This window comes from Ekhidna sp., from assembly GCF_964218185.1.
In the GTDB taxonomy this organism is placed as follows: Bacteria; Bacteroidota; Bacteroidia; order Cytophagales; family Cyclobacteriaceae; genus Ekhidna.
Window position 1 is genome coordinate 57672 of sequence record NZ_CAXPLV010000003.1, and the last position, 57171, is coordinate 114842.

The 57171-nt window shown below is 41.9% G+C and carries 58 protein-coding genes (1 of these 58 cut by a window edge); 25 read left to right on the plus strand and 33 right to left on the minus strand.

The window, feature by feature from the left end:
- Positions 1-6 precede the first annotated feature (6 nt).
- Together ACEQZT_RS03365 and ACEQZT_RS03370 are read left to right on the plus strand one after the other, a co-directional pair.
- A complete protein-coding gene (locus tag ACEQZT_RS03365) occupies positions 7-1041 on the plus strand; it encodes a sensor histidine kinase (RefSeq protein WP_370087232.1) in 1035 nt (344 codons plus the stop codon).
- A complete protein-coding gene (locus tag ACEQZT_RS03370; protein WP_370087234.1) occupies positions 1038-1730 on the plus strand; it encodes a LytR/AlgR family response regulator transcription factor in 693 nt (230 codons plus the stop codon). The genes ACEQZT_RS03365 and ACEQZT_RS03370 overlap by 4 nt, the downstream gene beginning before the upstream one ends.
- 1 nt (position 1731) lies before the next feature.
- Here ACEQZT_RS03370 and ACEQZT_RS03375 read toward each other — a convergent pair whose 3' ends face one another.
- The gene (locus tag ACEQZT_RS03375; RefSeq protein ID WP_370087236.1) at positions 1732-3471 is read right to left on the minus strand and encodes an ABC transporter ATP-binding protein; all 1740 of its coding nucleotides are present in this window, start codon (positions 3469-3471) and stop codon (positions 1732-1734) included.
- 63 nt (positions 3472-3534) lie between these two features.
- Between ACEQZT_RS03375 and ACEQZT_RS03380 the strand changes: the two genes are divergently transcribed.
- Positions 3535-4185, plus strand: coding sequence for a CPBP family intramembrane glutamic endopeptidase (locus ACEQZT_RS03380; protein ID WP_370087238.1), 651 nt, complete (start codon positions 3535-3537; stop codon positions 4183-4185).
- Here ACEQZT_RS03380 and ACEQZT_RS03385 read toward each other — a convergent pair.
- From ACEQZT_RS03385 to ACEQZT_RS03395, 3 genes are read right to left on the minus strand one after another with little or no spacing between them, the layout of a single operon-like run.
- On the minus strand, positions 4153-5571 hold the full coding sequence (locus ACEQZT_RS03385) for an aspartate aminotransferase family protein (protein WP_370087240.1): 1419 nt from the start codon (positions 5569-5571) through the stop codon (positions 4153-4155). The genes ACEQZT_RS03380 and ACEQZT_RS03385 overlap by 33 nt on opposite strands.
- Positions 5572-6264: a diphthine--ammonia ligase gene (locus tag ACEQZT_RS03390; RefSeq protein WP_370087241.1), complete on the minus strand. Its 693-nt coding sequence runs from the start codon at positions 6262-6264 to the stop codon at positions 5572-5574.
- Positions 6254-6577 (minus strand): TraR/DksA family transcriptional regulator, encoded by a 324-nt coding sequence (locus ACEQZT_RS03395; RefSeq protein ID WP_370087243.1) that lies wholly within the window; start codon positions 6575-6577, stop codon positions 6254-6256. Before ACEQZT_RS03395 ends, ACEQZT_RS03390 begins: the two co-directional genes overlap by 11 nt.
- Before the next feature lie 94 nt (positions 6578-6671).
- Between ACEQZT_RS03395 and ACEQZT_RS03400 the strand changes: the two genes are divergently transcribed.
- Positions 6672-7439, plus strand: a complete 768-nt coding sequence (locus ACEQZT_RS03400) for a hypothetical protein (RefSeq protein ID WP_370087245.1) — start codon at positions 6672-6674, stop codon at positions 7437-7439.
- A gap of 44 nt (positions 7440-7483) precedes the next feature.
- On the opposite strand, the gene ACEQZT_RS03405 is transcribed toward ACEQZT_RS03400, so the two are convergent.
- From ACEQZT_RS03405 to ACEQZT_RS03440, 8 genes are all read right to left on the minus strand, one after another.
- Positions 7484-7816, minus strand: coding sequence for a cupin domain-containing protein (locus ACEQZT_RS03405; RefSeq protein ID WP_370087247.1), 333 nt, complete (start codon positions 7814-7816; stop codon positions 7484-7486).
- The gene (locus ACEQZT_RS03410; protein ID WP_370087249.1) at positions 7813-8280 is read right to left on the minus strand and encodes an SgcJ/EcaC family oxidoreductase; all 468 of its coding nucleotides are present in this window, start codon (positions 8278-8280) and stop codon (positions 7813-7815) included. Before ACEQZT_RS03410 ends, ACEQZT_RS03405 begins: the two co-directional genes overlap by 4 nt.
- Before the next feature lie 23 nt (positions 8281-8303).
- Positions 8304-10517 carry a DUF5916 domain-containing protein gene (locus tag ACEQZT_RS03415; protein ID WP_370087251.1) on the minus strand — a complete coding sequence of 738 codons (2214 nt, stop codon included), beginning with the start codon at positions 10515-10517 and terminating at the stop codon, positions 8304-8306.
- A gap of 82 nt (positions 10518-10599) precedes the next feature.
- On the minus strand, positions 10600-11190 hold the full coding sequence (locus ACEQZT_RS03420; RefSeq protein WP_370087253.1) for a 3'-5' exonuclease: 591 nt from the start codon (positions 11188-11190) through the stop codon (positions 10600-10602).
- A complete protein-coding gene (nhaC, locus tag ACEQZT_RS03425; protein ID WP_370087255.1) occupies positions 11183-12709 on the minus strand; it encodes a Na+/H+ antiporter NhaC in 1527 nt (508 codons plus the stop codon). Before nhaC ends, ACEQZT_RS03420 begins: the two co-directional genes overlap by 8 nt.
- 53 nt (positions 12710-12762) lie before the next feature.
- The gene (locus tag ACEQZT_RS03430) at positions 12763-13332 is read right to left on the minus strand and encodes a YkgJ family cysteine cluster protein (RefSeq protein WP_370087257.1); all 570 of its coding nucleotides are present in this window, start codon (positions 13330-13332) and stop codon (positions 12763-12765) included.
- Between the two features lie 59 nt (positions 13333-13391).
- Positions 13392-14696, minus strand: coding sequence for an ABC1 kinase family protein (locus ACEQZT_RS03435; RefSeq protein ID WP_370087259.1), 1305 nt, complete (start codon positions 14694-14696; stop codon positions 13392-13394).
- Positions 14696-15352 (minus strand): hypothetical protein, encoded by a 657-nt coding sequence (locus ACEQZT_RS03440; protein WP_370087260.1) that lies wholly within the window; start codon positions 15350-15352, stop codon positions 14696-14698. The genes ACEQZT_RS03435 and ACEQZT_RS03440 overlap by 1 nt, the downstream gene beginning before the upstream one ends.
- Positions 15353-15524: 172 nt before the next feature.
- On the opposite strand from ACEQZT_RS03440, the gene ACEQZT_RS03445 reads away from it, so the two are divergent.
- Positions 15525-17267, plus strand: coding sequence for an ATP-binding protein (locus ACEQZT_RS03445; RefSeq protein ID WP_372530129.1), 1743 nt, complete (start codon positions 15525-15527; stop codon positions 17265-17267).
- On the opposite strand, the gene ACEQZT_RS03450 is transcribed toward ACEQZT_RS03445, so the two are convergent.
- Together ACEQZT_RS03450 and ACEQZT_RS03455 are read right to left on the minus strand one after the other, a co-directional pair.
- Entirely contained in the window at positions 17264-18382 is a 1119-nt protein-coding gene (locus ACEQZT_RS03450; protein WP_370087264.1) for an NAD(P)/FAD-dependent oxidoreductase, read from the minus strand. The genes ACEQZT_RS03445 and ACEQZT_RS03450 overlap by 4 nt on opposite strands.
- Before the next feature lie 26 nt (positions 18383-18408).
- Positions 18409-20025, minus strand: a complete 1617-nt coding sequence (locus tag ACEQZT_RS03455) for a VRR-NUC domain-containing protein (RefSeq protein ID WP_370087266.1) — start codon at positions 20023-20025, stop codon at positions 18409-18411.
- 79 nt (positions 20026-20104) lie between these two features.
- On the opposite strand from ACEQZT_RS03455, the gene ACEQZT_RS03460 reads away from it, so the two are divergent.
- Positions 20105-20827, plus strand: a complete 723-nt coding sequence (locus ACEQZT_RS03460) for a hypothetical protein (RefSeq protein ID WP_370087268.1) — start codon at positions 20105-20107, stop codon at positions 20825-20827.
- A 257-nt stretch (positions 20828-21084) separates the two neighbouring features.
- Here ACEQZT_RS03460 and ACEQZT_RS03465 read toward each other — a convergent pair whose 3' ends face one another.
- The 3 genes from ACEQZT_RS03465 to ACEQZT_RS03475 form a co-directional block, all read right to left on the minus strand.
- Positions 21085-21723 carry a tetratricopeptide repeat protein gene (locus tag ACEQZT_RS03465; protein WP_370087270.1) on the minus strand — a complete coding sequence of 213 codons (639 nt, stop codon included), beginning with the start codon at positions 21721-21723 and terminating at the stop codon, positions 21085-21087.
- 464 nt (positions 21724-22187) lie between these two features.
- On the minus strand, positions 22188-24032 hold the full coding sequence (locus ACEQZT_RS03470) for a cystathionine beta-synthase (protein WP_370087272.1): 1845 nt from the start codon (positions 24030-24032) through the stop codon (positions 22188-22190).
- A 24-nt stretch (positions 24033-24056) separates the two neighbouring features.
- A complete protein-coding gene (locus ACEQZT_RS03475) occupies positions 24057-26324 on the minus strand; it encodes an ATP-dependent helicase (RefSeq protein ID WP_370087274.1) in 2268 nt (755 codons plus the stop codon).
- 385 nt (positions 26325-26709) lie between these two features.
- On the opposite strand from ACEQZT_RS03475, the gene ACEQZT_RS03480 reads away from it, so the two are divergent.
- The gene (locus tag ACEQZT_RS03480) at positions 26710-27117 is read left to right on the plus strand and encodes a DUF1761 domain-containing protein (RefSeq protein WP_370087276.1); all 408 of its coding nucleotides are present in this window, start codon (positions 26710-26712) and stop codon (positions 27115-27117) included.
- Between the two features lie 60 nt (positions 27118-27177).
- On the opposite strand, the gene ACEQZT_RS03485 is transcribed toward ACEQZT_RS03480, so the two are convergent.
- Genes ACEQZT_RS03485 through ACEQZT_RS03505 form a run of 5 tightly spaced genes read right to left on the minus strand, consistent with a single transcriptional unit; the run spans position 27178 to position 31980 of the window.
- Positions 27178-28131 (minus strand): TolB family protein, encoded by a 954-nt coding sequence (locus ACEQZT_RS03485; protein ID WP_370087278.1) that lies wholly within the window; start codon positions 28129-28131, stop codon positions 27178-27180.
- A 1-nt stretch (position 28132) separates the two neighbouring features.
- A complete protein-coding gene (locus tag ACEQZT_RS03490; RefSeq protein WP_370087280.1) occupies positions 28133-28540 on the minus strand; it encodes a DUF1761 domain-containing protein in 408 nt (135 codons plus the stop codon).
- Between the two features lie 54 nt (positions 28541-28594).
- A complete protein-coding gene (locus ACEQZT_RS03495) occupies positions 28595-29413 on the minus strand; it encodes an AraC family transcriptional regulator (RefSeq protein WP_370087282.1) in 819 nt (272 codons plus the stop codon).
- Positions 29414-30766: a M24 family metallopeptidase gene (locus ACEQZT_RS03500; RefSeq protein ID WP_370087284.1), complete on the minus strand. Its 1353-nt coding sequence runs from the start codon at positions 30764-30766 to the stop codon at positions 29414-29416.
- 44 nt (positions 30767-30810) lie between these two features.
- Complete coding sequence (locus tag ACEQZT_RS03505; protein ID WP_370087286.1) at positions 30811-31980, minus strand: T9SS type A sorting domain-containing protein; 1170 nt, start codon at positions 31978-31980, stop codon at positions 30811-30813.
- A gap of 150 nt (positions 31981-32130) precedes the next feature.
- Between ACEQZT_RS03505 and ACEQZT_RS03510 the strand changes: the two genes are divergently transcribed.
- The 12 genes from ACEQZT_RS03510 (at position 32131) to ACEQZT_RS03565 (ending at position 44972) form a co-directional block, all read left to right on the plus strand.
- The gene (locus ACEQZT_RS03510) at positions 32131-33504 is read left to right on the plus strand and encodes a cystathionine beta-synthase (protein WP_370087287.1); all 1374 of its coding nucleotides are present in this window, start codon (positions 32131-32133) and stop codon (positions 33502-33504) included.
- Between the two features lie 86 nt (positions 33505-33590).
- Complete coding sequence (gene murI, locus ACEQZT_RS03515) at positions 33591-34415, plus strand: glutamate racemase (protein ID WP_370087289.1); 825 nt, start codon at positions 33591-33593, stop codon at positions 34413-34415.
- Positions 34416-34425: 10 nt separating this feature from the next.
- Complete coding sequence (locus tag ACEQZT_RS03520) at positions 34426-34914, plus strand: hypothetical protein (protein ID WP_370087291.1); 489 nt, start codon at positions 34426-34428, stop codon at positions 34912-34914.
- Positions 34915-34971: 57 nt separating this feature from the next.
- The gene (gene nuoH / locus ACEQZT_RS03525) at positions 34972-35946 is read left to right on the plus strand and encodes an NADH-quinone oxidoreductase subunit NuoH (RefSeq protein ID WP_370087293.1); all 975 of its coding nucleotides are present in this window, start codon (positions 34972-34974) and stop codon (positions 35944-35946) included.
- Between the two features lies 1 nt (position 35947).
- The gene (locus ACEQZT_RS03530) at positions 35948-36598 is read left to right on the plus strand and encodes a 4Fe-4S dicluster domain-containing protein (RefSeq protein ID WP_370087295.1); all 651 of its coding nucleotides are present in this window, start codon (positions 35948-35950) and stop codon (positions 36596-36598) included.
- Positions 36595-37089: an NADH-quinone oxidoreductase subunit J gene (locus ACEQZT_RS03535; RefSeq protein WP_370087296.1), complete on the plus strand. Its 495-nt coding sequence runs from the start codon at positions 36595-36597 to the stop codon at positions 37087-37089. The genes ACEQZT_RS03530 and ACEQZT_RS03535 overlap by 4 nt, the downstream gene beginning before the upstream one ends.
- Complete coding sequence (nuoK, locus tag ACEQZT_RS03540; RefSeq protein WP_370087298.1) at positions 37082-37390, plus strand: NADH-quinone oxidoreductase subunit NuoK; 309 nt, start codon at positions 37082-37084, stop codon at positions 37388-37390. The genes ACEQZT_RS03535 and nuoK overlap by 8 nt, the downstream gene beginning before the upstream one ends.
- Complete coding sequence (locus tag ACEQZT_RS03545; protein WP_370087300.1) at positions 37390-38214, plus strand: sulfurtransferase; 825 nt, start codon at positions 37390-37392, stop codon at positions 38212-38214. Before nuoK ends, ACEQZT_RS03545 begins: the two co-directional genes overlap by 1 nt.
- Positions 38211-40094: an NADH-quinone oxidoreductase subunit L gene (locus tag ACEQZT_RS03550; RefSeq protein WP_370087302.1), complete on the plus strand. Its 1884-nt coding sequence runs from the start codon at positions 38211-38213 to the stop codon at positions 40092-40094. The genes ACEQZT_RS03545 and ACEQZT_RS03550 overlap by 4 nt, the downstream gene beginning before the upstream one ends.
- 6 nt (positions 40095-40100) lie before the next feature.
- A complete protein-coding gene (locus ACEQZT_RS03555; protein ID WP_370087304.1) occupies positions 40101-41684 on the plus strand; it encodes a NuoM family protein in 1584 nt (527 codons plus the stop codon).
- On the plus strand, positions 41681-43093 hold the full coding sequence (locus ACEQZT_RS03560) for an NADH-quinone oxidoreductase subunit N (protein WP_370087306.1): 1413 nt from the start codon (positions 41681-41683) through the stop codon (positions 43091-43093). Before ACEQZT_RS03555 ends, ACEQZT_RS03560 begins: the two co-directional genes overlap by 4 nt.
- Positions 43086-44972, plus strand: coding sequence for an amidophosphoribosyltransferase (locus ACEQZT_RS03565; RefSeq protein ID WP_370087308.1), 1887 nt, complete (start codon positions 43086-43088; stop codon positions 44970-44972). The genes ACEQZT_RS03560 and ACEQZT_RS03565 overlap by 8 nt, the downstream gene beginning before the upstream one ends.
- Here the strand turns inward: ACEQZT_RS03565 and ACEQZT_RS03570 are convergent.
- The 3 genes from ACEQZT_RS03570 to ACEQZT_RS03580 are packed head-to-tail and all read right to left on the minus strand — an operon-like array spanning position 44969 to position 46258.
- Complete coding sequence (locus tag ACEQZT_RS03570) at positions 44969-45493, minus strand: hypothetical protein (RefSeq protein ID WP_370087309.1); 525 nt, start codon at positions 45491-45493, stop codon at positions 44969-44971. The genes ACEQZT_RS03565 and ACEQZT_RS03570 overlap by 4 nt on opposite strands.
- 31 nt (positions 45494-45524) lie before the next feature.
- Entirely contained in the window at positions 45525-45851 is a 327-nt protein-coding gene (locus tag ACEQZT_RS03575) for a HesB/IscA family protein (protein WP_370087311.1), read from the minus strand.
- Entirely contained in the window at positions 45851-46258 is a 408-nt protein-coding gene (locus ACEQZT_RS03580; protein WP_370087313.1) for a hypothetical protein, read from the minus strand. Before ACEQZT_RS03580 ends, ACEQZT_RS03575 begins: the two co-directional genes overlap by 1 nt.
- A gap of 80 nt (positions 46259-46338) precedes the next feature.
- On the opposite strand from ACEQZT_RS03580, the gene mce reads away from it, so the two are divergent.
- Positions 46339-46746 carry a methylmalonyl-CoA epimerase gene (gene mce, locus ACEQZT_RS03585; protein ID WP_370087315.1) on the plus strand — a complete coding sequence of 136 codons (408 nt, stop codon included), beginning with the start codon at positions 46339-46341 and terminating at the stop codon, positions 46744-46746.
- A 76-nt stretch (positions 46747-46822) separates the two neighbouring features.
- Entirely contained in the window at positions 46823-47854 is a 1032-nt protein-coding gene (thiL, locus tag ACEQZT_RS03590; protein WP_370087317.1) for a thiamine-phosphate kinase, read from the plus strand.
- A 60-nt stretch (positions 47855-47914) separates the two neighbouring features.
- Here the strand turns inward: thiL and ACEQZT_RS03595 are convergent, their stop codons facing one another.
- Positions 47915-48481 carry a YceI family protein gene (locus ACEQZT_RS03595; protein WP_370087319.1) on the minus strand — a complete coding sequence of 189 codons (567 nt, stop codon included), beginning with the start codon at positions 48479-48481 and terminating at the stop codon, positions 47915-47917.
- Between the two features lie 310 nt (positions 48482-48791).
- On the opposite strand from ACEQZT_RS03595, the gene ACEQZT_RS03600 reads away from it, so the two are divergent.
- The 3 genes from ACEQZT_RS03600 (at position 48792) to ACEQZT_RS03610 (ending at position 51007) form a co-directional block, all read left to right on the plus strand.
- On the plus strand, positions 48792-49367 hold the full coding sequence (locus tag ACEQZT_RS03600; RefSeq protein ID WP_370087321.1) for a DUF3109 family protein: 576 nt from the start codon (positions 48792-48794) through the stop codon (positions 49365-49367).
- Between the two features lie 62 nt (positions 49368-49429).
- Positions 49430-49894 (plus strand): T9SS type A sorting domain-containing protein, encoded by a 465-nt coding sequence (locus tag ACEQZT_RS03605; protein ID WP_370087323.1) that lies wholly within the window; start codon positions 49430-49432, stop codon positions 49892-49894.
- Between the two features lie 39 nt (positions 49895-49933).
- A complete protein-coding gene (locus ACEQZT_RS03610; RefSeq protein WP_370087325.1) occupies positions 49934-51007 on the plus strand; it encodes a hypothetical protein in 1074 nt (357 codons plus the stop codon).
- Positions 51008-51088: 81 nt separating this feature from the next.
- Here ACEQZT_RS03610 and accC read toward each other — a convergent pair whose 3' ends face one another.
- The 7 genes from accC to pdxA all read right to left on the minus strand — a co-directional run bounded on the left by accC (position 51089) and on the right by pdxA (position 56497).
- Positions 51089-52435, minus strand: coding sequence for an acetyl-CoA carboxylase biotin carboxylase subunit (gene accC / locus ACEQZT_RS03615; RefSeq protein ID WP_370087327.1), 1347 nt, complete (start codon positions 52433-52435; stop codon positions 51089-51091).
- A gap of 12 nt (positions 52436-52447) precedes the next feature.
- Positions 52448-52939 carry an acetyl-CoA carboxylase biotin carboxyl carrier protein gene (accB, locus tag ACEQZT_RS03620; RefSeq protein ID WP_370087329.1) on the minus strand — a complete coding sequence of 164 codons (492 nt, stop codon included), beginning with the start codon at positions 52937-52939 and terminating at the stop codon, positions 52448-52450.
- Between the two features lie 67 nt (positions 52940-53006).
- A complete protein-coding gene (gene efp, locus ACEQZT_RS03625) occupies positions 53007-53570 on the minus strand; it encodes an elongation factor P (RefSeq protein ID WP_370087331.1) in 564 nt (187 codons plus the stop codon).
- Positions 53571-53646: 76 nt separating this feature from the next.
- Complete coding sequence (locus ACEQZT_RS03630) at positions 53647-54645, minus strand: beta-ketoacyl-ACP synthase III (RefSeq protein WP_370087333.1); 999 nt, start codon at positions 54643-54645, stop codon at positions 53647-53649.
- A 10-nt stretch (positions 54646-54655) separates the two neighbouring features.
- Positions 54656-54847, minus strand: coding sequence for a 50S ribosomal protein L32 (gene rpmF / locus ACEQZT_RS03635; RefSeq protein WP_089356102.1), 192 nt, complete (start codon positions 54845-54847; stop codon positions 54656-54658).
- Positions 54848-54872: 25 nt separating this feature from the next.
- Positions 54873-55385 carry a DUF177 domain-containing protein gene (locus ACEQZT_RS03640; RefSeq protein WP_370087335.1) on the minus strand — a complete coding sequence of 171 codons (513 nt, stop codon included), beginning with the start codon at positions 55383-55385 and terminating at the stop codon, positions 54873-54875.
- Between the two features lie 68 nt (positions 55386-55453).
- Positions 55454-56497, minus strand: coding sequence for a 4-hydroxythreonine-4-phosphate dehydrogenase PdxA (gene pdxA, locus ACEQZT_RS03645; RefSeq protein WP_370087337.1), 1044 nt, complete (start codon positions 56495-56497; stop codon positions 55454-55456).
- A gap of 64 nt (positions 56498-56561) precedes the next feature.
- Between pdxA and rsmA the strand changes: the two genes are divergently transcribed.
- A protein-coding gene (gene rsmA, locus ACEQZT_RS03650; RefSeq protein ID WP_370087339.1) for a 16S rRNA (adenine(1518)-N(6)/adenine(1519)-N(6))-dimethyltransferase RsmA crosses the window boundary here: on the plus strand, positions 56562-57171 show its 5' portion. Its footprint extends 149 nt past the window's final position; the window shows 610 of its 759 coding nt (coding positions 1-610); its start codon is at positions 56562-56564; its stop codon lies off the right edge, out of view.

Consider the following 57171-nt stretch of genomic DNA (forward strand, 5'->3'; position numbering starts at 1 on the left):
ATGGTAATGAAAGAAATAAAAGCTTTTGAATGGGTTGTTCACCTGGCAGTTGTTGTGCTTGGCTTGTTGCTGCTGAACTATCAGCCCTTTGATCTCACCTTTGGGGTGTTTAATTCCGGCAATGGCTCGTTGCTTTGGCCTTCGCTGGTTGGTACACTATTCAATCTTATCCTGTTTTATGGCATAGCCTTTTACCTGATCCCTGTCACCTTGAAAAAGGGTACAAGTATATTCATTGCCCGCCTGATTGTTCTTTTTGTCCTTGTTTCTTCGGTTGAAGTACTCATTGATGCTGCATTTTACCGATCCGATGGATACCTCATAGACAGTATCGTTTGGTCAGAGCTGGTGGTGATGGTGCTGTTTACGCATATCCTTGTCGTGATTGTAGCATTTGCTTATCGTTTTTCTAAAGATTGGTTTGCCAATGAGCGCACTAAAAGAATGATCAATGAGCATCAGCTACGTTCAGAGTTGGACGTGTTAAAAAGTCAAATCAACCCTCACTTTTTATTCAACGCATTGAATAATCTGTATTCCATGTCGCTGCAGTCAGGTGATGAGCAGACGGCTGAAGGGATCAGTGTTTTGTCTGAAATGATGCGTTATGTTTTTGATAAAACGGGAGAGGATAAGGTAGCGCTGCAGGAAGAAATTCAATACATCAGCGACTACATCTACCTGCAGCAGCTTCGGTTCAACAAGCAAGTAAAGGTACAATTTGAACATCCAGAGACAGTCTCCAGTTTTTACATTGCCCCGATGCTGCTGATCCCCTTTGTGGAGAATGCATTTAAGTACGGCGTATCAAGCCAGGCCAAAACGACGATCGAGATACGCATTGCATTTGAGGAATCACACTTTGTTTTCGAGGTAAAAAACCAAAAGGCTGAACGTACGGAGACGATCCCTTCCAGCGGTGTAGGATTAACTAACGTGAAAAAGCGTTTGAATCTCATTTACCCGGACCAACATTCGCTGAAAGTGAATGAGCAGGAGGAGACGTTTAGTGTTAGATTAGTTATTTTCCAGTCGTTATGAAATGTGTTGCGATAGATGATGAAGTACATGCGCTCAAGGTGATTGAGATGCATGCCGATAAGGTGGATAAGCTGGAGATGGTTGCCACATTTACCAACCCGGTGCAGGCGGCAGACTTTCTCGAAAAGAACCGGGTGGATTTGATCTTTCTGGATATCAACATGCAGAGCCTGAATGGATTCGAATTGCTGGAAACGCTGACACATAAGCCCAAGGTGATTTTTACAACCGCGTATAGTGAATATGCAGTGAAAAGCTACGCTGTTGATGCGCTGGATTACCTGATGAAGCCTATTGCATTCAGTCGCTTTCTGAAGGCAGTGAATAAGGTGGAATACGCAGCTAAGCCCACAATGACCTCTCCGGTTGGCAATGCATCCGAGGAGGAGAAGATCATCTCCGTAAAAAGTGGCACTACGATCCATCGGATTAATTTGCAGGATATCCTGTACCTGGAGGCAGATGGTAACTACACGAAATTCGTCACTGATAAGGAATCCATCATGGTTTTATGCACCATGAAGGATGCACTGGCGAAGGTAGACGACCGGTTCATTCAGACCCATCGATCCTACGCGGTTTCCACTGCTAAGGTGAACAAAGTAGAAGTACATCAACTCAAGATAGGAGAGAAGGTCATTCCCATTGGTTCGTCCTTTCGGAAAGAAGTGATGGAAAGATTCCAATGATCTATATCCTACTCTGATAAGTATACAATTCAAAGTAGCGCCCTTCTTTCGCAATCAGTTCATCGTGAGTGCCACGTTCGACGATCTGTCCATCCTCAATGACCAGAATCTGATCAGCTTTTTTGATGGTACTTAATCTATGGGCAATGACGAACGTGGTTCGGTCTTTCATCAGTCCATCCAAACTTTTCTGGATGTACGTCTCACTTTCGGTATCCAGGTTGGAGGTGGCCTCATCCAGGATGATGATTTTCGGATTGGCAAGCAAGGCACGGGCAATGGATATTCGTTGCTTTTGTCCACCGGATAGCTTTACACCTCTTTCACCAATGACCGTATCCAGCCCATCCTCAAATCGATCAGTGAATTCATTTACGTATGCACCTTTCACGGCTGCCTGCAGTTCTTCTTCTGTTGCATTGGGTCGCGGGAAAAGGATGTTCTCCCTGATAGTGCCTTCAAACAGGAAGTCATCTTGTAGTACTACACCTAAATGCCTTCGATAGCTCGAAAGGTTCACCTTAGTGATGTCGTGTCCATCGATGGAAACGATTCCTTTTTTGGCACTTAGGAACGTTGCAGCAAGGCTTGCTGTGGTTGATTTGCCCGAACCGGAACTTCCAACCAGCGCGGTAACGGAACCCGGAGGGGCATGGAAGGAAATATTTTTTAACACTTCTTTACCTTCTTCATAGGCAAAAGAGACATTTCTGAATTCAATATCTCCTTTCACTTCTTTCAACATGATTGGGCGGTCTTCGGTCATGTCTTCCGGATCCATTTTCATGATTTCCTCTGTTCGATCCAGGCCAGCAAAAGCTTCGGTTAGTTGCGATCCAATGTTGCTCATCTGTACAATGGGAGCGATCATAAACGCAAGCAGTGAAATGAAGGAGATAAGCTCGCCAGAGGTCAATTCATTTTCAATCATGAAATAACCGCCCATGGCCAGAATGCCTGCACTGGCAAAACCAATCAGGAACGTACCCGAGCTGGTAACAACAGCAGTGGCGGTTAGGCTTGATTTTACATTTTCATACAATCTTCTTGCTCCGTCTTCGAAGGTCTTGTTTTCCGATTCCTCTGCATTGAATCCCTTGATAACACGAACACCATTTAAGGTTTCTGTTAGTCTACCAGTGACTTCAGCATTGAGCTTGCCTCGTTCTCGGAAGATAGGTCGGATTCTTCCAAAAGCTTTAAGTGCAATGACTGCAAAAAGACCAACCGGGACCAATGTGAAAATGGTCATCGAAGGACTGATGTTGATGAGGAGTATTAGTGCCAAGATAGAGGTGATTGTACCTCCTATGAGTTGGACCAATCCTGTCCCGACAAGGTTTCTGACCCCTTCCACATCTGTCATAATTCTGGATACTAATGCACCGGACTTATTGTTGTCAAAGAAGTTGATCGGGAGGGAAAGGATTTTCTTCTGGACTTTAACCCGAAGTTCAGAGATCAGAAACTGCGCTTCAACACTCAGGATACGGGTGAGCAAAAAGGATGAGACCGCCTGCACAGCAAGGGAGATCACAATAACAATGACAATCAATTTGAGCATTGCAAAGTCTTTGTTTGGGACCGCATCATCTAATAAATACTTGGTTGCCGCAGGTAAGACCAGTCCTGCTGGTCTGCTTATGATGATTAGTAGAAGCCCAATGAGGATGGTTTTTCTTCTTGGCCAAATGATATTTCTGACCGCCCAGGCGAAGGTGACGTTTTTGTTTTTGCTCATTTATTCTGATGATAGGTATATTCGAGATTTACTACTAACCCCAATCGATTAAAAATAATTCTCGTGAGTCTTACATCTCATCTAAGAAAGCAAGGAAAATTGATTTTGAATTTCCTAAAATCGCCTGGAGACTTTAAATACAATGATGTTTCCAATTCTAATAAGTTAAAAGCTGTTTTAAGAATAGTTTTAATTGAACTGATTGTTGTGATTCCGGTCGGTCTTATTGTTTATGGAATGGAGGAGGCTGGAATTTTATTCTTTCCTGATCATGCTATTGAAGAACTGGTAGACAAAATGTCGATCGCTCTGGTTTTGTTAGGTGCAGTGGTATTTGCCCCAATTGTTGAAGAAATTCTCTTCAGAGGTTTTATCACACTTCGAAGATTTTATCCACTTATTCTGGTAATTGACTTAGCAGAGGCTTTGGGTAAAAATAGATTCAGAACATTAAGAATCGTCTTGAGGGTTTGGACCAATTGTTTTCCAATAATTGTTTACGCTTCCATATTTGCATTTGGATACGCGCACGTTTGGAACTTTAAAGAGGAGATGCCCTTTTGGCTGATTCCTATTGCTGTATCTCCTCAATTAGTAGCAGGATTGTTTCTCACCTATACTCGAGTTAGGTATGGATTAATCTGGAGCATGCTATCCCATGCAACTACCAATCTGATTTTTCTAGTTCTGTACTATACGGTTCCGCTTGGCTAATTGATTAAAAGTACTCTTTATCACATCAACCATATAGTCCACATCTTCTTCCGTCCTTTCAGGATTTCCGTAATACACCCTCAAATGAGTTTTTCCATGCAGTTTGGTTCCTGTTATGAAAATATTGCCTTCTGATTCAATCGTTCTTAATGCCTCGATATTGATGCGCTCGTTATCAATATCATCCTTTGAAGGATCATCGTATCTAAAGCAAAGGATTGATAAATCATGATTAGGTTCTACCTGAAAATCTGTCGCTAGTTTTTCAGCTAGATATTGAATCATGTTTATATCATGCTTTATATAACTAGTCAATTGATTCACACCATAATACTTTAGTGTAAACCACACTTTAAGCGCTCGAAACTCTTTTGATAATTCGATGGTATGGTTTGATGACTCCCATCGGTCTCCCGGGTTTTCTGTAAAGAGATAATCAGGAGAAAAATGGATGGCTTCAGGTATCTCTTTCAAAAGAACACAACTAGCTTCGAAAGGTACGTACATCCATTTATGTGGATTGATGATGATTGAATCTGCTTTTTCAACACCTTGAAATTGCGAAGAAAGTTCTGGTAATCGGATGGCCGGCAGTCCGTAAGCTCCATCCACATGAAACCAGATATCATACTTTTTGGCCACTTCTGCTATTTCGTTCAATGGATCAATCGATCCGGTATTGGTTGTACCTGCATTTCCTATCACGACGAGCGGTACATTTCCAGCTTTTAGGTCATCCATTATTGCCTTCTCAAGAGCATCAATATCAATGTGGAAGTGATCATTTGTTTGAATTTTACGCAATTGATTTCTACCCAACCCAAGAAATACCATCGCCCGATCTATACTGGAATGTGTTTGATCTGAGGAATAAACCGTGAATTTGTAAGAACCGAACAATCCGTTCATTTCCCGATTCGGATACTTTTTAGCGAGCGCAAAATGAATGGACATTAGGTTGGACATGGAACCTCCTGAGGTGAGAACACCAGTATTATGATCAGCCACCATGCAGAATTCAGCAACCCATCTAATCACTAATTGCTCCAACTCAGAGGTAATCGGCGAATTGTTCCACTTAAGCCCATTTTGATTATAGAATGATTTTAAAAAATCAGCCAGTGCACCTACCTTATTTCCACTTCCTGTTATGTAAGCTCCAAAATTTGGACTGGTATTGTAGTTAAGTCCTGGAAGTATTTGTTGTTCAAAGTCCGTAATGAGATTCGAGAAATCAGTAGGGTTGATGGGTAAATCTTGCGACAGCAGCTGCTTGATTTCAGTTGGCTCATTTTTAAGAAGTACTTTTTTAGGATTATCAAATCCATTTCTCTGGATCATTTGCCAAGCCTGATCCAGATAGTCTTTTAGTTGATTTTCATTCATTTACATAAGATCAATAAACCAAAAATTAACGTGACCATCTCCGGATGGTTCGGGATAAGATCGTTTCACTTTTTCACCCAGTTTAAACTCAATAGGTTTTTTGAAAATAGGACCATCATAGCAAAAAGTGTGAAACTCACCATTTTCACCACACGGATCTATTGAATAGGGAAGGTTGTTCAAGAATTCATTGTCTATCTGGCGACCTAGAAACTTGCTGCCGAGCTCATCATTAACGCAGACAGTTATGGCTTTGAATCCTAGCTCAATGAATTCATGAATTAAGGTTCTCGTATCTTTTTTCCATAAAGGAAATTGGCAATCAAATCCCAGGGCTTTCATTTCGTTCTCCCGGTATGCCTTGAGATCTTCCAAAAAAATGTCTCCAAAGGCTGCATGTGTGATTCCTTCGGATTTTAATTTTTGCATATGATCCTTCATACATTCTTCATATACTTCCATCGACGGGTTTTCAGGTAACTCGATAAATGAGAAGGGGAGGTCAATGGATGCTAATTGACGTTTAACTAAATCTACAGGGGTACCATGCATGGTGACGCGCTGTAACGATTGATTGATGGTAGTAACCAGATGAGAGACTTCAATTTCCTCTTTTTGAAGTAACTGATGGAGTGCTAAAGCAGAATCTTTTCCTGAACTCCAGTGGAAAACAGTTTTCTTTTTATCGAGCACAATTCACGCATTTATTGCTTTCTGGCATCAATAATATTCTGCCAATTGGAATGGGTTGTTTGCATTTAATGCAAAGACCAAAACCTGGTTTATCAAAATTATCTAGCGCCTGATGAAGTTTGGAGAGTTTAGCCTCAGCCTGACGAAGTGCTGACTCAGTTATGCTCTTGTTGTTGATGGCGTCCATACGAGAAATCCGACCTATGGAATTATCAAGTGCTACAGGTTTAGATTGTTCCTTGTAGTCTGCTATTAGCTGTTCGGTTTTAGCGATTTCTTCCTCGATCTTTTTCCTGATTTCATCGACTTTCATTTCCTAAATGTATGTAAAAATGAAGTTTTCGTTTTCGGACTTGACGTTTTGAATTAAAAGAAGAATAATTTTGAATATTAATAGACTATTATTTATGAAAACTATTCAAAAACTCACTTTTGCGCTGATTATTTTCAGTTTAATATTCAGCATTTCTTGTAGTAAGGACGATGACGCTACTATTGAAATTATTGACGTTGAATTTTCATTTGACGCCACAAATCCACCAATAAGCCAAACGCTGATCAACAACCTGCTTGCAACCACTGACGCCAATGCATCTTTGATTGGATCTCAATTGTCAGTGGCTAACCTAATGTCCGTGTGGTTTTATCTTTTTGATCAACCAGAGGGAGCAGCACAATCCAATGTACCTGTTGGAACATGTGGTGGAAATGCGCTGGTGTATACCTATACCATGAGCGAACAAGGTGAAATATTCTCAGTAGCTTTTCAGATATGTGAAACATCCAGCAAGTATACTTTCCAGATTTTCTTCTCCGAAAATGGATCACCTTTTGAGCTTTTCTTGTATGCTGAAGAGTCGAAAACAGAATTGAAGCAAGGTTACATGGAACTTTATACTTCCGATCTTAGCGAAAGCAGCATTAGCTCTAATGTTATATTAAAGTATACTTGGAATGAAAATGCAGATGGATCATTTGATTTTGTTGTGGAGGATTCTGAAGGTGACTTCAAGCTAACAATAGAGTTGGGAGCTGATGAATCAGGTTCTATGGAAATAGAGCAAAGTGGAAGCATCTATTATCAGGCAACATGGAACAGCACTGGTACAGCAGGAACTTATGCCTACTATGATAGCGAAGGAAACGTAACCGACTCAGGAAACTGGCCTAGCTAATTCAAACTTAAAAAATTTAAAAGGCGCTCAAATCGAGCGCCTTTTTAGTTACTGGTTTCTTGGTAATCTTCTCTCACCGGCGCAAACACATCCATGAGCTTGCAGTCTGTTATGGCCATACCTGAATGGAGCACATTCGACGGAATAACCGCCACATCTCCGGGTTTCAATCTTCTTGTTTCGCCATCTACTGTCAATTCGTATTCCCCCTCAAGCACATTAGCTACTTGTTCATGCTCATGTGAATGTTCGGGAAGAGGACTTCCAGCCTTTACATCCCAATAAGCTAATGTCATGCGCTCCGAATGAACAAAACGAACAGTGTATCCCGGAAGTAATTCTTTCGGATTTATTTGGTCTAGGTTTCTAAAGATCATTTGAGTTGGGTCCACATTCTTGAAATAATTTTCCAGGTTCCATCAGTTTGTTTTTTATAAACAGTGGAAGCATGGGAAGTTGACGCTCTGGTCATGGTAAAATCATCTTTGGTATAGGTGAAATTCAATACTCCTTTTTCCAGTGAATAAGCCATGGAATCAGTTTCTTTTAACTCTAAAAGCTCAACCTCATATGAATGGATTGTGGTTATAGAACTGTCATTGGGAAACCAGTAATCCCTTATATTTTCTATCCCTAGAATCGGCTCCATTCCACTGGGGATGATCGTGGCATCTTCAGCAAATAGGTTCAATACTTTGGCACTGTCACCATCAAGCCATCCATTTACATAAGTTTCACTAATGTTTTTAATTTCTTCTGGAACCAATTTTGAATGTGGTTCAGTAGCGCAAGACAAGCAGATGAGCCCAGTGATAATGATTAGTGAATAGATTCTTTGCATACCATTCTTACGATGAGATAAGGCTATAAGTTAATCCAATACGTCATTTTTAGGATTAAGGCGTGGTTTTTTCGTCTCAAGCCCATGTCAGAAAACTGTTCCGTCCCATAGTTGTCCGTGTACACAATGAAGAGGTCAGAAACCGGTGCAAAACGCCATTGAAAACGTGAGTTAATGTTGATGTTATCAATTTGGCTATTGTACTGAATGAAGTTGGTAAAGAAAATAGATTTGGTAAGCGTAAGATCCAGTCTCGGGCCAATCAGCCACAGGTTGACATCCTTAAAGTCTCCAGGTAGTCGGATGCGATTGTAAACCATGTTGACATTGATATCCAGGATGGGTTGAAAGCGGTAACCCAGGTTTGCACCTATGCTTTGTCTGTTTCCATTAAAGTATTCACCAAGGTATCCATTGATATTGTAATTGAATACTTTTCGTTGATCAGAACTGTAAGAAAAATTAAAACTGTGATAGGTATAACCAGTAAATGCATTCAACTCAGGACCATTTGTTTGAGTAGGGTCAAAGGGATCCAAAAGAAAGGTGTGATTTTGTTCAATTGAGGCACTTAACCTTCCGGTATTTGATAATCCGGAATTGAAATTGACTGCAAACTTCCGATCGGTGATTTGTCCATCCACTGTCCAGATGTATTCGGCCTCTGCCTTCAGCTCAATCGAATTGAAATATCCTCTTGAGGGGAAAAAGTTTCTCCCGAAATCCGGATTGATACGGAAAATGCCAGGTCGTGGGACAAATCCCACTTCTGCATTATGGTTCTCTCCAACATAAACATGTGCCCAGCTTCCAATCCACTTTTTTGAAGAATATCCAAGGAATCCCGTGTGCGATCCCTGACCTGGTTTGCTACCACTCTCATCAAAAGAATGATGATACATCACTTTTCCATTCCATTTACCATTGCTGGAAGCAATGTTATAGTCAACACCAGCCAGTCGATTCCACCCGGTGTAGGGTGTAGTGTCATTTTCTGCGTAGCTTTCAAACGTTTGTTTGTTTACGAAAATGGCGCCAATGTTAGAGCGTCCAAATATCTTTCTTTGAACAGCACCTACAGTGTAGTTGATGCTGGGGAGATTTATTTCATTGTCTTCGGCAGATTGCATATTCAGAATTCCTATTCGCCAATTCTTATCAAGCTTCCCACTAAGTCTAGCTCCTGCATAGATCTGATTTTGAATGTTCTGTCCCGTTGATTCATCGCGGGCAATCCCGATTCTTCTAGAGAAAAATGGACGAGAATAAAACGGATGGCCAAAACTTTCAAAGAGGTCTGCATTTTCTAGGAAGAACTGTCTTCTCTCCGGGAAAAAGAGCTCAAACCGGTTCAGGTCAGTCACTTGCTGATCCAATTCAACCTGAGAAAAATCAGGATTAAAGGTTAAATCAAGATTCAATGATGGACTTACTGCAATTTTGGCGTCACCACCATATGAAAAATTATTTATACGGTTAGTGTTCTCTGCGTCATTGTCTTGCTTGGTACCAGCTGAAATGTAGGGAATTAGTGAAACGTTTGGCCCTGATTTTTCGAGCGGTTCGTCCCAAACCAGCTCCTTCATGAAGGCCAGTGATAAAATCAGAAAGTTACGTGGTATACGTGTCCAGGTCGATCGCTCTCCTTCTTCAGAATCAATTCGATAGAAATTGATGTTCCAGCGATCACTACCGGGCTTAAACCTCAGCGTCTTGAACGGAATTGCAGCTTCGGCTATCCAATAACCCGGATACTGCTTTGCTTCCGCCAACCACTTATTGTCCCATGACAAGGCCAAATCATCACCTCTGACACCCCCATTGCTGATGAGCCCTTCACGTTGCACACCGTACGGATTTATGCCGAATTGAAAGGCATTGGTATTGTCCTGAAATGGATCAATTTCTATGGTGATTCCATCAAAATTTCCTCTGTAGTCTCTTCGAAGGCTAGGAACAGCATAGATTCGATCATCTGAGAGATTATACATTTTGGCACTCACATAAAGGTAACTCTCATCATAGGTCATGCGTATCTCAACGCGTGAGTTAGCGGGTACAGAATCACTAGGGAAATACTGATGAAAGTTTTCGATGACCTGGACATTGCTCCAGGTGTTTTCATCCAATACGCCATCAATTTTGATGGGTTCATTGGTAGACGTAATGTGATAGGCTTCTTCTTGTGCATTTAACCATATAGGTACAATGCAAACCAGCCAAAAAAATCTCTTCATCGGGGGCAAAAGTATTGGCAGGTCTAAATAATTAAATCCACTTTCTGATGAGCGGAAAAAAGAGGTGAAGATCTATCGGGGTTCAGATATACCCTTTTCGTTTGAGTTGATTATAGATAGCCAGACAAATCCACGCATCGGTGGCGGCATATTTTTGCTGTGATGGGGTGAGGGTCTCGGCTTCCCAGTTTGAAACCTGCTGATTTTTGGAGATTCTTGATTCCAGGAATACAGCTGCAAGCTTTTTTACACCCATGTGTTTCACACCGAGTTCGCGAACCACATCGTTGAGGTCTGTGAAGTTTTTAGGTTTAAACTTTCGAGCCTTGTTAAGGTCTTTCAGATCATCATCAATGCTAATACCTAGCTTCAAAATGGATGGATCGCTCATCAGCTCGAAAAGTGATGAGGGATAACCCATATTATTCAGCCTGAACAAGTAGGCATCTTCCATGGTCGAGAGCTGCACCATGGCAGTATGATTGTACTCACCCTTGTTGAAAGTTGGCTTTTTCTCTGTATCAAACCCTAAGGTTTCAAACTTTCTAAGCTCTTGAACTGCTTTTTTGCAATCTTCCTCAGTATCCAGGATGTGAATGTTCCCTTCGAATGCGAGCAAAGGGAGTGCTCGTATGTCTTCTTTGGTGATATGTTCGGCAAAGCGACTATTCACCTTTTCCGCTCAACTTTTTGATTTTATACCCTGTGTACGCCACCAGGATGGTCATGAATGGACTGATAATATTGAAGAAGCAGTACATGAAATAAGTGCCTGTGGAAACACCCAGGACACTCGAATGATATGCGCCGCACGTATTCCATGGAATCAATACCGATGTAACAGTGCCCGAGTCCTCAAGTGTTCTACTCAGGTTTTCGGGAGCAAGTCCTTTTTTCTTATAAGTATCCGCATACATTCTTCCAGGCACCACAAGTGCCAAGTACTGATCAGAAGCAGTACCATTGAAGAAAATACATGTTCCTACTGTAGATGTGACAAGCGATCCTGTAGAGTTCACTTTGGATATAATTGCTGCTGCAATTCGCTTTAACATTCCTGCACCTTCCATCACACCACCAAAGATCATCGCTGAAATGATTAGCCAGATGGTGCCTAGCATACCAGCCATACCTGAAGCACTCAAAAGTCCTTGATCGTCCAGCACTGCATTGCCCGTCGTAAATGCAATATCACCAAACATGGCCTGCATGGTTCCGATAAATCCATTGGTAAGCGTAGGGGACATGCTATAAAATTCATCATAAAGTTTACCATCGAAGCTTGCCGTTGCTGCTACCTGAGCCACAAGATCAGGTTGGAATATCAATGCGAAAATCGCTCCTAGTAGAGTTCCAATTAAAAGAGCTGGGAGGGCAGGCATCTTTTTCACAATTAATACCACAACTACGACAGGTACAATGAAAAGCCAGCCATTGATATTGAATGCACCATCAATAGCGGATAGGATTGCAGCCTTGCCTTCGATTGCTCCGTCAGCGGAGTTTGTAAATCCAATGACAAGAAATATGATTAGAGCAAGAAGAATAGAAGGTACAGTGGTGATGGTCATGTAGCGAATGTGAGTAAACAAGTCTGTCCCTGCCATCGCTGGTGCCAGATTAGTTGTATCTGAAAGGGGCGACATTTTATCTCCAAAATAGGCGCCTGATAGAATCGCGCCGGCAACCAACCCTTCTGAGATACCGAGTGCCTGACCAATACCGATTAATGCTATACCTACGGTAGCTGCTGTAGTCCAGGAGCTACCCGTTGCTACTGAAACAATGGAACATACGATACATGCTGCCACCAAAAAAATCGTTGGGTTGAGAATTTGGAGTCCATAGTAGATCATAGCCGGAACAACCCCACTCAGCATCCAGGTGCCAGCCAGAGATCCTATTAGCAATAAAATGAGGATAGATGCCATCGCTGAACTGATGCTCTTGACGATACCGTCTTGAATTTCCTGCCACTTAAACCCTATCCTAAAAGCGACAATGGTTGCTACACCAGCGGAAAGAATTAGTACGATTTGATTGGAACCTCCGAGCGCCTCACTACCGAAAATTCCTACGTTTATCACAAGGAGAAGGATCAGGAAAATAATGGGGATAAAAGATTCGAATAAAGTGGGTTCGCGTTTTGTTGTCATTCCAGGTGTTTTCTCGAACCCTCGAAAATAGGACATTTGATGCTATTTGAGATAGCAAATTTCAATTAATCGAACTTCAAAGTACAGAATCATCCGGTTCGTCGGGGATGGCGATAGGCATAGTAGCCCAAAACCACTTTGATTGCTTCTTCGATTGCTTTGTTGATTGGGATTAAATTCCGACCCAAATCAGGATCGATACCTCGAAGCTGATCATAGTATCTACTGATAATTGGTACTGGTCTTCCGGATTGCAAGTGATTGTTTGCAGAGGCTACATTTTCCGGAGATTGGCTTTTGATGGTTTTACAGGTCACCAGTTGGGGAGTTTTATTTTTGCCCAGCATTGCCGAAAAGCCAAATAGCCTGCAGATCATCCCACGGTATTTATAGTTCTTGCAGAATCCTTCCGAATCGCTGATAGTTAAAGCATTGAGATTCATACAAATGGAGCTACCTGAGTTTTGAATTTGATTAAGCCATTGGTGTGCCTGGTCTTGCTTGTATAGATAATAAGCCAGCGGCATAAACTCCAAAATAGTGGCAGAAATATCAGGTTTCAGGCAGCACATACCACAACCTGTTTGACATTTTAAACCAGTAGCTTGCTGAAAGGTGGCTACATCCTTTTCCGCCTGACGAAAAACCTTTTCCACCATTTGGACTTTGCGATACACCGACATGTAAATCGCCGCGAATATAGTGTTGGTTATTGAATTTAGGTCACTCCATTTTTCGAGCAATCTACTTCAGCTTTTAAAGAATGAAGAATGTTGTAAAGCCCAAAGAATGTGCGATTGAAATAGATAAAGTGTCGAGAGCCACGAGCTTGAAGCCTACTCATCTCCGGATCCTTCGAAATAGCTTCTCCTTTGAGATAGATCTCCGTGAAATAGGTATCATCACTAAAATCAAAATGTCCCTGATTAAATGGTCGCGACAGCAATCGAATCAAATCGGTGAACATCCTGGTGACGATTTTGACATCTTTTTCAGTATCACTTGAACGAATAATCTCCAGTTGTCTGAACAGCTGATTGACCCTTTCCGGATTATTTAGCACTTCGTAATTCGCTAACTCAAAGTAGGCCTCATAAAAATCGTTCGGGATATGTTTGATGCATCCAAAATCAATAACACCGAGATTATTTTGCTCATCAATAATAAAATTTCCGGGGTGAGGGTCTGCGTGCATCATCCGCAGCGTATGCATTTGAAACATGTAAAAGTTCCAAAGTATCTGACCCAGCTTGTTTCTGTCGTCTTGCTTTTGTTCTCTCTTCATCCAGGCTCCTATAGGTTCACCCTTAAGCCAACTCATGGTCAGAATTTGATGGGATGATAGTTCAGGAAGATAAGTAGGGAAGAATACCCCATTAATAGTTTTGCATTTTTGTGCGAAATCCATCGATTGCCGGAGCTCCAGATTGTAATCAGCTTCCTCAAGAAGCTTTTCTTCTACCTCATTCATGTATGGATCCACATCTTTGCCTTTTACATTCATCAGTTTTAAGGCAAAGGGCTTGGCTAGCTTTAAGTCACTTTTTATGCTATCTGCCACACCCGGATACTGCACCTTCACTGCGAGTTTTTGTCCATTCAACTCAGCCTTGTGAACTTGCCCCATTGATGCTGCGTTGCTGGCAGTTTTACCGAATACATCAAAAATCTCGTTTGGTTCTTTCCCAAGATTCTCGATGAAAGTCTTCTTGACCAATGGGTAGGATAGAGGAGGAGCACTATATTGTGCCATAGCAAATTTATCTGAGTAAGCTTTTGGCAGCACGTTTTGATCCATGCTAAGGAGCTGAGCCATCTTAAGTGCACTCCCTTTTAGTTCGCTCAAGGAATCATAAATATCTCTGGCATTGTCATTATCAAGCTCATTCTGATCCAGCTTCCCTTTGAAGGCAGCCTTGCTGTAGGCCTTCACGTAATTTGCACCAACTTTTGCTCCTGTGGTGACGAACTTACTTGCTCGCCTCACTTTTCCAATCGGAATTCGATCTAGTTCTTTTGACATTATGCTGATGCTTTAGAAAATCCCATTCTTTGAAGGAAAAATTTGCTAAGGTCAATGATGGAATCTAACGCTGGTAGTTCTCCAATGTCAAAAGCAGTTCGTGTCGTCTTCTCAATGAAAACATCGGTATCGGCAGCATTTGCGGAATCATCTCGGATCCAGAAAAAGAGGGTGGCTATGGTATGAGACCACAAAACCTGCTTGTAGGCAGATTGTGTGATGTTTTGAGCTTTGCCAGGTAGATAATCAAAAGTTTTAGCCCATTCAATTGTTGCATGGGAGATGATTTTTTGAGTCTGAGCCAGTTCAATTGGCAACTCATGTGGCTTTTTATTTTCTAGCTTGTATAAGATATAGGATCTGTCAGATTTAACGATTTCTAGAAATGTATAAAGAAAAGAGAGGTGTTTCTCTCTAGCATCCATTTCCTCAAACTCAGGATCGTTTTGAACGATCCTAAAGGTCTGCTGATAATATTCATCCCAAATAGACTTCTCTATGTTTTTTAGAGATCCAAAGTGTTTGAAAAAATCATCATCTGAGATTTTCATATGCTTTGTGAAAATCCTCACCGTTTGGGGAGCTTTGCCTTCAGTTAAGAGGAAGTCCTGATATCCTTTTTGAATCGAAGATTTTGTTATTGGTTTTTTTGCCATGGCGAATCGTTTGAGATATAACACTCCGGCTGTAGCTATGGTTTTACTTTTTAGAGTTATTTCTCAAAAACAGTAAGTGGAAATTTTTAGTAAGTAGCAAATTGTACATCTTTAATGCATGCACCGCCTTTTAGCCTTTTTATTAGCATTATTCTGCTTTTTGTTTTGTTTGTTGGGTTCTGAAATATCCAATCAAAATCAGCGGAACCTTGAAGTTGTTTGGTTTACCTCTACACCTTTCATAGAGGAAGATGGAAATGGAAATATTTCCGGCATTGAGCCTGAAATGTTTGAACTATTCAAAGAGTATATGAAAAATATGAAGGGTGAGTCTATTGGCTTGACCTTCACCAAGGCTGAAAATTTCATCAACATTTTAGATCGGGTAAAGGCCAATGACGACCCGAACATTGTGGGTGCTTCTGCGCTATCGATCACTGCCGATAGAAAAGGTTATGCCCAGTTTACCGAGACTTATTTGCCGGACATTACCGTATTGGTATCCAGCGAGGGGACACCAATTGTGAATACGATCGAAGAAAAACTCGAGATGATCCGTAGCTTAACCGCAGTTACAATCCGCGGGACAAAGTACGAAACACTTTTAAGAAACTTAAAAGCAGATACAGGAATAGACTTTGAAGTGGTTTATATCACCAGTGATATGAATATTTTGGATGGAGTGATGAGCGCTCCAAATCGTTTTGGCTTTATTGACTTACCTATTTATCTCATGCTTATCCAAAAGGGAGGTGAAGTTACCAGACAAAATTTCTTCAATACACAAGGTGATGGATACGCTTTTATTCTGCCGGACAGCAGCATATGGAAAAGTGATTTGGACGAATTTTTAACCGACCCTAACTCAAAAGCGGCCATTGCAAAGATCATCTCGAAATACCTGGGTGAGGAACTTTATGAATTTATAGATAACCTGTATGGAGGCCCTGAACTCAGTACATCGATCCTGACTAAGGAGAAAGAGTTGCAGTTGGCACTGATAAAGAATGCTAACCTTAAGCTAGAGGAGGGACAAGCCTTTCAACAAACGCTAATTGTGGGTGTGATAGTTATATTGATCTTCTTTGTCGTCATTGGCTACCTCTTTTATAACAATCAGAAAACCACACGATTGCTTGTAGGACAAAAGGACAGAATTGAAGAACAGCAAAAGGATATAAGGGTTAAGAATCAGCAGCTGATGAATAGAAATGCGCAGCTCGTCGCACTCAATGAAGAAAAAAACAATCTGGTAAAAATCCTGGCTCATGATATCCGATCTCCTCTCAGCCAGATTATGATGGTAGTTGATATTGTAAACCAAAACATGAAGGATCAATTCTCAGAGGTGGAGGTAAAGATGCTTTCTCAAGTCTCAATAAGTGCGGAACGAATCAATCAGATGGTGACGAAAATTCTGGATGTAGATGGACTTGAGGAGACAAGAATCAAAGTGCTGCAGGAGCGTGTGGATGTTTCTGAAATCATGCGAGATGTAGGGCAGAGGTATAGGCCTATTGCAGCTAAGAAGAATATTGAATTAACTGTTGAGCTTTGTGAAAATCACAATATTATCCGAACGGATCACCTTCTGCTTCTGCTCGTGTTGGAGAATCTAATTTCCAATGCAGTTAAATTTTCCGAGCCAAATACAATGGTCTCACTTTCCTCAAAATGTGAATATGATAATGTGCTCTTCAGAATTTCAGATGAGGGTCCAGGATTTTCTGAGGAGGACAAGAAGAAGGTATTCAACAAATTTCAAAAGCTGAGTGCAAAGCCTACCGCCGGTGAGGTGTCTACCGGGCTTGGCCTATCCATTGTGAAAAAATACGTTCAGGATTTGGGAGGAAAAGTATGGCTGGAGTCAGAAGAAGGTAAGGGGAGTACGTTTTTTGTGAAATTGACCGTTTAGGAGTTGATGATCAGTTCTGCGACTTCCTCACCAACCAGGCTCCCAATAGCTACACCCATACCGCCAAGCCTTACACCCAACACAATGTTTTCTGATGCCTGCTGTACAATTGGCGACTTGTTAGCCCCAAAAGCCATGATACCAGACCATTCCATTTCAATTTGATAGCTCTGATCCGGCAGGATCACATTTTCAATATCCTTCACCAACTTTTCTTTGATTACGGAGTTAATGCCAAACTCAAATGTCTCTTCGTCCTTTAATGCCAGGTTTCTAGCACCACCAAATAGAAGTTTGCCATAGTAATCGCGGAAGTAGTAATAGCCTTCATCATAATGGAATGTGCCTTCAAACTTTAAAGGCTTTTCTGTCCGAATACTCATCACTACTCCACGCCCGGGCACAATATCAAGTTGATGATCTGGTAGGAGCTTTTTCGTAAATGCATTGGTACATACGGCGACTTTCTTTCCCTTAAAGGCATAGTCTCCGCATCTAACCGTCACACCATTATCATTCTCTTCGATTGAATCCACTGTACATCCCGTGTGTACCTTGATGCCTAATTGATTGCAATAGTGCCAAAGAGTTGCCATCATCCTCCCGGTATCGATTTGCCCTTCGAATGTATTCTCAATCAGGTGTGAAGTGTTTCCAAAACCAAACGAGGAAATCTTATCGTTGGCCAGGTGGAAGACTTCCTTTCCAAAGAAATCATGAAGCAAATCATTTACTTTCTCCACCTGATTTACAACTTTTGAATCCTGATCAAAGATCAATTCATAGCCGCTTTTAACCTGTAGGTCAATTTCACTTCTGCCTAGCCTTTGGCAGGTCTTCTGCAACCCATCCCAGCGTTTCATCACCAGGTTTACCATTCCTTCCTCACCCAGAGAATCAATATCATTCAAAAGTTCAGAGACACTTCCAAAGCAGGCAAATCCAGCATTTTTAGTGCTTGCTCCTGTTGGTAGAATCCCTCGTTCCAATACGGTCACATTGAGAGCCGGATCTAGCTCCTTGAGGCTGGCAGCTGTAGATAATCCGGTTATACCCGCACCGATAACTATAATGTCGGATGAAAGAAAAGATTGTTGTTCCCAGAGGCTATGCACGTGATTTTATTTAATGAAGCTGAAAATTACTCATTCAAATAGTGAACTCTCAAAACCTCTGTTCTGATTTTGGCTGAAGATAAAAAATCCAGCCAAAAAAGCTGCTGGGCAGAGAGTTGATCGTTGGGGGACTTCACTTCATAAAATTGATAGCTAGCATCATTCCACAGAAACAGATCGGGGAACCCAGCACTGTTTTCTTTCATGTTCTTGGACATTTCCAGCAGCACCTTTTTGAGCCCGGCGAGAGGAAGCTTCTGAATCATCAGGATGAGGGTGGGAAGTAACTCCTCATGCCATGTCACAAACCTGTTCGCAATCCCATGTTTTAGATCGTGCAGATGATTGATGTGTTTGGTAAGCTGATCTCTGGTTCTGAATTTGCTGAGCTGATCCTTAAGGAGGTCTTGTCTTGCTTCAAAAAAAGATGCATCATTCAGGTCAGATGGTTGTCTTTGCAGGGGGTGATGAAAGGAGCCGTGCGAAGTGTCAAAGATGATTTCCCAGAAAGTAAGTCCGAAGAGTCCTCTCCAGATGTAATTTTCTGCGTGCACACCATGCCATCCCTCTTTTGAGAAGTATTCAAGCACCGCATCTTCCACACGATTTTCGGGGGTTGGAATGGAAATACTTGAAGCACCTTTTAATCGCTCTGTCATGCTGCGGTTAATTCTTACTCCTTTTCGATTCAGAAAATCCGTAGCAAAAGTGAGCTCAGATGCGTTTACAGCTTCCTCCAGCATTTCCCTGGCTATATTCACTGCCTCTTCTTTTTGACCCAATTTTTCAAGTATTCGTACTTTTCTTTCTCTGGCCGGGGGCTTATTTGTGAAGGAATAGTAGTGTAGGGCATGATCAGCCATTTGCCGCTGCTCAAAGTAGTAAGCGATTTTAAGCAGTAGTTTTTCAGCTGATTTGGCAGAACGTGGAAAAGAAAGCCAGGAACTCCACGGCATTTCTTCCAGATAGTCTTCCAGGGGTAGCTCGGCTTCCAGAATTTCATAGATCATCCGCCGGAGCTGTGAAATATGCATAACTGCGAGTGCTTCCTCCCGTGACCCAAACCAGGGCTGAAAGTTAGCCTCATCCAGTTTTTCAATTTTCACATTGCCAACGTCACGAACGACAAAATCTGTCATGCGTCCACCGCGATGACCAAAGAAGAGAAGCTTGATGAAATCAACCTCATCGTTTTTGAGTACCTCGACGATCTCTTCACGTTCATAAATAACAGGTAGGTCAGCTTCAGTGAGTTCTGCTAAGATTTCGTCCTTTTTTTGCGAAGGATGAAGGAAGTCAAAGTATTCAGTTAGCTCTTTTTTGGTGAAGAGATTGAACTGTGAAGGGTCATCGCTTTCATTGATTTGAATGAACTCTTGATTTAGGAGTTCTTCTTTTGCTTTATGAACATCGGGAATCTCAGAGTAGTTAATTTTGCTAATTCTAAAAAATATACCTCTTCGATTTGAGAAGCGCAGATAAAGGCACTGGGCTGGCTCAGATAGGTTTCTAAATGCCTGATAAAAAAGGTGTTCCGGCTGATCAAGAATGTGATCATATTGTCTTTCTACAAAATCCAGTACATACTTGAAGTAGTCTAAATAGTACTTTTCAGGCAATATGATTGGATCTTTTTTAGACATTGAATGATTCTTGATGGCTTTAGGGTTACTGAATTCGTTAAATTGGTATTATTATAATAAACCGCCACTCATAATTCGCATGAAAGCAATTTTAATTGTATTATTTCTCTTAACGGCACTGTTGTCCTATACTCAAAGTTATGTCGATTCAGGCATAAGACATTTTAGTGTGGGCGAGTATGATGAGGCATTGGAAGATTTTGAAAGTGCGGATGAAATCAAATCCATGCTTACGCAAACTGCGATTGCTAAGATTTATTATTACCGAGGGATGATCTGGTTGAGTAAAGCTGAGAAATCCTCTGGTAATTATACAGAAGTTGATCCTTTGCAAATGGCTTTTTCAAACTTAACCGTGGTACTCAATCACGATGACGCCTGGAAACCGCAGATAGATGAGGCCTATACTAAATTGAGTCGTCTCCTTATGGCAGAAGCGGATAACTACCTGAAGCTGGAAAAGAAAGCTGGTACAGTTGATGAAAAGACCAATTTGCTTGACAAACGAATTAGTTATTTGCTTTTAGCAAAAGAGCTTGGGGTTTCATCTTTGGTAAGTCTATATCTGGGGCAAACAAACAAGCAGGCTGGCGACATAATCTTTGAGAGTACTACGAATGTGACCACCATGCTAAAGGCAAAGGGCTATTATGAGGAATCACTCAAGCACTACGAACTGGCAAGGTATGACGACCCTTTCTCTAAGGATATAATCAGAAATCTCCTGACCATTTCCAAAAGACTAGGTGATGTGGAGCGCATAGCTGAATACGAGAAGTTACTGGAGCTGGCTGGGGGGTGATGAAGAATAGGTAATTGATTTGTAACGCCACGCTAGCAGGAGTGCGCCCCGAACGTGGCAGAAAGACTCTAAGATAGCGCAGGTACCCGACACCTACAACGGTAGCTATGAAACACTGCAAATAGAAAGATTGAATCCAGAAGCAAAACAGTTGCTAGGAGTATAGATACTTTCAGAATGGGTAGCGGAGCGGTGAAGCTCAGATGAGATTAGTAGAAAAATGCACAGGCGCATTCTTGCTAGCAACTGTTATAAGCCTACTGCTCTAAAGTTCTTAAGTTGTCGATCCGCTCTTTAATGACGTCTCCATTTTTGTAGCCAAGCATTACTGCTTGCTTGAGTTCTAAATAGGCTGAATCAAATTTTCCAGTCATAGCAAGTGCTAGTGAGTAGTTAGAATGCGCTAGAGGAAGCTGAGGATCGATTTGTATTGCTTTTCTTAGATTCTTTACTGCTTGTTCGATATCTCCTGTGTGAATATATAAAGCTCCAAGGCTACTATATAAGTCTGGGTTGTTAGGATCTAGTTCTTTGGCTCTTAAATATTGTTTTTCAGCTAAATCAAATTTTGAAGTTAGCCTGTAGAGTACTCCTAAGTTGACTATTGCATCTACGTAGTTAGAGTCAATTTCAAGTGCTTTTTTATGATAGAATTCAGAGCTGTCGTACATGTCCGTGTCGTAGTATAGATTACCAACAATTGTTAGTACTTCTTTACGAGAGTATTCTGTTAATTCTTTTGTTAATGCGGTTTTGAGTTCAGTCTCTGCTTTGGAATATTCTCCGTTCCGGTAGTACTCGGCTCCAAGTTGAACATTTGAATCGCCGTTAGGAGTTGAGCACGAAACTACAATTATGATGATTAAGGAGAGAAGGATTGTTTGCTTTACTTGCACAGTTCTAAGTGGCTTATAACATTAATGTAACTCGCACAGTGCGCGTTATTTATCTTATATCTTTTTTGTTTGTGCTATTCCTAACTATCTGAAAACCAACTTTAAATCCGTTTTTTAGTTACTTGTAAGCATTTGTAGACAGGTATAACACACACTTCAAATATACAAAAAGCGGTTTTGCATAGCTCTCTGATTTATTCCTGAATAGGCATAACCTGATCGACTTGAAAACCTAACCATATGGTTCACACAAAGTAACAGGTCACTTTGCCCAAAGTAACAGGTCACTTTGCCTAAAGTAACAGGTTACTCTGCCTAAAGTAAGCGGTTACTTTTAAGCTGCTCTAACATTAATGCGCGAACACAATTGGTGCAAACATTACTTTTCATTAAATATACCCTTATCTGTAAACAAAAAGCCGATCCAAATAGATCAGCTTCTCATACAAGTCTTGATGAAAAACTCACATCTGCTTCACAAAATCCCTAAATACTTTCTTATGTAGTTCCAGGTTTAAATCCGGAGAAACTGAAACACGCGCAATGTAGTCTTTGTCAGATTCTTTGGTTGTCCCCTGGGTGGAGGTGGCTGGGATCGTCCAATAGCACCCTTTCAGCTGGCCATAGCTCACGCAGTATTTGCTCTCATTTGGGATTTCAGTGATCATCATAGTGATCAGCTTATTATTGAGTTCACGCTTGTGTGCTTCCCGCTCTATTTCGGTATCGCCTTTGGTAGGCAGATCCAGCGAAAATACGGATGGAGTGAAGCCTTCTTTGGCCAGCTCTTCTGATACAAAATTGATCCTGGCTGCAGGCAGAACGTCTTTGATGAAGTTTACAAACTCCCGTGTATTTTTATAGGCTTCAGCTATTCGCTCATTCATAGATGGCATCTGCTCGGCGAGAATAGCTACCTGAAAATCAGTGGCTTCATTATCACAAAGGACCAGATGCTTTTCGATCTTCTCCATTAAGCCGGAAGCTTCCTTGTTTGCTACACAGTACCCGGCTGTACACTTTCCACCGCTCGGAAACTTAGACCCGCTGACATAAGAGATAGCCTGCACACCTGAGAAGTAGCCATTTTCAGCTAGAAACTGAACATTAGGGCAAAACGTTTGGTCAAGAATGAATACCGGATCAATTGCATCGCTACCACTGGAAGTTTTCCGCTTTTTACTCAGAGCGGCTTTTAAAGCCTTCAGGTCAGGAACTTCAACTCTCGGGTTCGTGGGAATCTCAGCGATGATGAAAGGTATGGCATCTTCATTGGCCACCTGTTCCAGCACCTTGTCCGTGCTTTGTACCATGTCATGCTTGCCGTCTACGGGGAGATCCAGCACCTCCACATTGTCCAGGCAAGCTGCTACCCGTCTGGCTTGATCATTGGTACCCCCATAGCAATTGGGAGGAACAATAATTCGAATGTCTTTGCCGGGATGAGCTTCCAGCGCATGATCTACCAGCCCCATCATGATGGCGTACTGAATGGAAAGTCCACTCGATCCAAGAAGCGCCCTGGTATCCGTGCCGGTGATCTCTCGGATGGTATCCAAAACCACTTTTTTATTTGAATCACTGTCACCTGACGATACAGCTGGATCTGATTCACCAATCAATCTTCTTAGCGCAACAACACAGTTGGCAGGTGTCATGGCAATGGTTTCTCTTCTTCTCACATGCTGAATAGCAGATACATAGGAGGCGTTTTGTTCGCCGTTGATCAGCAGGATACTTCCCAGCCCATCGAAAATACTTAAATGAAAATCAATAGCTGGATTTAGCTCAATTGCGTCAATGTCATCCTGTATCGAAACGAAAACGGTGCTACCATCAAATGCCGGTATTTCCGTTGCACTTGCCACCTTCTTCAACTCGAAGTGGTAGCCATATATCTGCTTTGCAATCTCAGAATCAAACGCCTCAGGTAATTTATCGGTGTAGACAATTTGGGTGTTTTCACCATCGGTAAGATTCTTTCGTAGGACTGCCAAAATGGGAATCGTAGCTGACCCAAAAGCGATGACTTGATCCGCCTTTAGATTGTGTTCTTTGGCAAGAGCCCACTCCAAAACGGTGGATAGGGGATGTCCCAGGCGGATGTAATCATACGCCGTTGGAAGCTTGGTTAAGTCTGATGTCTCGGAATTATTTTCAGCATATAGCTTTTCAAACTGTTGTAGAAATTCTGTTTTTGCTAATTCCTCATTATAAATATCCAGCCGGTGAGTGGTCAGGTTTAGCCAGTCACTCGGCATGTTAGTCAATACATCTTTGATGTAATTCAGTACGCTACTTTCTTTCATTGTCATGTAAAGCTTGTCTTTGCTTTATTCTAGAATTCTCAACTTGGCGAAGCTCAGCAAGAGGGTTTTTTCTCCGGCCTTTTCAAAGTCAACCTTGGCTTTCTTATTGGCTCCCTGCTCGTCAATATTTGTCACTACACCAAAACCAAATTTTGGGTGCTCCACGTTCATTCCTTCAGCAAGATTGGTCGTATCGCTTGGTTGGAAATCGGCACTTGGAGTATGGTTGACTTTAGCTGCAAATCGTTTTGTTGAGTTCTCTTTTTTGATGTTGTTAACAAAATTCTTTGTCACATAGTTGATTCCGGGGGAGACGGGATCTTTTGATGAGAACTTGCGATTTACTTTAATAAATGCAGGATCTACTTCTTCCAAAAATCTACTTGGCTCACAAGTCTTTAGTCGTCCAAATCGGTACCGATTTAAAGCATAGCTCATGAAAAGCTTCTTTTCAGCACGGGTGATGGCTACATAAAACAAGCGTCTTTCTTCTTCCAGATCGGCACGGCTACTTAGCATCATTTGAGATGGGAAAAGCTCTTCTTCCAGCCCAACGATGAATACATAGGGAAACTCCAGACCCTTAGCCATGTGTATGGTCATAAGCGTCACCGCTTCCTCATTCTTTTTGTTTCGATCTTCATCGGTGAGCAAGGCTACATCCTGAAGAAATGCCCCGAGACTTTTATCTTCTCGCTCCGGATCATCAGTAAATTCTTTTATCGCGTTGAGAAGTTCCTGAGTGTTCTCGTAGCGATTCATTCCCTCTATGGTCTTGTCTTCATAGAGTTCTTTTAGCAAGCCGGAAGTCTTGGCAATGTGAGAAGCCGTATCATAGGCATCTTTCTTCTCATCGGTCAGTCGAAAGGATTTGATCAATGTTGCAAAGTTTTCTACCTGAGTGCCGCCTTTACCCCCAACATAGGAGCTGGCCTTTTCCATGATCTCCCACAGTGTTTTACCTTCTTCATTTGCAGCGACCACCATTTTGTCAATCGTACCGGGACCGATTCCTCTTTTGGGAAGGTTGATGATTCTGCGCATGGCAGTTTCATCATTGGGATTCACGGTATATCTAAAGTAGGCGAGGAGGTCCTTGATTTCTTTACGCTGATAGAATGATAGCCCACCTACAATACGGTACTTGATATTGTTTCTCCTCAGCGCTTCTTCAATGGCTCGTGACTGGCTATTTGTTCGATACAATACGGCAAATTCCTTCTCAGAGGCATGGTTGTGCATTTTGGTCTCGAAGATGGCAGAGGCCACCAGCTTCCCTTCCTCATTGTCGGATGTGGACTTGATGAGTTCAATCAGGTCACCTTCCTGGTTTGCAGTCCAAACGCTCTTTTTTAGCTGAGCAGTGTTTTTATTGATGACCGAATTCGCTGCATTTACGATCGTTTTGGTCGACCGATAATTTTGCTCCAGTCGGATGGTTTTTAAATCAGGGTAGTCCCGTTCAAAGTTCAGGATGTTTTGAATGTCCGCACCACGGAAAGCATAGATACTCTGCGCATCATCTCCCACCACACAGATATTTTGGCGTACTGCTGCGAGCCTTTTAGCAATCAGGTACTGAGAAATATTTGTATCCTGAAACTCATCAATCATCACGTAGTGAAAGCGCTGCTGATATTTATTCAGGACGTCCGGATGTTCCTGAAAGAGAATGTTTGTATTGAACAATAGATCATCAAAATCCATGGCATCCGCGGCAAAACACCGCTCTGCGTAGGCTCTGTATATCCGACCCATCTCGGGTCGCATATTCTGCGTATCATCTTCCAGATAGATTGGATTGTTTTGATATTCTCGCCAGGATACGAGCCGGTTTTTTGCACTGGAGATTCGGTTGTAGACAATGTTGGGTTTGTATACCTTATCATCTAGGTTGAACTCCTTTACGATCAGCTTGATTAGCGATTTTGAGTCATCGGTATCGTAGATTGTAAAGTTGCTGGGGTAGCCTATGCTTGCGGCCTCAGCTCTAAGTATTCGGGCAAACACTGAGTGGAAGGTGCCCATGAAGAGATTTTTGGCATCTGTGCCCACCATCTCCTCAATCCTTTTTTGCATTTCCCTGGCAGCCTTGTTGGTAAATGTGAGTGCCATAATATTGAACGGATCAACATTATGAGCCCTTATTAAGTGAGCTATTCGGTAGGTGAGTACTCGAGTTTTTCCCGACCCTGCACCTGCTATTATCATGCAAGGACCTTCTACATTTACTACACCTTCTCGCTGTGGGGGATTGAGTTCATTGAGATAATCTGCCTGCGCTTCTGCCATGTGGCAAATCTATCAGATTTGGGCATTAAAAATTTCAGGATAACCTCCTAAAATCAAGAAACAAACTCGAAAATATTGTTAAGGACGATGAAGCCTAGAAAAGCCAGAAATAAAATCACCTCTACAATTAAAATAATGTTGCTCGCTCTAAAGAATGGCTTTTTCACGGAAGTCAGAGATGAACGGATTTTAGTTGTCTTTTGCAAGTGTTAAAATTAAGCAACATTAAATAAACGTTAATACAAGATTAGGTTCAATGCTTGACTTGATGAAGCTATCGGATTGATAATTTGCAAGTATTGAAAATGATCTGATGAATGGAGTCGATAGTGGAGGAATATCCTTATCTTGTTTTTGACAAAAACTAACTTAACAACATTTGATTATGGATTTTTCAACAATTAACTGGCTGGCAGTTGTGGTAGCGACTGTTTCAGCATTTGTGGTAGGAGGTATCTGGTATGGTCCTCTTTTTGGCAAAGCCTGGATGGCGGAGATGGGATTCACAGAAGATGACCTCAAGGATGCCAACATGGCAAAAATCTACGGGACTGCATTTGTTCTCGAATTTATTATAGCTCTGCAGCTTGCGCTATTCCTTGGCCATGGAGGTTCTGAACCATCAGTGGGTCAAGGTGCTGCATACGGTTTTCACATAGGCTTCTTTTTTATTGCCCTGTCTATGGGAGTCAACGCGTTATTTTCACGAACATCGCTTAAGCTGTGGTTTATCAATGCGTTTTACTTTGTGATTCTGCTCACACTGATGGGAGTGATTCTTACCGTAATGTAATATTGAATTTAACCTCCACTATCTCCCTTCATCGGGAGATAGTGGAGGTTTTTTTAGATACTACTTCACTTCTACAAATACAGGAGCTTGTTCGAAAAGCGTGTCTGTTGTGACCTGCGTGATCGCTCCGGTTTCATAATTCATTGTGAAAATGTCAAAGTTCATTTTATCGTCTTTTCCCCCTGAATTGGAATCAAAGGTAATAAGCTGACCATCTGACGACCATGAATGCCAACCTACCAAAATAGAGTCTGGAGTTAGCTTTTTCAAACCTGTACCATCTGGATTAATTTGAAATAGGTATGACCCTCCTTGCTGTTTTGAGTGGTAGGTGATGATGTTGCGATTTGGTTCCCAATACGGAGGACCTGCATGGTAGCTGTACCAATCTGCTGTAGTGTCTCCCTCTGGGTAATAGGTAAGCTGCCGCAGGTTGCCGCCATCAGCGCCAACAATATAAAGTTCATCCTGGTAGCCGATATTTGCCTTAAATCGCTTTTTTGATCCTCTGAACACAACCTCTGATCCGTCTGGCGAGAAGAATGGATCGCTATAATAGGGGAGTCCGGTATAGACTTTTTGGATGAGTTCACCTGATCTGGTAATAATATAGAAGGCGCTATCACCTTCTACTCTAGGGTTTACAATGATCTCTTCACCACCTTTCCGCGTGCTCATCCAGCTGTCTCGCAGTTGCGGGCCGCCAATTTTTCTGTGTTCCTTTCCAAGAGCATCTGTTTCGTACAAGAAATAGCAACGGTGGCAGGTGTCTTTATCGGATATGTACAACACTTTATCATTATAAGCTCTGTATGTCCATTCCACTCCGTTAAGATTCGTGATATTTGCCTGGTCAGACCCATCTAATTTCATAGTGAAAACCTCGTAATTATCTCCTTCACGATCTGTCCATACATTGTAGGCGATTCGATATTCTTTTGATCGTTGCTTGGCTTCTTTTTTAGCACACGAAAGAAGTAAGAGGGCAAGTATTATATAGGTTAGATTCTTCATTTTATCTCCAGATTCCGATTATAAATCCAATTAACGTAAAGTAAACTACAATATAGCCACCATTGATGAGCATGTATCGAATGGATTTTTGCTCATACATTGCAATGATGATGAAGATCATGGCTGCCCAGCCAAATCCAGCTAAGAATCCAGCTGTGGTTCCCCATACCCAATCTGTATTAGCGTCACCAAGAAAAAAAGCCATGTTGTAACACAAAATGATGGATAGCAAGGTGGATATGCCGTATAGTTTACCAATGTTGATATTTTTGAAGTCCTCATCTGTTTTATTGTTTTCAGACTTCCAGGCATTATAAAATAATACTGGAGAATACCAGATAGCACCCACAACAAGATTAGCAACAGCAGCAACAAGTACTGCCCAATGATTGATGTACATTTCTTCCATAAGTTTTTTTGAAGTAAATGTAGAGCGGCGTGAGATATCTGTATTGGAAAAAATTTACCTCAGTGGGATATAATTGAGATCAGGTCCTTTTTCCGTAAGATATTGGTTGGGATTGTATCCAGAGAAGATTTTAAACTCATTGATGAAATGAGCCTGATCGTAGTATCCGCAATCAAGCGCTAGCTGTGTCCAATTGATTTGATTGGTGTTTTGCAGGTCATTTACCACTTTCTGGAATCTCATCACTTTCTGAAAGCCCTTAGGAGTCAGGCCTACATATTTCTTGAAAAGAGCAATGAAATGCTTTTGACTATAGCCGCTGTTTTCAGAAATCCATTTGATGGTACCGGAAGTAGGATTTTTAGCAATCAAGGCGGTCGTTTGTACAATTGCCAAAGGAATGGTTTTGGAAGAGATTCGTTTCGCGAGAAAGTCCTCCATAAGTTTGAATTTTTCTAACGCTGATGATTTTTCCAGAATATCCTCTCTGAGATTTGCGATGGACTCATGGAAAAGTAAATCTGCATCCACTACCGAGCCTTGAAGTTGATCTGTTGGTTGCTGTACAAACGCATAAGCACCTGCATAGGTGAAATTGACCACCATCATACTGGACATACGCCCGCCAGAGTCAATGGTTAGTAGTTCATTCCTTGCACCTGAAAACCAGAATCGTTTGCATTGTTGCTTTTCTGCCAGATTGGAATTATCAAAAATACTTTTCGGTCGTTCGGTGAGATCGATAATTAGTGTCTGGCGCCCGTCAGGCAGGAGTCGTTCCTTTTCATGATCAGGTGAATAGGAGTCAAAGTAGACGATGGACTCTACATACAAGGCAAGAATACCCTCCGGAATATGAAAATGAAAATTCATCTACTCATTTGGATAAAGTGCTCTGGGGATTGTCATAATTTCTGTCTGTCTGCCATCGATGTATCTTACTGTCTTGCCATCAAAAAATGCATCTTCTTCTAGCATAATCCTGATTTCTTTATCCCATTCTTTCAGGTAAACGCCAGCATTCAACTCAATGGAATGGGCAGTATTCGCGTAGAGCGGATAATCCCCTTTGCCAGGTACACCGTCCTGCTGATCCCAAAGTCCGATGGTAGGCCCTGCAGCATGACCATGGAAACCAATCGGGTGGGTATAGATCACTCCCTTCAATCCCTCGGCCTTGCATTGATCCAGTGTTGCTTTCAATATCTCATTTCCACTTCTTCCTTCCTTAAAGTTGGAGGTCAAAATATCCTGCACACGATTCCCTTCCTTAAATGCATCCTTCAGGAACTGAGGGGCTTCACGTTCTCCTGGCTTCAGCACATATGCATGCTGCTGTGTGTCGGTGTTGAGTCTCAAATAGGTAATTCCAAAATCTACATGCAGCAAATCACCGGGGTAAATCACTTGATGCTCAGGACGCTCAGAAAAGGAGCGAAGATGATCAAATGATTCAGGATCCTTCCGCTGAATTGAGACGGAAGGATGAAACCATGCAGTGAATCCAAGCTCTCTGATGCGATCACGATACCACCATACTACGTCATCGGTTGTAGTCACTCCAGGTTGTATGACCTTTTCAGAAAAACCCTCAGCAATGATCTGATGAGCCATTCGGACAATGTTTTGATAAACAGTCATCTCGCTTTCGGTACGTGTCTCGAGCCATCCGATCGCTACATTTTCAGCTCCTACGACTCTGTCTTGATATTTTTTTGGCAGAACTTTCATCAGCATGTCATAGTGCGTGGAGGAGATGCCGTCTGCCAGTGCAAAAGTTTCTGATTTGTTGATACCTATCTTTCTTGGATTTTTTTGGATAATCATCTCTGCCAGTGCCTTCCACTGGTCTGGCTGTTCCTCTTTGTTCCAAACAGTCTTGAAAAGATCTCCTGTATTGTATCTGCTCATCCCAAAAGTCTCCAGCGGTTTCCCGTTACCCGGATCGTATGCTATTAGCATGGTGGTTCGCCTGGCAGACTGCCAGGTAGCCGGAAGTAGTGTTTTGATCACGGGATCTTCATTGTACTCTCGAGCAATGACCACCCACATGTCTATATCGGCACGGCGCATCACCTCAGGGAGTACTATTTGCACTCGCTCGTTTAGCCATTGATCAATGACCTCAGCACGCTCACGCATGGATAGCGTTTTTGGGAAATAGGGATTTTGGGCTGTAAGCCCAAAGCTTAAAGTAAGAAATGAAATAAGTAAAAATGATTTCATGCTTTAGTGTTTAGGCACTAAAGATAGTCATTCAGCTCGGAGGCTTAGTCTACAATTATACGAGTGGATAATTCAGCACCTTCTGAAGAAACCACTTTCAACAGATAAATTCCTTTACTCATTTGAGATGCATTTACCTGGTAGTTCAATGGATTTTCCTGAATGACATTCTCCAGTAGACTCTTAGCTTCACCTCCAGATAGACTGTAAACTGTCACCTTTTTAATTTGAAAAGGAGTGTTCGATGATAGCTTAATTACACCGTCTTTAACTACGGTAGGGTAGGCGCTAATCTTTGTTTGTGCAGTCTCAATTCCGGTACTGATTCGCTTTACCGAGAAGTATTCATGCTGACCATCAAAGTCAACCTGCTTTAATCGGTAGTATTCCACAGATGCTAATGGAAACTTGTCTTCAAATGTGTATTCGATCTGCTCATTTGTATTTCCATTTCCACTCACTCTACCTATCTCGTAGAAATGCTGACCATCCTCTGAGCGCTCTACCTGAAAATAGTCGTTGTTTATTTCAGAAGCTGTAGCCCATGAAAGTGAAATGTGATCTTTGTTTGAAACATTGAAATATAGCAAGTCTACTGGGAGCGGAGTAGCACCACCTCCGTTTACAAATTCTTCAAGTGAACCGTAACCATCATCGGAGAGTTCATCAATTGTAAATGAGGAGTCTCCATCACCATCCCCACTATCATCAATCTCACTCTGAGCATTACCTCCATACCCTCCAGCATAAACATTGCCTGTCCCTGAATAATCATTCTGAGCTCCAGATCCCGACATAGTAAATGTACCAGTTACAACAATAACCCCATCAGAATCTACTGAAATCTTATTGTTCATTGTTAAATCACCAAATACAATTAGTACTCCATTTGAGGTGACAGTTAATTCCATCGATTTGTTTTCAAAAACCACATCTCCGAAAATTACCAAGGTGTCATTGACAATAAACTCTCCAGCGAAGTTGCTGTTAGCCACATTGATATTAACTCTGCTAACATTTGAGCCTAATGTGATGTAATCATTGAAATTCAAGGTTTCCCCATTTAGGTTCAAAGTACCATCTCCATCCGTCCCCGAGCCTGGGTATGTAGCATTCCAGTTGGAATTATTCTGCCATGAGCCATCCTGCGTTGTTGTTTGAGCAAAAGCAATGGCACAAATGGAGAATGATATCAATGTGATCAATGATCTCATTTGTCAATTAGTTGTTATTGCAAATATACGTGTATGTATACCTATTTGGATTTACTATGTAACTCAATTGGGACATTTATTCGACAAAAGTTTTCTGGTGGTTGTTGAACTGCTTTTTTCTACCTTTGTATTTTATCTACAACATATTAAATGAAGTATCTAAATAATTTAACGGAGGGAATAGGAAATACCCCACTTTTAAAACTAAATAGTGTCAATAAGGGCATAAAAGGAACTATTCTGGTCAAGGTTGAGTATTTCAATCCAGGTAACTCGATCAAGGACAGAATAGCCCTGAAGATGATAGAGGATGCTGAGGAGAAAGGAATTCTCAAGCCTGGTGGAACCATCATAGAAGGTACTTCTGGAAATACGGGAATGGGCCTGGCCCTTGTGGCCATTTCTAAAGGGTACAAATGCATCTTTACTTTAGCTGATAAGCAGAGTAAAGAAAAAATGGATGTTCTTAGAGCCATGGGAGCGGAGGTAGTAGTTTGCCCCACCAATGTAGCTCCTGATGATCCTAAGTCTTATTACTCTGTAGCTAAGCAGTTGGAAAAAGATATTCCCAATTCATTCTACCCTAATCAATACGATCATCCAGCTAATGCTTTATCGCACTATGAAACTACTGGTCCGGAAATCTGGAGAGACACGGATGGCAAAATCACCCATTATGCTGCAGGCATGGGGACTGGAGGTACAATCAGCGGGGCTTCAAAATACTTAAAGGAGCAAAATCCAAATGTTATTACAGTCGGGCTAGACTCTTACGGGTCAGTTTTTAAGAAGTATAAGGAGACAGGCGAATTTGACGAAAAGGAAATTTACCCATACCTAACTGAAGGAATAGGGGAAGATATTCTACCTAAGAATGTTGATTTTGATATGGTGGACCACATCGTGAAGGTAACTGATAAGGATGCTGCCATCATGACCCGAAGATTGGCTCGTGAGGAAGGACTCTTTGTAGGCTGGTCGTGTGGTTCTGCAGTGCATGGGGCTCTTGAGTATGCCAAGGAAAATTTGAACGATGATGATGTGATGGTGATCATTCTTCCTGATCACGGCACCAGATACCTGGGTAAGGTCTACAATGATGACTGGATGAAGGATCATGGATTTCTGGAGGACAGAAAGTTTGCAACTGCGAAGGATATCATCATGAGCAAAAACGGATCGTCTGATCTTGTATGCATTGATAAATCATTGAAGGTGGGAGAGGCTGTGAAACTGATGAGCCAAAAAGGTATTGACCAGGCGCCTGTGATTGATGGAAATGAGTATGTTGGAAGTGTTTCTGATAGTTTGTTGCTCAAGAGTTTGGTAGAAGACCCTTCGCTAAAGGACAAGCCTGTTTCTGAAATTATGGAAGCTCCTTTCCAGTTTATCTCTTCATTGGAACCGATCGATGTGATGTCATCTATGCTGGGTAAGGAAAAGAAAGCGTTAATGATTCGCGATGAAAACAATAAGGTGCATATTATCACACAAAGTGATCTTTTGGTAGCGATGACGAATTGATTACTTTTGAAATAGCACAATTTAAAATAGTAACTCTTTACTTGCAGTCCCGACGGTAGTACGTCGGGATTTTTTCATTCAAAACGATGAAATCAAATCAACCAATTGGAATTTTTGATAGCGGTATAGGTGGCCTCACAGTTGCTAGGGCTGTTAAAAAAGTATTGCCAAACGAATCGCTGATCTATTTTGGAGATACGGCTCATCTTCCTTACGGTGATAAATCCACGGCAGCCATTCAGGCCTATTCTGTGCGTATTGCTGAAATGTTATTGAAACAAAGATGTAAGGTCATTCTGATTGCATGCAATTCAGCTTCTTCAGCGGCGTATGATTTGGTTACGGAGTATGTGGGTAAAAGAGCCAAGGTTTTTGATGTAATCAATCCTACTATTGACTACATAAGAGAAAATCACAATGACGATAAAATAGGACTTATCGGCACGAAGCAAACAGTATCTGCAGGTGTTTATGGTAGAAAGATTGAGGAATTGAAACAAAATATCACTTTCACATCGTTGGCTACCCCGCTGTTGGTTCCTATGATTGAGGAGGGTATTTACAATGACCAAATCAGTCATGATATCATCAAAAAATACCTTAATGACCCAGCCTTAGTGGGTATAAAATCACTGATTTTAGGATGTACGCACTATCCAATCATCAAGACCGAAATTAAGGCCTATTATCAGGAACATAATGCGCATGTAGAGATCATTGACTCTGCCGAGACGGTAGCACAGGCACTCAAGTCATTTTTAGAATATCACCAGCTGGTAAATAAGGACCAGTCACCATCTTATCAATTTTTGGTTTCCGATTTTACCGAGGCTTTTGAGCATACCACCAAGACGTTTTTTGGTAAAGAAGTTCATCTTGAAAAGATTCCTATCTGGGACGAATTGGGTTAGATTTACAAATATGAATAAGGCTTTATTTCTAATACTGGTCGTTTTAGTTTCAGCATGTGCAGTGAATAAAGGCACGAAAACGATACATCCCTACAACGGAGGGAGCGTAGGTTGCGGAAACTTTATTGTATACAAACTAACAGATGACAATACTGAATATGTGTCTGTAGTGCTTGACGCATCATCCATTGAATTGGAGCAAACTCAAGCTTATGCCATTGGAATAGCTGATGTGGTGAAAGTGACCCGAAAGAAATATGCTGGCTCGATCGCTTCATCCCTATGCAATGATGTGATGGCGGATAAGCCTGAAGAGTTATTAGAAGAGATTGCCTCCGAGGGCATAGTCGAAGTTCGTGTAAGTGAGGTAGAGATTAAAAAGGCAGAAAAGAAGGAAGCCTATAAGGCAACTATCATTCTGAAAAACGTTGTTTTTGATGGTGTGGTAATCGATTATCTTCGATTAGAAGATGTAACGGTAGGGTGGCTGCCAGGGTAATTCTCATTTATTTCCAGATATAGTTTTCTTAGACTCACCTGAGGGGTAAATTCGAGCGTGATTTCGTTCGTCTTCTATCTCGGATTCCTGCTGATCTTCGTCATATTCGCTGTATATGCCGAGCGGAAAACTGCCGCGTTTATCCAAAATCGTTTGGGGCCGATGGAAGTAGGGCCGAAAGGTATCCTGCAGACCGTTGCAGATCTTTTGAAGATGTTGCAAAAAGAAGATATCCGGGCAAGTGCTGTGGATATCATTCCATATCTGATTGCCCCACTCATAGTTTTCATTGCAGTTTTTGGTGGTTATGCCGTGCTTCCGGTCAATGCTGATTTTTCAGGTTCTACCATCACAAGTGGAGTGTTCTTTTTGTTAGCTATTGTATCGCTGGATGTTTTAGGAATCCTAATGGCGGGCTGGGCTTCCAATAACAAATACAGTCTATATGGAGCTATGAGGTCTGTCGCTCAAATCATTTCCTATGAAGTGCCTCTTGGTCTCAGTGTGTTGTGCGTGGTTATTATTTCAGGCTCATTGGATCTTCAGCAGATGAGCCAAATGCAAGGAGGGGGAATATTATCCTGGTTTATCATTTCACATCCGGTTCTCATCATCCCATTCATCATCTTTTTCATTTCCGGGCTGGCAGAGGCAAATCGAACTCCCTTTGATCTGCCGGAATCTGAGTCTGAACTCATTGGCGGATACCACACCGAATACTCCGGCTTCAGGTGGGGAATCTTTATGCTGGCAGAATATGGTATGATGTTGCTTTTATCCATTCTCGGGTCGATTCTCTTCTTTGGCGGATGGAATTCGCCGGTTTCAGGTTTTGGTGAGGGAGTTATTTGGGGGACATTTTGGTTGTTATTCAAATCAATGATTTTGATCTTTATCCAAATGTGGGTGAGGTGGACACTTCCTCGCCTTCGTGTGGATCAGTTGATGAGTCTTTCATGGAAATACCTAACCCCAATAGCCATAGTGATGTTATTTGTTTGTGCATTGTGGAAGCTTTGGTTAATCAGTTGAAATGAGCTATTTCAGTAACATATCGAATGCCATTGGCACCACTCTCAAGGGGTTATCTCTTTCAATCAAATACTTTTTTGAAGCTCGAAAGAAAAGAAAGAAGGAGTCTGTCCTAGATGACAATTATTTTGATAAGGCGAATGGCACCTTTACAGTTCAATACCCGCATGAACAAATACCTATTCCTGATCATGGAAGGTATCAGTTGCACAATGAAATCGATGATTGCATAGTCTGTGATAAATGCGCTAAAATTTGTCCGGTTGATTGTATCGACATTGAACCAGTCCGATCACCAGAAGTCTTTGGGCAAACATCAGATGGCACACCTCTCAGGATTCATGCAGCCAAATTCGACATAGACATGTCCAAGTGCTGCTTTTGTGGACTCTGCACGGTTGTATGCCCAACCGAGTGTTTAACGATGACCAAAGAATTTGATTTTAGCACCACGGATATTTTAGATCACAACTTCTCTTTTAGCAAAATGACTGATAAGGAAATTACAGAAAAGAAGAAGGAGTTTGAGGAATATCAGGCTGAAAAAACTAAGGCTAAACCAGAGCTTCCATCTTCCAATAAGGATGTAGAAGTGATGAAGAAACCGGCAGCAAAACCTGTTTTTAAACCTCGCATACCAAAGAAGAAATGATTGTCTCTATTCAAATATTTCTTTTGCTTTTAGTGCTTTCGGGTGTCGGTATCATTCTTTTCACCAAAAACATTGTGCATGCAGCATATGCTCTCTGTCTAACTTTGATCGGGGTGGCAGGTGTATATGTGCTACTGTCTTCGGAGTTGCTAGCCGTGGTGCAGATCATGCTCTATGCTGGAGGGGTAGTTATTTTGCTTGCATTCGGTGTGATGATGACCAATAGATTGAGGGGAGAAAAAGTCCTTTCGGGATCGAACAATAAATTTCTTGGCACCCTAATTTCGATTAGTGTTTTTGGAGGGCTTTGTTATATCATCTCATCGGCTTCATTTGAAACAACAGGAGGCGCACTTGCAGAAGATCAGATCGCCCAAATAGGTGTGTCTTTTTTGACAGATCATCTGGTGGCATTTGAGCTGATTGCATTTACTCTTTTAGTGGCATTAGTTGGTGCTGCATACTTAGCAAAAATGGCTGCAGATGAGTGAAACGATGCTAACATACACCCTATATCTGGCTGCACTTCTTTTTAGCTCAGGAACCTATGTGGTGATCACCAAGAAAAATTCAATTTTCGTTTTGATAGGGGTTGAATTGATGCTAAATGCGGGCAATGTGGTGCTTGCAGCTTTTTCACAATTTGATCCATCAATCAATGGACAAATCATGGCAATTTTTGCTGTGGTTTTGACGGTGTGTGAGGTATCAATTGCATTAGCCATTCTCCTGAACATTTATCGTAAATCAGGTGTGTCAAATCTGGATGAATTAAACGAAATAGGTAACTGATGAACGATATCGTCTCCACACATTGGCTCGAACAACACCTGAATGAAGCAGACCTGATTGTGCTTGACGCCAGTCAATCCACAAGTGTGAAAAAACAAGAAAATGCCTATGAAGGAAATTACATTCCAGGATCGATAGCTTTCAGTCTGAAGGAGTTTTCGGAGCAGGATAGCGAATTTCCTAATACTCTGTCAAGTCCTGAATGGTTCAGTCAGAAGTGCCGGGAACTGGGGGTAAATCATAGCAGTAAAATTGTGGTTTATGACAATGCAGGTATTTACTGGAGTCCAAGGGTTTGGTGGATGTTCAAGGTAATGGGACATAACAATATCGCAGTGCTGGATGGTGGTTTGCCAGCCTGGATTAAAGATGGTAAACCGATTACTGACACTTTAATCACTTCACAAGATCAGGGAGATTTCAAGGCAGATCTTCAACCGGACCTAGTGAAATACTTTGAAGATATTCAATCAAATCTTGAAAGGGACACATTTCACGTTGTAGATGCCCGTTCTGCTGGCAGGTTTGACGGATCATCTCCTGAGCCTCGGGAAGGATTGGATTCAGGACATATTCCCAACTCGGCAAATATACCCTTCGAGCATGTGCTGCAGGATGGCTATTTCAAATCAGAAGATAAGCTAAAAAAGATATTCAATGGGGTGGATCAAAATAAAGAGTTGGTCTTTTCCTGTGGGTCAGGTCTAACAGCATGCATCACCATGCTGGCCCATCACAAAGTTTCAAATCACATCAGTCCGATTTATGATGGTTCATGGACCGAATGGGTGCTTCGAGGAGGATCAATCGCTAAAGAAAAATGAAGGAGCTACTGATTATATTGTCATTGTTTCTTCCGGTGGTGGGTGGATTGCTGTCAGCAATATTTAATAAGCCTGTAGTAGCTATCATAGGTATGGGAATGTCGTTGATTGCCTCTGCTCTCACTCTAATTCTCGGGGTTAATCTGCAAGTTACTTTAGAATGGTTGCCTGGATATTCCTTAGGGATTATCGTCGATGACACCACCTTAATTTTGACTTGCCTGGTAATTTTCATCTCGCTGCTCGTCCACATTTTTTCAATGGAATACTTGAAGGATGATTTAGGGAAGAATAGGTATTTCGCAAAACTCGGCTTGTTTACTTTTTCAATGATCGGCTTGTTGCTAGCAGATCACCTGATTTTACTTTTTATTTTCTGGGAATTGGTTGGTCTTTCTTCCTATCTGTTGATTGGGTTTTGGTATAGAAAGGAAGGAGTTCCTTCCTCGGCTCGGCTTGCATTCATGGTCAACCGAGTAGCAGATGTCGCTTTGCTCATTGGTATCCTAATGCTCAACAAAGATGGTTCCCTTAATATTTCTGAGATGAATGGGATATGGCTGTTTGTGCCATCCATTTTGATGGCTATTGGAGCATTTGGAAAATCTGCACAATTGCCGTTTTCAGGCTGGCTTACCAAGGCAATGGTAGGTCCAACACCTGTGTCGGCACTCATCCATGCTGCTACGATGGTGGCTGCCGGAGTTTATTTACTTTATCGGGTAGGCCCATTCATGCATGAGGTTGCATTGACGTGGATTGCGGTGATTGGTACATTGACAGCCTTCTATGCCGCAGTATGTGCTTTGTTTCAACACGATATAAAGAAGGTGTTGGCGTATTCTACTATTTCTCAACTTGGATATATGATTATGGGAGTAGGTGTGGGCGCAGGATCAGCTGCTATTTTTCACTTGTTTACTCATGCGTTTTTTAAAGCAGGACTTTTTCTTGGTGCCGGAGCAATCATTCACTACATGCATCAGGCCACCGATAAAGATGCGCAGGACATGCGAAATATGGGTGGACTTAAGGAGAAGATGCCCTGGACATTTCGGGCATTTCTGATTTGCTCATTGGCATTAGCTGGAATTCCATTTTTTAGTGGATTTATGTCTAAAGAAGGAATTATTCTAGCCGGATGGGAGTGGGCAAATCAGACAGGAACCTGGAGCTACATGATCCCGGATATAGGATTGATCACAGCTTTTATTACAGCACTTTATGTGGGCAGGATGGTTTTGCTTGTATTCTTTGGACAGAGTAGAATTAGTAGCTCAGTTTCTTTTACTGAAAATCTACAGATAAAGCTTCCGTTGGTTTTGTTGGCTTTAGGTTCAATTTGGATTTTCTTCAATTGGAATCCACTCGCCCATGAAACATGGCTTCAAGGTTTTTGGATGGGTAATGACTTACCTGTTGAAGTGTCATCCATGCTGGTGATGCTCCTTTCTATCATTCTGTCTTCTGCTGGACTGGCGCTCGCTTATTCATTCTTTAAGCCTGGTTCTACTTATGCGGAATCCTATGCAGGTTTTGGTCAGAAAAAACTCAAAATCCTGCTTGAGGGATTGTATCTGGTTGCTTTGTATGAATACCTAGGAAAGTTTGTAAGCCAATGTGCTGAATTTCTTAGTAAGATTGATGAGAAAGTGGTGGATGGAATTCTTCATTTATTGGGAGTAGGCACAGTAGTGCTTGCCAAGGTAGCAGCCCTGATCGATCGATTTGTAGTAGATGGGCCGGTAAATCTTACAGGCTTTGTTTCAACAGCTATTGGTGATAGACTGGCTGGCCTAAGTTCCAGAAGTGTACAAGCGCAGATGATGTGGTTGATTGTGGGGGTTATTTTGATTTTAATTTGGATACTATTTTTTTAGCAACGCATGCAAAACATCCTAACCTATATTTTCATCCTACCGCTGATAGTTGCACTAATGATGCTGTTTATCCCAGCCGAACGATGGGGCATTTTTAGAAGGCTATCATTAGCCACGGTAGGAATACAACTCGTTCTTGCGGTGCTGTTGATGATCAACTTCGACAGCTCTCTTATTCCGGAAAATTGGGAAGGAGCATTTCAGTTCGTTGAAAAAGTCGACTGGATCAGCATGTCGTTTGGTAGTATGGGCTCCATAAGCATCCAATATTTCATAGGTGTTGATGGCATCAGTCTTCCTCTTGTGGTGCTATCTTCATTTGTGCTCCTTATTGGTGTAATTTCCTCTTGGAATATCCAGGAAAAGGCCAAAGGGTATCACATACTATATCTCATTCTCAGCTCGAGCATTGTAGGATGCTTCATCGCATTAGACTTTTTTCTTTTTTATCTCTGCTTCGAATTCATGCTTTTACCCATGTTTTTCCTAATCGGGATATGGGGGGGAAAGCGCAGATCTTACGCTTCCATCAAATTTTTCCTTTATACTCTTCTGGGCTCGCTATTCATTCTGGTGGTGATGATCGCTTTATACCTCAGCGTAATGGATGGGGAAGTTCACACCTTTAGTATGGTGAAAATGCTTGATGGAGCTTATGCTTCTAATACAGTTCTTGATCCTGGATCTCCTCAGTTGATTTTTGGGTATTCCGCACGTGTGCTTGCATTCCTGTTTTTAATTATTGGGTTTGGTATCAAACTACCCGCAGTACCTGTACACACCTGGCTGCCGGATGCGCACGTGGAGGCACCTACGCCTATTTCTGTAGTTTTAGCTGGGTTGCTACTGAAAGTTGGAGCCTATGGTTTGCTGCGGATCGCATATGGAATCTTTCCTGACGTTGCGGTGGAGTTTTCTGGCCTGGTTGCGATCCTCGGAGTTATTTCAATATTATATGGAGGGATGAATGCACTAGCTCAGCGAGACCTGAAACGTATGGTAGCCTATTCATCTGTGTCGCACATGGGCTTTGTGCTAGTAGGACTAGCTTCACTGACAGCTGTGGGATTTTCTGGGGCTCTGTTCCACATGATCTCTCACGGGCTGATTTCTCCAGCGCTCTTTCTGATCGCAGGGGTGATCTATGATCGCACCGGAAATCGAGCCATGGAGAACTTCAGCGGATTGGCAGAGAAGATGCCGGTCTATACCTTTTTTATGGCTGTATGTTTCTTTGCTGGTCTAGGGCTTCCGGGATTGTCGGGATTTGTAGGTGAGCTAATGGTGCTGATAGGAGCATTTGGTAGTGATCAATTCTCGATGTGGATTGGGATTCTTGCTACCTTGGGGATCGCTATCTCAGCGGCCTATTTTCTTTGGACGATCCAGCGAATGTTTTATGGAAAATATTTTGTTAGAGAGGCTGCCTGGGAGCAAAACATGCTTGACTTGAATGCAAGAGAAAAGCTCATGCTGATCCCACTAGCCTTATTGATCATAGCACTCGGCGTGTATCCTCGATGGATATTGGACTTCAGTGATGAAACCATTCGCTTTTTTACTCAACAGTTTAGCCTCATACAACCATGAGCCTGATTGAGCAGTTGAATAGCATTCTCAATGAACTTCAAGGCGTGTGGACAGAGACTGCATTGATGCTTGGGGCTATTGTCACTTTACTCGTCGGGCTGATAAAGAGACTGGACAAACTGGTCATCGTAGTATACCTGCTATCTATTGTAGTTAGCATAGCCCTTAACTACAACAACACTCTTTCAGGATCGATCTTATCCGGTTCACTTGCCCTATCCAGCTTAAGCTCGTCCTTTGGTTTCATCTTTTTGATTATTGGTGGTCTCTTGCCACTTTTTGGAAGGGCAAAACAGCATCGTACGGAATTCTTTTTTTTCATACTGGCAATGCTTGTTGGGAGTCTGTTTATCATGAAGGCCAACAACCTTCTGATAATCTATCTTGCAATTGAGCTGGTTTCATTCTGTTCTTATATCCTAACAAATTTCACCTTCAAGGAAAAATCCTTTGAAGCAGGCATCAAATACCTCTTATTTGGGGCCATCTGTTCAGCAACCATGCTATTTGGTTTGGGCATGATTTACGGTGCAACGGGCACCATTCAAATTAGAGGCTGGAATGAGGTACTATTTTCAGGACTGTTTGCGCAGGTTGGTTTTGTTCTTTTTTTGGTTGGCATTTTTTTTAAAATCTCTCTTGCACCAGCACACCTATGGGTGCCAGCCACCTATCAAGAAGCACCAGCAGATGCTGCTGCTTTCATGTCTATCGTTCCGAAACTGGCAGCTCTTGTGTTATTGCAAAGGCTATTCAACACGGAGATATTCAGTGATGATCATTGGGTTTTAAGGTTAGTATTTGCTCTGGGAATGCTAACGATCATAGCCGGAACATTGGGAGCTTTTAAGCAGCGTAATGCAAGGCGGATGATCGGTTTTGGTGCAATAGCTCATTCAGGATTTTTACTACCTTTTGCCTTACTGCAAACGACCACTTCATCTGATGCTTTTTGGTATTACTCGCTTATTTATGGGATCATGAATTTTGCTGCATTTTTTATGCTGGATCGCTATGAAAAAACAGGAATTTATGAAGTGGCAGATTACAACAAGTCTCATAAGGAGACTTGGATAGGGGTAGTATTTTCGCTAATTCTCGTTTCGCTGGTTGGACTTCCTCCATTGGCGGGTTTCACTGCTAAGTTCTTTCTTTTTAGTACCCTTTGGGAGTCCGGATTGATGATGTACCTGGTGGTTGCCTTACTGGCCACAGTGGGTTCACTTTTCTTTTACTTCAGGATACCAAAAAGCATATTCCTTTCAGCTCCAGTCGATGATCGGTCAATCAATTTCAATTTCTCAACGAAAATTTTAGCAACTCTTTTCTGTATTGTGTTGTTATTGTTGTTCTTTGTACCTCAGATGGTAATGGAAGCGCAACAATTGCTTAACAACGTCCATGAGTGACCCGATAAAACACGAATGTGGCATAGCCCACCTCCGCTTAAGGAAACCCCTCCAATATTACATTGACAAATACGGCACGCCTGCGTATGCAGCCAAAAAGATGTACCTGCTGATGAAAAAGCAGAGTAATCGCGGGCAGGATGGTGTGGGAGTGGCCAGCATTAAAATCGACATTCCACCGGGCTTACGATACATTTCCAGATACAGAACGATCAATTCTAATCCCATTGAGGAGATCTTTGGAAAAATCAGTAAGAAGTACCTAAAAGCCAAAAAGGACCCAAGTGGCGATGAAAACAATGCGGAATGGCTGAAGGAAAATTATGCTTTTACGGGTGAGTCCTGGCTGGGACACCTGAGGTACGGGACGCACGGGAAAAACAGCATTGAAAATTGTCATCCATTTCTAAGGCAGAACAACTGGAGGAGCAGGAATCTGGTCATGGCAGGAAACTTCAATATGACCAATGTGGAGGAATTGTTCAACATCCTTGTTGGCTTAGGACAGTTTCCTAAGGATAAGGTTGACACGGTGACCGTCATGGAAAAGATTGGTCACTTCCTTGATGAAGAAAATCAACGAATCTTTGATAAATACAAGGACGAACTATCCAACGAGGAAATCACCTATAAGATCGAAGAGGAGATTGATCTTCAGCGTGTTTTGAAGCGATCTTGTCGTGATTTTGATGGCGGGTATGCCATGGCAGGGATCATTGGTTACGGCGCATCGTTTGTTGCCCGGGATCCTGCTGGAATTCGACCAGCTTACTATTATGCAGATGATGAAGTGGTGGTGGTCACCTCTGAAAAACAGGCGATTAAAACCGCTTTTGGCTGTGAATACTCAGAGATTGAAGAAGTGAAGCCTGGCCATGCGCTTATCATTTCTAAGAATGGAGACTATGAACAAAAACAGTTTATAGAGCCAATCGAACGAAAATCATGTTCATTTGAGCGAATCTACTTCTCTCGCGGTACTGATCCGGATATTTATAATGAGCGAAGAATGCTGGGAGAATTGTTGGTTCCTCAGGTTTTAAAAGCTATAAATTCTGACCTTCGAAATACTGTTTTTTCATACATCCCCAATACTGCTGAGACATCCTTCCTTGGACTAATGCGAGGGGTGGAAAAATATCTGATTGCGAAAAGAAAAGAAGTAATTCTCGAAGGAAAGCCATCTGCTGATTCCATTGAGGAGATGCTGAACTTTCAGCCGAGAGTTGAAAAACTGGTGCTGAAAGATGCTAAACTAAGAACGTTCATCACGGATGATAAGGGAAGAGATGAATTGGTTTCTCATGTATATGACACCACGTATGAGGTTATCAATAAACATACAGATACACTCGTTGTGATTGATGATAGTATCGTTCGTGGTACTACACTGGAAAAAAGTATTCTTACCCTTTTAGATAGGCTGGAACCCAAAAAGATCGTCATAGTTTCCTCTGCTCCTCAGATTCGATTTCCGGATTGCTACGGGATTGATATGAGCAAAATGAGAGAGTTTCTGGCCTTTAGGGCAGTGTTGGAGTTGCTGAAAGATCAGAATAAAGAAGAGCTTCTCGATATCGTTTTTGATAAGTGTCTGGCCAGCCAGTCAGAGGCCAATCCGGTGAATCATGTAAATGAACTGTATCAGCAATTCACTGATGAAGAAATCTCGAAGAAGATCACTGAGATTGTGAAGCCAGATGGAATCAGGGCGGAAGTTGAGGTGGTTTATCAGACAGTGGAGAATCTTCACAAAGCTTGTCCAAATCACTTAGGCGACTGGTACTTCACAGGCGATTATCCAACCCCAGGAGGAAATAGGGTAGTCAACAAGGCTTTCATCAATTTCATGAAAGGGGTGGAGGTTAGAGCTTATTAATCAATCCTCACCGGCTCTGTAGCTATACCACGAGCACTCCATTGTTCTCCATAGACTGATTCATAGATTATTTCCACTTCTATTGAATCGGTTTGAGCAAACCAGCGTCTTAAAATGGAGGCATTGACGGAATCTTTAGATACTCCTACAAGCTCGATATGTTCCCCAGCAGGAATCAGCCTTCCTGTTTTGATATTCGAGTAATGAACATTTGTGATCGAGTCTTTAGGCTTAATTACACGATGAGTGAAAGTGGCCGGATCATCAATATAGACTGAGTCTCCATAGTGAACCCTTACTTCTCGAATAAATGCCGGACCTATTCCATTGTTCATAAGGAGATAAAGATAGGTCTCACCATCCTTTCCAGGATTAGAATTCCACATTTCCAGGTAGGGAAGCACGGAAGCATATTGCTGCTTTCGGATCAGGTTAGTTTGGTAGACAATAGTAAACAGTGTCCCAAGTGACGCAATAATTGCAACAATACTTAACCATCTGTCGGAGGACCATTTTTTCATGTGACTAAAATAGTCACATCATAGGAAATGCCTAAACTGAGAAACTCTCTCCACACCCGCAGGTTCTGGATGCATTCGGATTCACGAATTGAAAACCTTTTCCATTGAGTCCGTCTGAAAAATCCAAAGTAGTGCCAAGCAAGTAGAGCAAACTCTTTTTGTCTACCAGTATTTTCACCCCTTTGTCTTCAAACACCTCATCAGCATCCTGAATTTCAGGATCAAAAGACAGGTCATACATCAACCCGGAGCATCCACCACCTTTTACAGATACCCGGATGTTATGCTCTAATGATTTCCCCTCCTTACCAAGTAGGGTCACAATTTCTTCTCTCGCTTTATCAGTTACGTTTATCATCAGGCTACCGGATTTAATACAATACTGAATACAGTCAGGTTATTCATATCTCTGCCATAATAAAGCTTATCCATGGCATCATACATATTCTTTGCTCGGAAATAGGAGGTCTGAAGCTCGTTCATTCCCTTCATCATCCACTGAATGGTAAAGGAGCTCTCTTTTTCTTTGTGAGTACGCACATACTCCAACATCTTGTGAAGCGCATCTGTCTTGTCAAATCCATTGATCGTTTTGAACAGAAAAGATTGATTATGCCTCGGGTTGATGGTAATCAAGTCTAGTTTAACTTTCCCTTCGTTGTTTGAAAATTCAAAAATCACCTCGTCACTTCTTAGCCCCAGGAAGTTTTTTATTTCGTTTTGAATCTTGGCAGATTCTACATGAATATCTGATCTTAGCTCCATTTCCGTCAATATGTTGGTAAACTTTTCAGATCGACTGAAAGTTCCTGCATTTTTGCAAACTTACTTAATTGATCGTGTATATGTGGAAAAACGTAGAGCATATTGGTATAGCTGTAAAGGATCTGGAAAGTGTAAACGAAATTTATACGAAGCTTTTTGGAGAATCTCCCTACAAGATGGAATCGGTGGAAACAGAGCAGGTCGATACTTCATTTTTCAAAGTAGGTAATACTAAGATTGAGTTTTTAAGTGCTAGTAATGAAAATAGTGCAATCGCAAAGTTCATAGAGAAACGCGGGGAAGGGATTCATCACATAGCTTTTGAAGTTGAGGATATTCATTATGAATTGGATCGTTTGCAAAAAGAGGGATTTCAGTTTACACGACCAGAAGTATCCAAAGGGGCAGACAATAAACTGGTATGCTTCATACACCCTAAGAGTGCCAATGGAGTTTTGGTGGAGTTGTGTCAGGAGATTAGAAAATAAAATTTAATAGATTCTTCGTTCCTCAGAATGACATGATTAGTGTCACCCTGAACACAGTGAAGGATCTCATCAGAATATGAGCGACGAAAAGAGAACAGAAATAGGAGAGATCGGAGAGTTTGGTCTCATAGACCGAATTGCCGAAAAATTTGAACCTAAGAATCAAAAGGTTGTCAAAGGAATTGGAGACGATACAGCCGTGTTTGATCTCGGTGATAAGTATCTGCTTACCACCACAGACATGCTGCTCGAGGGTGTGCATTTTGATCTTTCCTATATGCCTCTCCCTCATTTAGGGTATAAGGCAGTTGCTGTGAATGTTTCTGACATTGCTGCTATGAATGGAACACCAACGCAGATTACGGTCAATCTTGGGCTAAGCAATCGTTTCTCAGTGGAAGCCGTGGAAGCTATCTACGAGGGAATCAAAGCGGCATGTGATGAGTACAATGTGGATTTGGTAGGAGGAGATACTACATCATCGGCCTCCGGTTTAGTTATCTCTGTAACTGCCATTGGTGAAGTAGATAGAGATAAAATCGTATACCGAAATGGAGCGATGGAGAGCGACATCTTATGTGTGACCGGTGATCTGGGTGGTGCATTTGTAGGCTTGCAAGTGCTGGAGCGAGAGAAGCAGGAGTACCTGGCCAATCCTGATATGCAGCCGAAGTTGGATCAGTACGATTATGTGGTTGGGCGTCAACTGAGACCAAAGGCGCGAATGGACATCATCCATGAGTTTAAAGATTTGGGCATTCAGCCAACATCTATGATAGACATTTCGGACGGACTGGCTTCAGAAGCGTTCCATTTATGTAAGCAGTCAGGGCTAGGGGTGGCTATCTACGAAGACAAAATTCCAATTGAAAAGCAAGCGTTTGAAACTGCGGCAGAGTTTAGCATTGATCCGAACTCCTGTGCGCTTAATGGAGGAGAAGACTATGAGCTTCTTTTCACCATCGGACAGGATGATTTCGAGAAAATCAAGAACCACGCAGATATCCATACCATTGGCTATATGCAGGCCAAGGAAAAAGGGAGAACATTTGTAACGAGAAGTCAAAATGTAGTAGAGCTACAGGCTCAGGGCTGGAGACATTTTTAGAACAAAAAAGGCCACCCGATTGCTCGGGTGACCCTATCACCTAATCACTAACTCAAAGTCTTACTTGCCTGCCACCAGATTTACAGTCAGGTCAAAGTTATCATAGATTGTTCTGTCTCCCAGATTATCGAAGAAGCTACCTGATCCAAATCTCACATCGAATTTAGATCTATCAATGGTGATGTTGGCAGAGGCCATGATCTTTCCATCTTTTTCCTCAACTGTTGCTGGAAACTGAATTTGCTCTGTTTTTCCTTTTATGGTAATGTTTCCAATCACTTTGTATTTGCCAGGTCCTTGAGGTACTGCTCTGGTAATCACAAATGTGGAAGTTGGGTATTTTTCTACCCCGAAAAAGTCATCAGATTTAAGGTGTCCTTCTAGTTTTTCCTTTGATCCACCGGAAAGATCAAGATCTGTAATAGTAGTCATGTCAATCGTGAAAGAACCACCGGTGAGTTTTCCATCTTCCATTGCGAGTGTACCGTTTTTCAAGGCAATAGTGCCGTTATGCTGCCCTGTTACTTTCTTACCCACCCATTCTACAGTACTCTCTGAGGTGTTTACTTTGTAATCTTTTGCTTCGCCACTTACTAGCGCTGCGAAAACAATAAATGCTTTAATCATGGTTTTTTGTATTTATTTTTCTTCAAATTAAATGTACATACATTAAATGTACAAGCATATAACGCCTCAACTCCAAAATTGTTCCATAATTTTGAAGAAAATTTGAATAATCGGTCAAATTGATATTTTATTGAGTGGCTTTTGAAAAAGAGATAGATGTTTCGACAGACTCAACATAACCGTGCAAGGTGAAAAATGGTTTGTCATATTGCACCTGCCTGCGGTAAGGCAGGTTTTTCGAAGTATCTATCAATTGAATATCAAATCCTTTATTTAGGCCAAATGGCCAAATTGATTAAAACTTGAGAATATGATTGAGGTAGGGAATACGTTGGTTTCGGATGATGTGATAGAGGAAGCATTTGTTTGTGACTTAACGAAGTGCAAGGGTGCCTGCTGTGTGGAGGGAGACCTGGGTGCACCACTTTTGGAGGAGGAACTGGAGGAGATAGACAAGGTGATAGAGATGGTGAAGCCATACCTGACAAAAGAAGCCATTGCTGTGCTGGAAAAGGAGGGAGGCTACTTGTTGGACGAAGATGGGGACCTGTCTACTACCACGATCAATGGAAAAGAATGTGCCTTCGCCTTTTATGATGAGAATAAAATTCTGAAGTGCAGCATCGAACAAGCACATAAAGAAGGGAAAACGGATTTTAAGAAGCCTATCTCATGCCACTTATATCCTATTCGCATTTCTAAGCTCCCGGACTTTGAAGCACTCAATTATGACCGCTGGCAGATTTGCTCTCCTGCCTGTGACCTGGGCAAAGAACTGAAAGTGCCCGTGTATAAATTCTTGAAGGACGCCCTGATTCGAAAGTATGGTGAGGACTGGTATAAGGAGTTGGAGGAGAAGGTTTATGACTTCAAAAAATACCCCTAAATAGGTATTTCGACTCACTCATTTTTTCAATTATTTTATTGTGTTAATTGAAAAAAGGTACAATGAGATATTCTTTAATCATACTCACTTTAGGGGTACTTGCTTCTGTCGTTAATGCTCAGGAGGTAATTTCTTCCCAAGGAGATTCATATTCACAAGTGAATGGAAGTATTGATTTTACGATCGGTGAAGTAGTAACTAATACATTAACTGGAGACAATGGTTATCTGACTCAGGGATTTCATCAAAGCACATTGACGATTTCTGAGGTGCTGGGTTATCAAGAACATGAAATATCAATATTTCCCAATCCTTCTATGAATGTGCTATATATCAATAGTAGTGAATTTAAGGATGTTGACTACACTCTCTATGATTCTAAGGGGAAAATTGTACTTCAGAGTAGGCTCTCAGAATCTCAAACTCAAATTCAAGTTCACGAATTAGGTGCTGGAGTTTACTCATTGATTCTGAGAAGCGAGTCATCCATTTTGAAAAGTTTTAAAATCATAAAATCCAATAACTAATCAATCATGAACTGTCTTTACACACCAATTTTTGAAACTATGACTTTAAAAAAACTCTTATTCACATTGACTATTGTAGTTTCGATCTGTTCATATGGTCAGGCTCCAGAAGGATTTAAATATCAGGCTGTAGTTAGAGGAAATGACGGAGCGCCGATGAGTAATGAGGCTGTTGGAATTAAAATTACGCTACGTCAGGGAACAGCCAACGGAACATCGGTATATGCTGAGACTTTTACACCAACGACCAATGACCATGGATTAGTTAATATTCAGATTGGAAGCGGTACTTCAAGTGATGATTTTTCAACTATTGATTGGGAAAATGGACCATTCTTCATTGAGACTGCTGTGGATCTTTCGGGTGGCACAAACTATGATGTTATGGGAGCTAGTCAGCTGTTAAGTGTACCTTATGCATTGCATGCAAAAACTGCTGAAAGTGTAATTGCAGATTTAGTTGATGATGCGGATAATGACCCGACTAACGAAATTCAAACTATTAGCCGAATAGGTACTACAGTAACTCTAAGCAATGGAGGTGGATCATATGCTGATAGTGTAGGAGTATATACAGCCGGAAGCGGAATAGAGATAACAGATAATGTGATTAGTGTATCTGAATCAGAGACTGAACATTATGTGGGTGAGTTTTTTGGTGGTGGAATTGTGATACATGTTGATCATACCGGACAGCACGGGTTGATTATGAGTCTTGAGGATTTAAGTACTTCAGCTCAAGCGGGAACATTTTCTTCGAATTCTCCCTGGGATGGAGCATCCAATACCTCTGATGCTTTAGCTGGTTCTGCAGCTGGTTCCGGGGTGGTTCTTTGTTCTGATTATGATGCAGGTGGATTCACTGATTGGTATCTGCCATCAAGAGACGAAATGCGCATCATAGTAAATAATCTCTATGAAGTGAATAAAGCATTAGATTCAGATGGAGATCCATTAACAACAATTATTTTTGAGGGACTTTATCACACATCCTCACATAAGGCAAGTTCCGGTCATTATTACTACAACTTTACACTCAACAGTGGATATCACTATAATAATGGTGGTTCAGAGTCAGCTAATGGTTACATAAGAGCCGTTAGGGCATTTTAAAATACTCTATCTCTGTTACCTAAGAAAAAATAAAAACCCTCACTGTTTCCAATGAGGGTTTATATCTCTAAAGACTATTTCTTATTTAAGAACGCTAAAGTCCCAGGTATCCAGGTACTTTGTAGTGAAGTTACCAGACTTAAACGCTTTGTCGTCCATCATCGCAAGATGGAAAGGAATGGTTGTTTTGATTCCTTCAATCACTGTCTCCTCCAACGCGCGCTTCATTTTAATGATCGCTTCTTCTCTTGTCTGTGCACTCACGATTAGTTTACCGATCATAGAATCGTAAAAAGGAGGGATGGTGTAGCCTGCATATACATGACTGTCAATCCGCACTCCATGTCCACCCGGGAAGTGAAGGTTAGTGATCTTACCTGGGCTTGGTCGGAAGCCATTCGCGGGATCTTCCGCATTAATTCTAACCTCGATTGAGTGAAGCTGAGGATAGTAGTTTCTTCCCGAAATCTTCTCACCTGCAGCAACTTTGATCTGCTCTTTAATCAGGTCGTAATCAGTTACTTCCTCTGTAATTGGGTGCTCCACCTGGATACGAGTGTTCATCTCCATAAAGTAGAACTCTCCGTGCTTATCCACAAGAAACTCAACGGTTCCGGCTCCTTCGTATTTAATCGCTTCAGCACCTTTAATTGCAGCAGCACCCATCTTTTCTCTTAGTTCCTGAGATACGATAGGGGAAGGAGTTTCTTCAATGAGCTTTTGGTGTCTTCGCTGGATGGAGCAATCTCGCTCAGACAGGTGACAAGCCTTTCCTGTGCTGTCGCCCACGATCTGAATCTCCACATGTCTCGGCTCCTCCACAAACTTCTCCATGTACATGCCGTCATTCCCGAAAGAAGCTGCTGCTTCCTGACGGGCACTATCCCATGCTTTTTTGAATTCGCTCTCTTCTTTGATGAGGCGCATACCCTTACCACCCCCACCGGCGGTAGCTTTGATCATCACAGGGTATCCAATTTCTTTTGCAAGACTCATTCCTTGCTCTGCGGACTCCAAAAGACCCTCAGATCCTGGCACAACAGGAACTCCGGCAGCAATCATGGTCGCCTTCGCAGTTGCCTTGTCTCCCATCTTGCTGATCATCTCCTCACTAGCACCGATGAACTTAATTTTGTTCTCCGCACACACTCGAGAAAATTCTGCGTTTTCTGAAAGGAATCCATATCCAGGATGGATAGCATCCGCATTGGTTACTTCTGCAGCAGCAATGATATTTGGGATCTTAAGATAGGAATCTTTACTGGCGGCCGGGCCTATACACACTGCCTCATCAGCAAATCGAACATGCAAGCTATCCGCATCAGCTTTGGAATAAACAGCCACCGTCTTGATGCCCATTTCCTTGCAGGTACGGATAATACGTAATGCAATCTCGCCTCGATTGGCAATCAAAATCTTCTTAAACATAGTGCTGTTGTTTTACGATGGATCAACTAGGAAAAGCGGCTGGTCGTATTCAACTGGTTGAGCATTATCAACCAATACTTTTACGATTTTACCTGACACTTCCGACTCGATTTCGTTGAAAAGCTTCATGGCTTCAATGATACAAACTGTATCGCCAGCCTTAATTGAGCTTCCTACTTCTACAAATGCAGGAGACTCAGGGTTTGCGGATCGATAGAATGTACCGATCATAGGGGATTTTATTTCTACAAGGTTGCCATCTGAAGCGGGAGCACTTCCACCACCATCCGCTGCTGGAGCAGGTGCCGGTGCTGCCTGAGGTGCTGGAGCAGGAGCAGCTTGAGGCATAGGTGCCGGTGCTGCCATCGCAGGAGCAGAAGCGATCACATGCTGCTCTGCACTTCGCTTGATGCTTACCTTAAAATTTTCAGTTTCAATATTTACTTCTTCCAAGCCTGACTCGGAAAGAAAATTGATCAATTCTTGAATTTCTTTGGCCTTCATAGGTTAATTGTTGATTAAAAAAATCTTGAGAACTAAGGTAATTAATTTCTTTTAGGGAGCGAGTAAATTATTTAACTCGCTCTACATAGGTGCCATCAACAGTATTGATCTTGATGACTTCATCCTGCTCTATAAACATTGGCACCTGGATAGTTGCTCCTGTTTCTACCATAGCATTTTTCGTTGCGTTCGTAGCAGTGTTGCCTTTCACGCCAGGATCAGCTTGCGTCACTGTCATGATCACATGTTGTGGCAATTCACAGCTCAGAATTTTTTCTTCTTCAGCATGGAAAAGGATTTCGACCTCCTGTCCATCTTTCAGAAATTTAGGAGCATTGATCAGGGATTCCTGCACGGCCACCTGCTCATAGGTGTTGGTGTCCATGCAGTGGTAGCCCATATCATCTTTGTAAAGGAACTGATAGGGTCTTCGCTCTACACGTGCGGTGGTGATTTTGTGACCGGCAGAGAACGTATTGTCTATCACTTTACCGGTGGTAATGCTTTTGAGTTTGGTTCGTACGAAAGCAGGACCCTTTCCTGGCTTTACGTGCTGAAATTCCACTACACTAAACAGATCATGATTAAACTCTATCACCAATCCATTTTTGATATCTGCTGTAGTTGCCATTTTGGAATGTTAATTATTTGGTTATTCTTGATTTTGATGAGGCATATCTTTTATATCTTCCTCACGGGTACCGCGGTTATTTAGGATCGTAAGCCCATTTCACCCAGATCGCTCCCCAGGTAAATCCACCACCAAAGGCGGCAAGGATCAGATTGTCACCTTTTCTCAGTTTGCTCTCGTAATCAAATAAGCACAGAGGAATGGTGCCACTTGTTGTGTTTCCATACTCCTCAATATTGAGCATTACTTTCTCATCGCTTACTCCCATTCGATTAGCAGTTGCGTCAATGATTCGTTTGTTGGCTTGATGAGGTACAAGGTAAGCTACATCTTCGGCAGTAAGATTGTTTCGTTCCATCACCTGAGCAGCCACGTCTGCCATATTCTTTACTGCAAACTTGAATACAGTTGAGCCCTCTTGATAAGCAAAGTGCTCTCTGTTTTTAACAGTCTCCTCTGTTGCAGGTCTACGGCTACCTCCAGCCTTCATGTGCAGGAATGGCTCACCTGAACCGTCAGATTTTAGAACCGAGTCTTTGATTCCATAGTCTTCCTCGGTAGGCTCCAGCATCACAGCACCAGCCCCATCACCAAAAATGATGCAGGTAGCTCTGTCGGTATAATCTACAATGGAGGACATCTTGTCCGCTCCAATGACTACCACCTTTTTGTACTTGCCTGTCTCAATGAACTGAGAGCCAGTGGCCAGGGCATAGAGAAATCCAGAACATGCTGCCTGGATATCGTAACCAAATGCATTGACTGCTCCAATCTGGTTGGAGATGATGTTTGCAGTTGCAGGAAAAACCATATCTGGTGTAGTGGTTGCACAGATCACCAGATCGATATCTTCCGCTTTGGTATTGGTTTTTTTCAAGAGTCCTTCCACGGCTTTTACGGCCATCACGGAAGTTCCCTGATTTTCACCTTTTAATATGTGTCGTCTTTTGATGCCTGTTCTGCTGGTGATCCACTCATCGTTGGTATCCACCATCTTCTCAAGGTCTTTGTTGGTGATTACATCCTCTGGGACGTAACCATGAACGCCAGTTATGGCTGCTTGAATTTTAGGCATCTGACTTAGCTTAAGCTAAAACTTCTTTTTCCATCACTACTTTACCTTTATAGTAAAGTTTACCTTCATGCCAGAAGGCTCTGTGTGGAAGGTGAGCTTCACCTGTAGTAGGACAGATCACAAAGCTCTTTGGAGTAGCTTTATAATGCGTTCTTCTCTTGTCTCTTCTGGTTTTCGAAATCTTTCGTTTTGGATGCGCCATCTTCTTTTCTCTATCTAAATTTTTCTTATTTCAATTTTTTCAGGGCTTCCCATCTGGGATCAGTGCTTTCTTCCTGTGATTCTCCTGCAGTTTCAGAAACGTAAATCATCTCGTCGCTTTCAGGTTGGCCTTTGAATTTTGGATGAAGTTTTTTCATCGGTATTTCAAGACTGATTGATTCGTACAAGAACGATGCGATATTGATTTGTTGCTCACCTTTAAGGATGACAAATACATCTTCACTTAGCTCTTTCTCCTCGTCACCGTATTTGTAAATGATTTCCTTGTTTACCGAAACTGGGAAATCAAAAAGCTCCAAACTTCTGTCACATTCCAGCTCAATGGTGCCTTCAATCTTCAAATCGAGGGTAATCATTGAGTCCGTTTTTGTCAAAATCACATCACAAGTGCCTTTGCCCTTGCTCACCAGGCTGTTTTCAAAATGAGTGAAGAAATCATCATTAAAGGTGAAATTGAAGTCGTGAGTACTGTTGCTCAGGCCAAAAATCTCAATCTTGAACTCTTTCAATTCCTTCATTTCCGTCCACTTCCCGGTAAAGACCCGCAAATTTAGATAGAATCCAAGTACTACAAAAGCTTTATGAATTACTTTTCATCAGCACTCTCGCACTGATTTTCATTTCGCTGGCGAATAATGTCATTTGCCAGGTAGAGTGCATTGCGAAAAGAGGTCTCGTCGGCTTCATTTTTCCCCGCTATCGCAAAGGCTGTTCCGTGATCTGGAGATGTGCGTACGAATGGAAGTCCTGCTGTGTAATTAATGCCTTCCTCGAAGGCCAGTGTCTTGAAAGGAATGAGCCCCTGATCGTGATACATGGTCAGCACTCCATCATATTGCTTGTAAGTCTGCATACCAAAAAATCCATCGGCAGGGAAAGGGCCAGCAACTATGTGATGACCTGCCTTTAATTCATTGATGGCAGGCAAGATGACTTTCTCCTCTTCATCACCCAGTAGTCCATTTTCTCCGGCATGTGGGTTGAGACCTAAAACTGCAATTCTTGGTTTTTTAATACCGAAATCCTTCTGCAAAGACTTGATCATTTTTTGCAGCTTGAAAACAATCTTTTCTTTGGTCACTTTTTCGCTCACTTGCTTCAAAGGAATGTGCCCCGTCACCACACCCACTCTGAGTGTATCATGAACCAGAAACATGAGGCTGTCATTTTCTCCGGCTTCCTGAGTAAGGTATTCAGTATGGCCAGGAAATTTGAAATCATCCGACTGAACTAAATCTTTACTTAAAGGTGCCGTAGTTATAGCATCAATCTTTCCCTCTTTTAAATCTTGGACAGCACTTTGTAAAGAGAGAACAGCATATTTTCCACCAATTTCATTGGCTTGGCCGGGAGTTATTTCTACAGCTTCATCCCATACGTTTAATACATTGACTTTTTTGTGAAAAATCTTGTCGATGGATGAAATCTGCTGATAGTTGAAGTTTTCTTTGTCTAGTTGTTTGCGGTAAAACGATATCACCTTTGCTGATCCGTATATAACAGGAGTGAACTGCTTTAGAATTCTGTTGTCTTCCAGTGACTTGATAATCACCTCCGGGCCAATCCCATTTACGTCACCAAGAGTGATTCCAATGACAGGTTTGTTTTTTTTGCTTGACGATTCCCCCATTTGCAGTATACTTAAATCGAAATTGAATCAGTACTGAAGAGTGCAAATATAAACGGAGCATAAGTTGGCAGGCGTAAAACCAAAGAAACATTTAGGGCAACATTTTTTGAAGGATGAAAACATCGCTTTGAAGATTGTGGAAGCTCTGAAGAATATAGAAAATCTCCCTGTTTTGGAGATAGGTCCCGGTACAGGTGTGCTTACCAAATATTTGCTGGAAAAACCAAGCTGGGAGTTTTACGCATTGGATGTAGACTTAGAGTCTATTGATTATTTAAAGTCCACCTATCCCGATCATGGAGAGCGATTTCAATTTCAGGATTACCTGAAATATGATGTGCCGTTTGAACGATTCAATGTAATAGGGAATTTCCCTTACAACATTTCTTCACAGTTGTTCTTTAAAATCTGGGACGACCGGGACAAGGTGGATGAAGTCGTTTGCATGATTCAGAAGGAGGTAGCGGATCGGATTTGCGAAAAGGAAGGATCAAAAACGTATGGCATCCTGAGCGTGTTGCTGCAGGCATTTTTTGATATTGAGTATTTGTTCAAAGTTCCCCCAGGGGTATTCAACCCGCCCCCCAAGGTTCAGTCCGCCGTAATTAGGTTAAAGCGAAATAATGTAGCTCAATTATCATGTGATGAAAAGCTATTCAAACGAGTGGTGAAGT

Excerpts from the sequence above, each read along its gene's own strand:
- ACEQZT_RS03365 (WP_370087232.1), top strand. The coding sequence starts at position 7 with ATGAAAGAAATAAAAGCTTTTGAATGGGTTGTTCACCTGGCAGTTGTT.
- ACEQZT_RS03370 (WP_370087234.1), top strand. The coding sequence starts at position 1,038 with ATGAAATGTGTTGCGATAGATGATGAAGTACATGCGCTCAAGGTGATT.
- ACEQZT_RS03375 (WP_370087236.1), bottom strand. The coding sequence starts at position 3,471 with ATGAGCAAAAACAAAAACGTCACCTTCGCCTGGGCGGTCAGAAATATC.
- ACEQZT_RS03385 (WP_370087240.1), bottom strand. The coding sequence starts at position 5,571 with ATGAATGAAAATCAACTAAAAGACTATCTGGATCAGGCTTGGCAAATG.
- ACEQZT_RS03395 (WP_370087243.1), bottom strand. The coding sequence starts at position 6,577 with ATGAAAGTCGATGAAATCAGGAAAAAGATCGAGGAAGAAATCGCTAAA.
- ACEQZT_RS03400 (WP_370087245.1), top strand. The coding sequence starts at position 6,672 with ATGAAAACTATTCAAAAACTCACTTTTGCGCTGATTATTTTCAGTTTA.
- ACEQZT_RS03405 (WP_370087247.1), bottom strand. The coding sequence starts at position 7,816 with ATGATCTTTAGAAACCTAGACCAAATAAATCCGAAAGAATTACTTCCG.
- ACEQZT_RS03410 (WP_370087249.1), bottom strand. The coding sequence starts at position 8,280 with ATGCAAAGAATCTATTCACTAATCATTATCACTGGGCTCATCTGCTTG.
- ACEQZT_RS03415 (WP_370087251.1), bottom strand. The coding sequence starts at position 10,517 with ATGAAGAGATTTTTTTGGCTGGTTTGCATTGTACCTATATGGTTAAAT.
- nhaC (WP_370087255.1), bottom strand. The coding sequence starts at position 12,709 with ATGTCCTATTTTCGAGGGTTCGAGAAAACACCTGGAATGACAACAAAA.
- ACEQZT_RS03430 (WP_370087257.1), bottom strand. The coding sequence starts at position 13,332 with ATGGTGGAAAAGGTTTTTCGTCAGGCGGAAAAGGATGTAGCCACCTTT.
- ACEQZT_RS03435 (WP_370087259.1), bottom strand. The coding sequence starts at position 14,696 with ATGTCAAAAGAACTAGATCGAATTCCGATTGGAAAAGTGAGGCGAGCA.
- ACEQZT_RS03440 (WP_370087260.1), bottom strand. The coding sequence starts at position 15,352 with ATGGCAAAAAAACCAATAACAAAATCTTCGATTCAAAAAGGATATCAG.
- ACEQZT_RS03455 (WP_370087266.1), bottom strand. The coding sequence starts at position 20,025 with ATGTCTAAAAAAGATCCAATCATATTGCCTGAAAAGTACTATTTAGAC.
- ACEQZT_RS03460 (WP_370087268.1), top strand. The coding sequence starts at position 20,105 with ATGAAAGCAATTTTAATTGTATTATTTCTCTTAACGGCACTGTTGTCC.
- ACEQZT_RS03470 (WP_370087272.1), bottom strand. The coding sequence starts at position 24,032 with ATGAAAGAAAGTAGCGTACTGAATTACATCAAAGATGTATTGACTAAC.
- ACEQZT_RS03475 (WP_370087274.1), bottom strand. The coding sequence starts at position 26,324 with ATGGCAGAAGCGCAGGCAGATTATCTCAATGAACTCAATCCCCCACAG.
- ACEQZT_RS03480 (WP_370087276.1), top strand. The coding sequence starts at position 26,710 with ATGGATTTTTCAACAATTAACTGGCTGGCAGTTGTGGTAGCGACTGTT.
- ACEQZT_RS03485 (WP_370087278.1), bottom strand. The coding sequence starts at position 28,131 with ATGAAGAATCTAACCTATATAATACTTGCCCTCTTACTTCTTTCGTGT.
- ACEQZT_RS03490 (WP_370087280.1), bottom strand. The coding sequence starts at position 28,540 with ATGGAAGAAATGTACATCAATCATTGGGCAGTACTTGTTGCTGCTGTT.
- ACEQZT_RS03495 (WP_370087282.1), bottom strand. The coding sequence starts at position 29,413 with ATGAATTTTCATTTTCATATTCCGGAGGGTATTCTTGCCTTGTATGTA.
- ACEQZT_RS03500 (WP_370087284.1), bottom strand. The coding sequence starts at position 30,766 with ATGAAATCATTTTTACTTATTTCATTTCTTACTTTAAGCTTTGGGCTT.
- ACEQZT_RS03505 (WP_370087286.1), bottom strand. The coding sequence starts at position 31,980 with ATGAGATCATTGATCACATTGATATCATTCTCCATTTGTGCCATTGCT.
- ACEQZT_RS03510 (WP_370087287.1), top strand. The coding sequence starts at position 32,131 with ATGAAGTATCTAAATAATTTAACGGAGGGAATAGGAAATACCCCACTT.
- murI (WP_370087289.1), top strand. The coding sequence starts at position 33,591 with ATGAAATCAAATCAACCAATTGGAATTTTTGATAGCGGTATAGGTGGC.
- ACEQZT_RS03520 (WP_370087291.1), top strand. The coding sequence starts at position 34,426 with ATGAATAAGGCTTTATTTCTAATACTGGTCGTTTTAGTTTCAGCATGT.
- ACEQZT_RS03530 (WP_370087295.1), top strand. The coding sequence starts at position 35,948 with ATGAGCTATTTCAGTAACATATCGAATGCCATTGGCACCACTCTCAAG.
- ACEQZT_RS03535 (WP_370087296.1), top strand. The coding sequence starts at position 36,595 with ATGATTGTCTCTATTCAAATATTTCTTTTGCTTTTAGTGCTTTCGGGT.
- nuoK (WP_370087298.1), top strand. The coding sequence starts at position 37,082 with ATGAGTGAAACGATGCTAACATACACCCTATATCTGGCTGCACTTCTT.
- ACEQZT_RS03545 (WP_370087300.1), top strand. The coding sequence starts at position 37,390 with ATGAACGATATCGTCTCCACACATTGGCTCGAACAACACCTGAATGAA.
- ACEQZT_RS03550 (WP_370087302.1), top strand. The coding sequence starts at position 38,211 with ATGAAGGAGCTACTGATTATATTGTCATTGTTTCTTCCGGTGGTGGGT.
- ACEQZT_RS03555 (WP_370087304.1), top strand. The coding sequence starts at position 40,101 with ATGCAAAACATCCTAACCTATATTTTCATCCTACCGCTGATAGTTGCA.
- ACEQZT_RS03560 (WP_370087306.1), top strand. The coding sequence starts at position 41,681 with ATGAGCCTGATTGAGCAGTTGAATAGCATTCTCAATGAACTTCAAGGC.
- ACEQZT_RS03565 (WP_370087308.1), top strand. The coding sequence starts at position 43,086 with ATGAGTGACCCGATAAAACACGAATGTGGCATAGCCCACCTCCGCTTA.
- ACEQZT_RS03570 (WP_370087309.1), bottom strand. The coding sequence starts at position 45,493 with ATGAAAAAATGGTCCTCCGACAGATGGTTAAGTATTGTTGCAATTATT.
- ACEQZT_RS03575 (WP_370087311.1), bottom strand. The coding sequence starts at position 45,851 with ATGATAAACGTAACTGATAAAGCGAGAGAAGAAATTGTGACCCTACTT.
- ACEQZT_RS03580 (WP_370087313.1), bottom strand. The coding sequence starts at position 46,258 with ATGGAGCTAAGATCAGATATTCATGTAGAATCTGCCAAGATTCAAAAC.
- mce (WP_370087315.1), top strand. The coding sequence starts at position 46,339 with ATGTGGAAAAACGTAGAGCATATTGGTATAGCTGTAAAGGATCTGGAA.
- thiL (WP_370087317.1), top strand. The coding sequence starts at position 46,823 with ATGAGCGACGAAAAGAGAACAGAAATAGGAGAGATCGGAGAGTTTGGT.
- ACEQZT_RS03595 (WP_370087319.1), bottom strand. The coding sequence starts at position 48,481 with ATGATTAAAGCATTTATTGTTTTCGCAGCGCTAGTAAGTGGCGAAGCA.
- ACEQZT_RS03600 (WP_370087321.1), top strand. The coding sequence starts at position 48,792 with ATGATTGAGGTAGGGAATACGTTGGTTTCGGATGATGTGATAGAGGAA.
- ACEQZT_RS03605 (WP_370087323.1), top strand. The coding sequence starts at position 49,430 with ATGAGATATTCTTTAATCATACTCACTTTAGGGGTACTTGCTTCTGTC.
- ACEQZT_RS03610 (WP_370087325.1), top strand. The coding sequence starts at position 49,934 with ATGACTTTAAAAAAACTCTTATTCACATTGACTATTGTAGTTTCGATC.
- accC (WP_370087327.1), bottom strand. The coding sequence starts at position 52,435 with ATGTTTAAGAAGATTTTGATTGCCAATCGAGGCGAGATTGCATTACGT.
- accB (WP_370087329.1), bottom strand. The coding sequence starts at position 52,939 with ATGAAGGCCAAAGAAATTCAAGAATTGATCAATTTTCTTTCCGAGTCA.
- efp (WP_370087331.1), bottom strand. The coding sequence starts at position 53,570 with ATGGCAACTACAGCAGATATCAAAAATGGATTGGTGATAGAGTTTAAT.
- ACEQZT_RS03630 (WP_370087333.1), bottom strand. The coding sequence starts at position 54,645 with ATGCCTAAAATTCAAGCAGCCATAACTGGCGTTCATGGTTACGTCCCA.
- rpmF (WP_089356102.1), bottom strand. The coding sequence starts at position 54,847 with ATGGCGCATCCAAAACGAAAGATTTCGAAAACCAGAAGAGACAAGAGA.
- ACEQZT_RS03640 (WP_370087335.1), bottom strand. The coding sequence starts at position 55,385 with ATGAAGGAATTGAAAGAGTTCAAGATTGAGATTTTTGGCCTGAGCAAC.
- pdxA (WP_370087337.1), bottom strand. The coding sequence starts at position 56,497 with ATGGGGGAATCGTCAAGCAAAAAAAACAAACCTGTCATTGGAATCACT.